The sequence below is a fragment of the Pseudoalteromonas sp. Isolate6 genome (assembly GCF_022398435.1).
In the GTDB taxonomy this organism is placed as follows: Bacteria; Pseudomonadota; Gammaproteobacteria; order Enterobacterales; family Alteromonadaceae; genus Pseudoalteromonas; species Pseudoalteromonas galatheae.
In genome coordinates this window covers 1-48,698 of sequence record NZ_JAKEVK010000014.1, presented here as the reverse complement: position 1 = coordinate 48,698, position 48,698 = coordinate 1, and the positions used below count along the sequence as shown (strand labels likewise).

General features: G+C 43.6%; 42 protein-coding genes. 20 read left to right on the top strand and 22 right to left on the bottom strand.

Translation table 11 applies throughout. The features are described from left to right. The coding region (locus L1D50_RS03545; protein ID WP_239965538.1) for a nuclear transport factor 2 family protein at positions 1 to 413 on the top strand (413 nt) is incomplete at its 5' end. Between the two features lie 198 nt (positions 414 to 611). On the opposite strand, the gene L1D50_RS03540 is transcribed toward L1D50_RS03545, so the two are convergent. The 3 genes from L1D50_RS03540 to L1D50_RS03530 form a co-directional block, all read right to left on the bottom strand. Beyond that, positions 612 to 1,505, bottom strand: coding sequence for an ABC transporter ATP-binding protein (locus L1D50_RS03540; RefSeq protein ID WP_138523108.1), 894 nt, complete (start codon positions 1,503 to 1,505; stop codon positions 612 to 614). Then, positions 1,502 to 2,308 carry an ABC transporter permease subunit gene (locus tag L1D50_RS03535; RefSeq protein ID WP_239965537.1) on the bottom strand — a complete coding sequence of 269 codons (807 nt, stop codon included), beginning with the start codon at positions 2,306 to 2,308 and terminating at the stop codon, positions 1,502 to 1,504. Before L1D50_RS03535 ends, L1D50_RS03540 begins: the two co-directional genes overlap by 4 nt. Positions 2,309 to 2,482: 174 nt before the next feature. Next, positions 2,483 to 4,303, bottom strand: coding sequence for a M2 family metallopeptidase (locus tag L1D50_RS03530; protein ID WP_239965535.1), 1,821 nt, complete (start codon positions 4,301 to 4,303; stop codon positions 2,483 to 2,485). A 362-nt stretch (positions 4,304 to 4,665) separates the two neighbouring features. On the opposite strand from L1D50_RS03530, the gene L1D50_RS03525 reads away from it, so the two are divergent. Next, positions 4,666 to 6,936, top strand: coding sequence for an acyl-CoA dehydrogenase (locus tag L1D50_RS03525; RefSeq protein ID WP_239965533.1), 2,271 nt, complete (start codon positions 4,666 to 4,668; stop codon positions 6,934 to 6,936). A gap of 75 nt (positions 6,937 to 7,011) precedes the next feature. On the opposite strand, the gene L1D50_RS03520 is transcribed toward L1D50_RS03525, so the two are convergent. Next, positions 7,012 to 7,461, bottom strand: a complete 450-nt coding sequence (locus L1D50_RS03520) for a hypothetical protein (protein WP_128725985.1) — start codon at positions 7,459 to 7,461, stop codon at positions 7,012 to 7,014. A gap of 116 nt (positions 7,462 to 7,577) precedes the next feature. Between L1D50_RS03520 and L1D50_RS03515 the strand changes: the two genes are divergently transcribed. Continuing rightward, positions 7,578 to 8,564: a hypothetical protein gene (locus L1D50_RS03515; protein WP_239965531.1), complete on the top strand. Its 987-nt coding sequence runs from the start codon at positions 7,578 to 7,580 to the stop codon at positions 8,562 to 8,564. A 73-nt stretch (positions 8,565 to 8,637) separates the two neighbouring features. Here L1D50_RS03515 and astB read toward each other — a convergent pair whose 3' ends face one another. Then, complete coding sequence (gene astB, locus L1D50_RS03510) at positions 8,638 to 9,978, bottom strand: N-succinylarginine dihydrolase (protein ID WP_239965529.1); 1,341 nt, start codon at positions 9,976 to 9,978, stop codon at positions 8,638 to 8,640. Between the two features lie 357 nt (positions 9,979 to 10,335). Between astB and L1D50_RS03505 the strand changes: the two genes are divergently transcribed. Both L1D50_RS03505 and L1D50_RS03500 read left to right on the top strand, forming a co-directional pair. Then, complete coding sequence (locus L1D50_RS03505; RefSeq protein ID WP_239965528.1) at positions 10,336 to 12,231, top strand: DUF294 nucleotidyltransferase-like domain-containing protein; 1,896 nt, start codon at positions 10,336 to 10,338, stop codon at positions 12,229 to 12,231. A 9-nt stretch (positions 12,232 to 12,240) separates the two neighbouring features. Then, positions 12,241 to 12,942 carry a 3'-5' exonuclease gene (locus L1D50_RS03500; protein WP_193554558.1) on the top strand — a complete coding sequence of 234 codons (702 nt, stop codon included), beginning with the start codon at positions 12,241 to 12,243 and terminating at the stop codon, positions 12,940 to 12,942. Positions 12,943 to 13,003: 61 nt separating this feature from the next. Here L1D50_RS03500 and L1D50_RS03495 read toward each other — a convergent pair whose 3' ends face one another. The 9 genes from L1D50_RS03495 to L1D50_RS03455 form a co-directional block, all read right to left on the bottom strand. Next, the gene (locus L1D50_RS03495) at positions 13,004 to 14,578 is read right to left on the bottom strand and encodes a BCCT family transporter (RefSeq protein WP_128725990.1); all 1,575 of its coding nucleotides are present in this window, start codon (positions 14,576 to 14,578) and stop codon (positions 13,004 to 13,006) included. 718 nt (positions 14,579 to 15,296) lie between these two features. After that, positions 15,297 to 15,962, bottom strand: a complete 666-nt coding sequence (locus L1D50_RS03490; protein ID WP_010378611.1) for a CoA transferase subunit B — start codon at positions 15,960 to 15,962, stop codon at positions 15,297 to 15,299. A gap of 9 nt (positions 15,963 to 15,971) precedes the next feature. Further along, positions 15,972 to 16,670 carry a CoA transferase subunit A gene (locus L1D50_RS03485; protein ID WP_128725991.1) on the bottom strand — a complete coding sequence of 233 codons (699 nt, stop codon included), beginning with the start codon at positions 16,668 to 16,670 and terminating at the stop codon, positions 15,972 to 15,974. A 27-nt stretch (positions 16,671 to 16,697) separates the two neighbouring features. After that, positions 16,698 to 17,606: a hydroxymethylglutaryl-CoA lyase gene (locus L1D50_RS03480; protein ID WP_239965527.1), complete on the bottom strand. Its 909-nt coding sequence runs from the start codon at positions 17,604 to 17,606 to the stop codon at positions 16,698 to 16,700. Then, entirely contained in the window at positions 17,606 to 19,549 is a 1,944-nt protein-coding gene (locus L1D50_RS03475; protein ID WP_239965525.1) for an acetyl/propionyl/methylcrotonyl-CoA carboxylase subunit alpha, read from the bottom strand. The genes L1D50_RS03480 and L1D50_RS03475 overlap by 1 nt, the downstream gene beginning before the upstream one ends. Positions 19,550 to 19,557: 8 nt before the next feature. Beyond that, the gene (locus tag L1D50_RS03470; protein WP_239965524.1) at positions 19,558 to 20,340 is read right to left on the bottom strand and encodes an enoyl-CoA hydratase-related protein; all 783 of its coding nucleotides are present in this window, start codon (positions 20,338 to 20,340) and stop codon (positions 19,558 to 19,560) included. Between the two features lie 9 nt (positions 20,341 to 20,349). Continuing rightward, positions 20,350 to 21,957 (bottom strand): carboxyl transferase domain-containing protein, encoded by a 1,608-nt coding sequence (locus L1D50_RS03465; protein ID WP_239965523.1) that lies wholly within the window; start codon positions 21,955 to 21,957, stop codon positions 20,350 to 20,352. A gap of 9 nt (positions 21,958 to 21,966) precedes the next feature. Then, entirely contained in the window at positions 21,967 to 23,142 is a 1,176-nt protein-coding gene (locus L1D50_RS03460) for an isovaleryl-CoA dehydrogenase (RefSeq protein ID WP_128725996.1), read from the bottom strand. Between the two features lie 24 nt (positions 23,143 to 23,166). After that, positions 23,167 to 23,559, bottom strand: a complete 393-nt coding sequence (locus L1D50_RS03455; RefSeq protein WP_010378624.1) for a MerR family DNA-binding transcriptional regulator — start codon at positions 23,557 to 23,559, stop codon at positions 23,167 to 23,169. A 315-nt stretch (positions 23,560 to 23,874) separates the two neighbouring features. On the opposite strand from L1D50_RS03455, the gene L1D50_RS03450 reads away from it, so the two are divergent. The 14 genes from L1D50_RS03450 (at position 23,875) to L1D50_RS03385 (ending at position 37,395) form a co-directional block, all read left to right on the top strand. Continuing rightward, the gene (locus tag L1D50_RS03450) at positions 23,875 to 25,053 is read left to right on the top strand and encodes an acetyl-CoA C-acyltransferase (RefSeq protein ID WP_239422368.1); all 1,179 of its coding nucleotides are present in this window, start codon (positions 23,875 to 23,877) and stop codon (positions 25,051 to 25,053) included. Positions 25,054 to 25,149: 96 nt separating this feature from the next. After that, positions 25,150 to 26,640, top strand: coding sequence for a CoA-acylating methylmalonate-semialdehyde dehydrogenase (locus tag L1D50_RS03445; protein ID WP_128725997.1), 1,491 nt, complete (start codon positions 25,150 to 25,152; stop codon positions 26,638 to 26,640). A gap of 107 nt (positions 26,641 to 26,747) precedes the next feature. Beyond that, complete coding sequence (locus L1D50_RS03440) at positions 26,748 to 27,905, top strand: acyl-CoA dehydrogenase family protein (protein WP_128725998.1); 1,158 nt, start codon at positions 26,748 to 26,750, stop codon at positions 27,903 to 27,905. A gap of 10 nt (positions 27,906 to 27,915) precedes the next feature. Further along, a complete protein-coding gene (locus tag L1D50_RS03435; protein WP_239965522.1) occupies positions 27,916 to 28,692 on the top strand; it encodes an enoyl-CoA hydratase in 777 nt (258 codons plus the stop codon). Next, positions 28,692 to 29,831, top strand: coding sequence for an enoyl-CoA hydratase/isomerase family protein (locus L1D50_RS03430; RefSeq protein WP_128726000.1), 1,140 nt, complete (start codon positions 28,692 to 28,694; stop codon positions 29,829 to 29,831). The genes L1D50_RS03435 and L1D50_RS03430 overlap by 1 nt, the downstream gene beginning before the upstream one ends. 12 nt (positions 29,832 to 29,843) lie before the next feature. Then, positions 29,844 to 30,731, top strand: a complete 888-nt coding sequence (mmsB, locus tag L1D50_RS03425; protein WP_128726001.1) for a 3-hydroxyisobutyrate dehydrogenase — start codon at positions 29,844 to 29,846, stop codon at positions 30,729 to 30,731. 6 nt (positions 30,732 to 30,737) lie between these two features. Then, complete coding sequence (locus L1D50_RS03420; RefSeq protein WP_010604931.1) at positions 30,738 to 31,499, top strand: SDR family oxidoreductase; 762 nt, start codon at positions 30,738 to 30,740, stop codon at positions 31,497 to 31,499. Positions 31,500 to 31,617: 118 nt separating this feature from the next. Then, a complete protein-coding gene (locus tag L1D50_RS03415; protein WP_039497668.1) occupies positions 31,618 to 32,007 on the top strand; it encodes a VOC family protein in 390 nt (129 codons plus the stop codon). 29 nt (positions 32,008 to 32,036) lie between these two features. Further along, positions 32,037 to 32,333: a DUF1330 domain-containing protein gene (locus L1D50_RS03410; protein ID WP_128726002.1), complete on the top strand. Its 297-nt coding sequence runs from the start codon at positions 32,037 to 32,039 to the stop codon at positions 32,331 to 32,333. Positions 32,334 to 32,433: 100 nt separating this feature from the next. Beyond that, positions 32,434 to 33,840, top strand: coding sequence for a hypothetical protein (locus L1D50_RS03405; RefSeq protein WP_128726003.1), 1,407 nt, complete (start codon positions 32,434 to 32,436; stop codon positions 33,838 to 33,840). Positions 33,841 to 33,965: 125 nt separating this feature from the next. Beyond that, the gene (locus L1D50_RS03400) at positions 33,966 to 34,505 is read left to right on the top strand and encodes a heme NO-binding domain-containing protein (protein WP_128726004.1); all 540 of its coding nucleotides are present in this window, start codon (positions 33,966 to 33,968) and stop codon (positions 34,503 to 34,505) included. Positions 34,506 to 34,508: 3 nt separating this feature from the next. Next, on the top strand, positions 34,509 to 35,456 hold the full coding sequence (locus L1D50_RS03395) for an ATP-binding protein (protein WP_128726005.1): 948 nt from the start codon (positions 34,509 to 34,511) through the stop codon (positions 35,454 to 35,456). A gap of 122 nt (positions 35,457 to 35,578) precedes the next feature. After that, complete coding sequence (locus L1D50_RS03390) at positions 35,579 to 36,829, top strand: biotin/lipoyl-containing protein (RefSeq protein WP_138523074.1); 1,251 nt, start codon at positions 35,579 to 35,581, stop codon at positions 36,827 to 36,829. A 50-nt stretch (positions 36,830 to 36,879) separates the two neighbouring features. After that, positions 36,880 to 37,395: a hypothetical protein gene (locus L1D50_RS03385; RefSeq protein WP_239965521.1), complete on the top strand. Its 516-nt coding sequence runs from the start codon at positions 36,880 to 36,882 to the stop codon at positions 37,393 to 37,395. A 61-nt stretch (positions 37,396 to 37,456) separates the two neighbouring features. Here L1D50_RS03385 and L1D50_RS03380 read toward each other — a convergent pair whose 3' ends face one another. From L1D50_RS03380 to L1D50_RS03360, 5 genes are all read right to left on the bottom strand, one after another. After that, a complete protein-coding gene (locus L1D50_RS03380; RefSeq protein WP_239965520.1) occupies positions 37,457 to 38,809 on the bottom strand; it encodes an ATP-binding protein in 1,353 nt (450 codons plus the stop codon). Next, positions 38,806 to 39,471, bottom strand: a complete 666-nt coding sequence (locus L1D50_RS03375) for a response regulator transcription factor (RefSeq protein WP_045988096.1) — start codon at positions 39,469 to 39,471, stop codon at positions 38,806 to 38,808. Before L1D50_RS03375 ends, L1D50_RS03380 begins: the two co-directional genes overlap by 4 nt. Beyond that, positions 39,468 to 42,533, bottom strand: a complete 3,066-nt coding sequence (locus L1D50_RS03370; protein WP_128726009.1) for an efflux RND transporter permease subunit — start codon at positions 42,531 to 42,533, stop codon at positions 39,468 to 39,470. Before L1D50_RS03370 ends, L1D50_RS03375 begins: the two co-directional genes overlap by 4 nt. 104 nt (positions 42,534 to 42,637) lie before the next feature. Further along, positions 42,638 to 43,711 (bottom strand): efflux RND transporter periplasmic adaptor subunit, encoded by a 1,074-nt coding sequence (locus tag L1D50_RS03365; RefSeq protein ID WP_161568674.1) that lies wholly within the window; start codon positions 43,709 to 43,711, stop codon positions 42,638 to 42,640. Further along, positions 43,701 to 44,459, bottom strand: a complete 759-nt coding sequence (locus L1D50_RS03360; RefSeq protein ID WP_128726011.1) for a MipA/OmpV family protein — start codon at positions 44,457 to 44,459, stop codon at positions 43,701 to 43,703. The genes L1D50_RS03365 and L1D50_RS03360 overlap by 11 nt, the downstream gene beginning before the upstream one ends. A 289-nt stretch (positions 44,460 to 44,748) precedes the next feature. On the opposite strand from L1D50_RS03360, the gene L1D50_RS03355 reads away from it, so the two are divergent. Further along, on the top strand, positions 44,749 to 45,198 hold the full coding sequence (locus L1D50_RS03355; protein ID WP_128726012.1) for a DUF4826 family protein: 450 nt from the start codon (positions 44,749 to 44,751) through the stop codon (positions 45,196 to 45,198). Here the strand turns inward: L1D50_RS03355 and L1D50_RS03350 are convergent. From L1D50_RS03350 to purB, 3 genes are all read right to left on the bottom strand, one after another. Then, positions 45,182 to 45,640: a GNAT family N-acetyltransferase gene (locus L1D50_RS03350; RefSeq protein ID WP_128726013.1), complete on the bottom strand. Its 459-nt coding sequence runs from the start codon at positions 45,638 to 45,640 to the stop codon at positions 45,182 to 45,184. The two genes, L1D50_RS03355 and L1D50_RS03350, sit on opposite strands and share 17 nt — an antisense overlap. 133 nt (positions 45,641 to 45,773) lie before the next feature. Then, a complete protein-coding gene (locus L1D50_RS03345; RefSeq protein ID WP_128726014.1) occupies positions 45,774 to 46,961 on the bottom strand; it encodes a cupin domain-containing protein in 1,188 nt (395 codons plus the stop codon). 87 nt (positions 46,962 to 47,048) lie between these two features. Then, positions 47,049 to 48,419 carry an adenylosuccinate lyase gene (gene purB, locus L1D50_RS03340; protein ID WP_239965519.1) on the bottom strand — a complete coding sequence of 457 codons (1,371 nt, stop codon included), beginning with the start codon at positions 48,417 to 48,419 and terminating at the stop codon, positions 47,049 to 47,051. Positions 48,420 to 48,698 lie beyond the last annotated feature (279 nt).

Sequence of the window (48,698 nt, the reverse complement as noted above, 5' to 3'; positions counted from 1 at the left end):
GTGCAAATGATAATTTCACATCAGAGCAACTAATTGAGAAAGCAAAAGTATTTGTAGCGGCAAAAAATGCGCGTCAACAACCTAATACAACAATTAAAGAGATAGAAAACTATATCTCATTGCTTTCTGACGACTTTATCGATGAACACGTCAAATTTAGATTTACTTATACAGATAAATCTAAACTTCGAGAGGATATGATTAATAAACTAAAAGATAAAGTCATCCATAGTTCGATAGAAATAAATGAGATAATGGTTGGTGCTAATGTCGTCTTTGTAAAAATGACCGAATCAGGTAAAGTAAAACCTGTTCATTTAGATAAAACTATTGAGTATAGTAAAACTAATATTGTTTCACTTGAGTTTAATCAAGCGGGCTTAGTTACGCACATCCGTCGACACCACGGGTAATCTATAACCATACAAACGCTTTCACAAATTAGAGGTGGGTGTCAGCGATTTGGCTCTAAACAATCCACCGATATCTATAATCAACGAAGGCTACACTCGGCCCAAAAATAAAAAACGCCCGATGAAATTCATCGAGCGCTTTAATCTCAAAAAGTGTCAACCTACATGCTAGGGCGGGTTAACTAAACTAACCGTGTGCTAGCCGAACAGTTCATCTTCTAGTGTTTTACCGTTAACTAACGACTTGTAACGCCAACCCTGTTCACGGCAAAGTCGGAGCACATCAATATCAACCTGTTGGCCGCTACGATACTCAATGAGTAGGGCGCCACTGGCATTTACTGTCACCTCTTCAACACCTTGTAAGGTTTTCAAAAGCGCTATATGACTACTGGTGCCAGACTCTTTAAGTTTTACAGTCAGCGTGGCAAGCTCTGCTTCTTGGATGCGGTCAACAGCGGTTAATTTACCATGCTGCAAATGTAATACCTGATCGCATAAATCATCGAGTTCTACTAAATCGTGTGAACTCAAAATAAAGGTCGTTTCAGATTGAAGCCTTTTTACGAGATTTCTGATCTCACGAGCATTCACGGGATCTAACCCAGCCGTGGCTTCGTCAAGCAGTACAATTTCAGGTTGTGAAAGTAGCGTTTGAGCAATACAGATACGTTTTCGCATGCCATGAGATAACTCATGAGGCTTGGCGTGATAGCAGTCTTTGAGGTCGACAAGCTCAAGCACTCTGTGTGTTTCACTTTCGGCCGCTTTCGCATCTAAACCTTGAAGCTGTCCATATAAACGTAGCTGATTACTGACAGAAAACCTTGGGTCGAGCTGAGCATCCTGTGGAAGTGCGGCAAGGCGACCAAAAAGTGCAGCGCTGCCAGGTTTATGGCCTAAAATTTGAACACTGCCTGCATCGGCATTTAGATACCCGCAAAGCGTGCTAAAAAGGGTGGTTTTACCCGCACCATTTGGGCCGACAAGCGCAATGGGTGAACCCGCGTTTAGGATAAAAGATACATTGTCTAGTGCGCGCTTTCGTCCATATTCTTTCACTAAATTATTAACTTCAATAATGCAACTCATAGCGCACGCCTTCTTAATAGTTCACAGCTAATTGCAATCAATACGAAGCTATGCAGCACCGGTGTGGCAAAGCGAGTGAGGTTGATATTCTGTGCGATGGTTTCTGAGCCTTGGAACCCAGGAAATAGATAAAAAAGGTACTCTGCGTAAGGGCTGTACTCAAGTGCAAAAGCGACCAAAGTGGCGAGCGTTAAGTAGGTCATAATCGCGTAAATCATGCTCATTTTGCTTGAGTTAGCAAAGTGATTAGCCACAGACATCAGGGCAATAAAAGGTGCAGTAATAAGCGTTAGCTCTAAAACAATTAATGTCGCTCGGGTAAGTCCTGTGAGCCATAAGCTTGGGTCGCGCACCACCATCAATATCCAAGCGCCGAGAGCAGAAATGGCTATGAGCAACAATGTATTGAATACCTGCCCAACAAAGCGGCCAACAACAATTTCAGCCCGAGATGTGCGCAGGGTTAGAAATCTCAATGTACCGCGAGTTCTATCTTCTACGGTTTGATCTGCACTTGAAAAGATCACAAAAAGAGGAAACAAGAAGATTGACCAAACTAAGTACAGTGCAAGTTCCATTTCGGGCCACTGGGCAATACGATGCATACCAACGGCGCCGGAAAAACTCTGGATCATATTTTTGAAGTTGGGGTCGCTGACAATGGATACCGCTTCTGCAATGGCGTAGCGCAAAATGGCATACCAAACCAAAACAAATGCGGCGATGGCTATCCATCCGCGCTTCGTTGCAAACAAGCGTTGTAATTCAAAGATGGCTATTAAGCCAATTCTTTTTATATTCATAAGGATCCTTGCAAGTGACAACACAGACTTTCACTACTAGAGCGGTAGGCTGACTTTGATTTGAGCGTATATGATTGGCGCTAAAAAAGGAAGTTACTGAACTGTAACAAAATTAAACCAATAAAAACGGGCACGATTAAGTGTACCCGTTTCTTAGTCTGTATTTGCTAGCAATTACCAGCCGCAATTACGGCCTTTATTTTGCTCATCTAGGTATTTTTGCAATGGTGCAAAGTAGTCAAGTACTGCTGTTGCATCCATTTCATCTTTACCTGTTAGCGTTTTAAGTGCTTGTTGCCAAGGTTTGCTGCTGCCCATTTCAAGCATGGCATTTAAACGCTCACCAGCTGCTTTCGAGTTGTAAACAGAGCAGCGGTGAATGGCTTCTTTGCTGCCAGCAATTTCACAAAGTGATTTGTGGAACTGGAACTGTAAAATATGCGCTAAGAAGTAACGAGTGTAAGGTACATTACCTGGTACGTGGTATTTTGCACCTGGGTCAAAGTCACTTTCGGTACGTGAAACTGGTGCTTTAACACCTTGATATTTCTCTCTTAATTCCCACCACGCTTGGTTGTACTCTGCTGGAGAAACCTCACCAGAGAATACTTTCCAGCGCCATTGGTCGACAAGTAGACCAAATGGAATAAATGCAACTTTATCGAGTGCCATCTTCATCAATAGACCGATATCTTTTGACTCATCCGGTACGTTATCCAACAAACCAATTTGCTTTAAGTAGCCAGGTGTTACAGATAGCGCGATGGTGTCGCCGATAGCTTCGTGGAAGCCATCGTTGGCACTTTCTTGGTAATACACAGGCTGTTGATTGTAAGCGCGCTGATAGAAGTTATGGCCTAGTTCATGGTGGATAACTGAGAACTCTTCACCGGTGCGTTGGATACACATTTTGATGCGTAGGTCGTCTTTGGCATCTAAGTTCCAAGCTGATGCATGACATTGTACGTCGCGATCTTGTGGTTTAATAAATAAAGAACGTTCGTAGAAAGTCTCAGGTAATGGGGCAAAACCCATAGAGGTGAAGAACTTTTCTGCACCTTTTACCATTTTGATTTCGTCGTAATTGTGTTTAGCCAGTAGCGCCGTTACATCATAACCCGGATCTGCGTTTTCTGGCGCGACTAGGTCATAGATATTGCCCCAGCTCTGTGCCCACATATTGCCAAGCAAGTGTGCAGGAATAGGCTGGTCTTGAGGCACTTTATCTTCGCCGTATTTCTCGCCAAGCTTGGCTCTAACATGACAGTGCAAGGAATCGTATAGCGGCTTTACTTGGTTCCAAGTACGGTCAAGTTCTTTTGCAAAGTCATCCGCTGGCATGTCGTATTTACTACGCCACATGGCACCTGTGTCTGCGTAGCCTAGCTCATTAGCGCCTTCGTTGGTAAGCACCACTTGCTTCTCATAGAGTGGACGCATTGGCTTTGACACTTCACGCCAACCTTGCCAGATGTCTAAAAGCTCTTCATAGTCGCGACTATTCGCCATCTTAGCAGTCATGTCGCCAAGGCTTAGGCAAGCGCCATCATCTTTACAGTATTTGCCTTTTCCGTACATACCATCAAGCTCTGCAGTGAGCTTTGCAAGTTCCGCTGTTTTGTCAGCATCTTTTGGTGCAGGTAGTGTTAGGTTTAGCTTCAATTTGTCAAGTTTGCGGCGGGTATCTTTGCTTAGCGCTAAGCCATCAAATTGTGCTGCTTGGTTTGCAAGTTCTACAAGCGCAGCGGTGTATTCCTCATTCACATCCGCAGCAAGTGAAGCGGTATCATGAGTAATAAAATTCGCGTAAATCCAAGCTGAGCGGCTCGAGCGGAAGTTAAGGTCAACCAGCTGTTCTGACGCCTTATCTAAAAATGCAACTGCATCGGCTTCTGATAACGCTTTATTTGTAGTTTCAGTGGATTTGCAGGCAGAGAGTGCAAAAGTACTGGCAACGATGAGTGCGCCAACACTTAACTTAAATCTTGGTTTCATAGGGTTCACTTGTTGTTTTAATTAATACACGAGCCGACTTAACACTAGACGACATTTCAGTATCTATAGCCAGCTACACTAATTGGGTTAATTGCTAAAAATCAGCAAGTAAATTAATCCAATTAGTATTAGTCGTATGAACAACTAATCGTATTGAGTGCGGCTTTTTCGCGCAGCAAAGCATCGTTTTTTGCTGTGGTGGCAAGAATAATAGCAGGACGACTTTAAAACGACAATTTTGCGATGGACAAACAATGAGATGCGAGTACAGATAAAAGTTGAGTTAGTGTGATTATTAACCATAATTAAGGCAGTCAATTGTATCAAAAGGCCGCATTTGAAGCCTGCAAAAAGGAGTGCATATGACTTTAGTTTTATTGGTGATATTGGCCATAGTGGTAGTATTTTGTGTCCGTGATATCAGGGTTAAGTTGATCACTAAACCGCTCTTTAACTACTTCAAGACGTCATTACCTGAACTCTCCCAAACTGAGCGAGAAGCGGTGGAAGCGGGGAGTATCTGGTGGGATGGTGCGTTGTTTTCGGGTAAGCCGAATTGGCGAAAGTGGTTGAGTAATGATAAGCCAAAGCTGAGCGATGAAGAACAGGCGTTTATAGATAACGAACTACATACGCTGTTAAAGATGCTTGATGAAGAAAAAATATCTGAGGCTCAAGACTTGCCTGCAGAAGTTTGGCAATTTTTGAAAGAAAAGGGCTTTTTTGCTTTTATTATTCCAAAGGCCTTTGGTGGCCGGGAGTTTAGTGCTCAGGCAAACTCCACCATTGTTGCAAAAATAGCCAGTCGTAGCTTGTCTACTGCAGTGACCGTGATGGTGCCGAATAGTTTAGGCCCTGCGGAATTACTGCTTCATTATGGCACCAATGAGCAGCAGAATACTTGGCTGCCAAAGCTGGCTTCGGGTGAGGCGCTACCTTGTTTTGCATTGACCTCTCCAGAGGCGGGATCGGATGCAGGCAGCATTCAAGACTTTGCTATTGTGTGTGAGCGTGAATTTGAGGGAGAAAAGCAAATTGGACTCGCGGTAACTTGGCAAAAACGATACATCACGCTGGCGCCTGTCGCTGATGTACTCGGACTTGCGTTTAAGGTTTACGACCCAGAACAATTGCTTTCAAACAAAGTAGAGCTTGGGATCACTTGTGCACTTATTCCGACTGCACATGAAGGTGTAAAAACTGGAGACAGACATAACCCTTTGGGGCAAGCATTTATGAATGGCACAACCAGTGGCGAAGATGTTTTTATTCCAATGGCTTGGGTGATAGGCGAGGAGGCAGGTATTGGGAAAGGTTGGCGCATGCTGGTGTCGTGTTTAAGTGCTGGGCGGGGGATATCTTTGCCTGCGCTGAGCGCGGGAACTGCACAATTAAGTGCCAGAACGACTTCGGCTTACGCCGGTGTCCGTCGTCAATTTGGTGTACCTATCTCTGCCTTTGAGGGTGTGCAAAGCGCGTTAGCCAGAATTTACGGTTATAGCTATCTAATTGAAGCGGTGAGACAAACTACTGCATTGGCAATTGATTTAAAGCAAAGTCCTTCGGTAGTCACTGCAATTGCCAAGTATCACCTCACGGAACATGCAAGGGTGGCATTAAATGATGCGATGGATATTCATGGCGGTAAGGCTATTCAAATGGGGGAAATGAATTATCTTGCCCACAATTATATGGGAATGCCGATTTCTATTACCGTTGAGGGCGCCAATATTTTAACTCGAAGCTTGATGATTTTTGGTCAAGGTGCAACGCGTTGCCACCCTTTCATACTAAAAGAAATGAGTATCGTACAGCAAGACGATCAATTAATCGCATTGAAAGAGCTTGATGAAGTGCTTTGCAAACACTTGCAGCATACCTCTGTGAATGGGCTTAAGGCGTTTTTTAATGGCTTCACCCTTGCACGTTTTGAACGTGCGCCAGTTAGTGGTGATGTGGCGCTTTATTACCGACGCCTAACGTGGTTGAGTCAAGCGCTCTCTGTGTATAGCGATATTGCCATGTTAAAGCTAGGTGGTTCACTAAAACGTAGAGAAATGCTCTCTGCAAAACTAGGGGATGTCTTGAGCTTTCTTTATATCGCCTCGTGTGTGTTAAAAAAATACGAAGATGATGGCCGTCAGCAAGGGGATTTACCGCTGGTAAAGTTTGCCTTAGATCACTGTCTTAACGAAGCTAGTAAGGCTATTTATGCATTTTGTGATAACTTTACTGTAGCGCCACTGGCATTTTTATTAAAACGTTTGGCGTTTCCTGTTGGTAAGTGGGTCAAAGCACCGAGCGATAAATTAGCGGTGCAGGTGTGTAGCAATGTTTCTGAACACAACTCGACCCGTGAGCGTATCTCACATCTATGTGCCGTGGTAAAACACTCGGCGGTAGATACGGTTGAACATGCTTATTTACTGGAAAAAGCGCATGCTCCATTAATGGCAAAATATCGTAAGTGGTGTAAGCAAAATAGTATGAAACTGGTGGGTAAGACATTGAATGAAAAGCTCAGTATCGCAATGGACGACAAGGTGATTGATGATAAGAGTTCTGAAACCATCTTTTGTATTGAAACGTTAGTTGCAAAAGCGATTGCTGTTGATGCAAAAACGCCCAGCTAGTTCGTTGTGGCAGAGGGATATCAGCTAATTTGTTAAAAAGCCCCGACAACGGGGCTTTTCTTTCTTATTCTTTAGTTAACGTGCAAAGGGATCGGCTAGTACCTTATCTACGTACCATTTGCCTTTTTTGCGCACCATACTGACACTGCGCATGTCATCTACTTGCTCACCGTGGAGTTGACCTGTAAAAATTAAATTAATTTTTGCGCTGTCGCCATACTGTTCGCGCAGACTTTGATTAGTCATGTCAACTTCTATAGTGACTTCATCGTACTGCATATTCACTAAATTTCTGGCGAATTGAGAGGCGGTACCGTAGGAGCGCATGATACGCGCGTGACGGGGCGTGGCGATTTTCATTGCAGCGTCTAAATCTTTTTGATTATAGAGTGCGTCAAAGTACATTGTTGCGGCATATCCGGGAGTGTCCTTGTCACCTCTGACATTATCCTCTGAGCCACATGCGGAAAGTAAAACCATCGCAGCTAAGACAACGAAAGTTTGCTTAAAAAGTGACTTCGTCATGCTAAAATACATCATATGCAGTTTAAAATTATTCACAATGAGTTAAGTTTGTCTGCTTACAGCCGATATGTAAAGCCAGTAAATGAAATAAATGTATTATGTGCTAAGGCTTTAAGATGTCTCGTTTAATATCACTAGCTTGGTTGGCTTTATTTTTGGTTGGGTGTGGATCGCAGCCTGAAATCAGTAAAGGGGTTACAAGCCAGCTAACACAAAACGGCATAATACTTGGGCATTTTTCTAAAGATGGAAAGTGGAGTGTAACATTAGACAGCAATGCTGAAATCCATATATATGACAATACCAATCAGTCAGTCATCTTCTCAGTACCTAAAGACAAAATAAAAACGCCAGTCAAAGCAATTTTGTTGTCTGATGATAAGGAGATGTTCATCGTGGCGGGTGAAAACCTTATCTCAATTTGGTCTGTTCCAAAGCAAAAGCTGATAACGAACGTACCTTTTGCTGGGGTGAGTCCACTAGCTTCGATTTCTGCTTTAGCACTTTCTCATAACAATCAGCGTTTGCTCGTTGCGATGGACGATGGCTCACTCAATATGGCGGACCTATTCACTAAGTTAAACAATCGCTTTATGCCTCATACCCGACCAATTGAGCATTTGGCGTTTGACGATAGTGGCGACTATTTTGTTACAGGCGCGCAAGATGGGTTGGTTGCCCTTTGGCAATTTGCATCACCAGAACCTTTGTATGAGCATCAATTTAGTCATCGAGTTACTAGTTTAACAGTAAGCCCTGATGGGCAGTATTTATTTGTCTCAGATGGGTTGAATGCGCAACATGTGCTGGATTTTGAGTCTGGAAAGCAGCTCAGTGAGCTAAAATATATGGCCCGCTTTAAGATGTTTAGAAAGGCCAAATTTATTTCTGGCTCAGGCTTACTTGCGACATCATCGTCAAAGTCTCACCTCTCCATCTGGCGCTATGAAAGCGGAGAAGAACTTGGTACTTGGTCTATTCATACAGCAAGAGAAGGGGCGACGGTAGTCGATATGTATGCCCCAAACCCAGACACTTTAGTAACGCTAAATAGCGATGGTATGCTTGAGACTTGGGCGGTTAATGTACTTGCTAAAAAGTAAGGGAGTGAAAGCACTCCCTTTGCTAATTATCCAAATCTTGGATTAATTGCAGTTCGACAAGCAAAACTTGAAATTAGGCGCGTTGGAAGTCGTATACGCTACCAAGATTGAGCAATTGCGTGAGTTCATCCAGTGCAGCATAGGACTCTTGCAGTAGGCTCGGATCAGCTAAGTCTTGCTCTGTGACCTTATCGCGATAATGTTTATTGACCCACGCGCTTAGTTGAATAAATTTATCTTCACTCATCATCACTTCTGGATTTACCGCTTTTAGCTCAGCTTCATTGAGGGCTACACGTAATCGCAAACACGCAGGTCCACCACCATTTTGCATGCTTTGGCGTAAGTCAAAAAAGCGTACTTGCGAAATCGGATTTTTTGCACCGAGCATATATTCGATATACGCTGCTACGTTATCATTCTTCGCACATTCTTCCGGTGCTACCAACATCATCTCGCCTGATGGCAAGGTGATCAATTGAGAGTTAAATAAGTAACTTTTTACTGCGTCTTCAACACTCACAGCATGCGTCGGAACTTCGACAATATGCAAAGGCTTTTCACCGATATACGCTTGTCTAATTTTAGTTAGACTAGTGGTTTGATCAATAAAAGCTTGATCATGACAAAACAATACATTTTCATTGCCCACCGCAATGACATCATTATGGAACACGCCTTGATCAATCACATTTGGGTTTTGCTGGATAAAAATTGCTTGCTTATCATCCAATTTATGTAGCCTTGCAATCGCTTGACTTGCTTCTAATGTTTGCCGAGCAGGATATTTAGCAGGACCCTTTATATCGCTGTTAAAGCCACTTGAACCGTACACATATAATTGTAGACCTTTACTGCCATGGCTATCGGCGAGGCGAGTGTGGTTCGCAGCACCTTCATCGCCAAAAAAAGGTTGCTCAGGCAAATGCTGGTGATGTGCAAAATATTGCGCATTGGCGAACATAGCACGGAGTAAGTTCGTGGTGGTTTCTGGTTCTATTGAACGGTGGAATTTGCAGTTTAAATTGGCACTCGTGAAATGAACTTTGCCATCGCTGGAATCAACAGAAGGCGATACCGTCGCCGCATTTGCCGTCCACATCGCAGAGGCTGAGTAACAAGCTCGAAGCAATATAGGATCGTATTTATAGGCTTTTTCCAGGACTTGTGCATCCGTGCCTGAAAAGCCAACGCGGCGCAGTGGGGCTAAACTTGGGCGAGCATGAGGTGCAAATACCCCTTGTTTTAGGCCGATATCATGCATTGCTTTCATCTTTTCAAGACCTTGCAATGCCGCTTCTTTTGGATTAGAAACACTGGTAGCGTTAGAAAGTGACGCGACATTACCATAAGATAATCCGGCATAATTATGTGTTGGCCCTACTAAGCCGTCGAAATTGACTTCATAAGTCATAAGTGCGGTTCCTGTTGCGAATAGTTATAGATAACTAGTATGAGGCGGTTTCGCTGGTTTTTAAAGTGGCATCAGTCAAATAAGACGTTTGTACTTATTTAGCATGCGGCCATCGTAAAATAAATTGATAGAAAATTTAAATTAGCCTATTTCAATGAAATTGCTCACTTTGTCTGAGACTCGACTACATGTGATAGAGTTGTCTGGGCGTGATGGTAGATAGTGGCAAAAGTAATGACGGCAGCCTTTATTTAGTTTTCGCCTTTATTTAGTGTTCTAGTTAAACCAGCTTTCATTGCAAATTTATCCCTTGTTGCCCACAATAGGGTTAAATTTCTTTTTATATCTAGGCAAACCATGGAAGTTGAACATCAGGAAATTGCCAATTTTTTAGTAGCTTACCCGCCATTTTCGGATTTGCCTCAAGAGGCACTATATAAACTCGCAAGCCAAGTTGAAGTAGGTTATTACCGAGCGGGCAGTGGCATTTTGGAATATGGAGAGCAGATCACTTATCTATATGTGATCCGCTCTGGTGCTGTTGAGCTCTATCGGCGCTCAGGTGAGTTATATAATCGTATTTCCACAGGGGGGATCTTTGGCCAGCGCGGTTTATTGATGAACCGTAAAGTTCGTTTTGGTGCTCAAAGCCTTGAAGATACGCTGGTGTATTGCATTCCTGTAGGCATCTTTGATGAGTATTGCGACGTTTATGAAGCGTTTGCTGATTATTTTGAAGCAGACGATAATGCCAGACTAAAAATCACAGTTTCTGAGCAAGCCGATAGCAATGATTTAACCACGGCCAAAGTGCGTAAGCTATTGCTACGCGATGTGGTATATGTTGAACGTAATGCCACGGTACAGCAGGCAGCTCAAGTGATGGCAAAAGAGCATGTGTCATCACTACTTATTTATGATCCCGAGAAACCTGTTGTCGAAGATCCAGATGAAGATGATGGTCAGGTGGTTGGCCTTATCAGTGACAGAGATCTTCGCACAAAAGTAGTCGCAGAGGGGCTGAATTATCAAACGCCGGTCTCTGAGATTATGTCGACTGATCTTATTATTGTTGACTCCAATGCCTATGTCTTCGAAGCCATGATGCTGATGCTAAGAGACAACGTACATCACTTGCCTGTTGTACATAAGCGTAAGCCGATAGGGGTAGTCGCGCTATCCGACATTTTGCGCTATGAGTCTCAAAGCAGTCTATTGTTTGTTAGGGGGCTGATGGACCAGCAAAGTGTTGAAGACCTAAGTAGTTATGCCAAACAGCTTCCTGCAATTTTTACTCGTATGGTGAATGAAGACGCTAACTCACACATGATTGGGTCTGCGATGTCGATTATAGGTAAAACGTTTAAACATAAGTTACTCGAACTTGCGGAAGCAAAATTAGGCCCACCACCAATCCCTTATTGTTTTATTGCGCTCGGTTCAATGGCTCGGGACGAACAATTAATTGTGACCGATCAGGATAATGCACTGATCTTGGATGACAGTTATCAACCCGCAGAACATGGCACTTACTTCGAAAAGTTGGCTAAGTTTGTGTGTGATGGTCTAGCCAATTGCGGCTATAAATATTGTGATGGTGGGATCATGGCAAGCAACCCGACTTGGCGCTTAACTTACAGTCAGTGGTTAGAACAATTTGAAGACTGGATAGAAAATCCACGGCCTGAGGCATTGCTTAATAGCTCGATTTTCTTTGATTTAGAGGGCGTATGGGGTGAAACAAAATGGGCTGAGAAACTCACTGCTTTTATCAGTAAAAAGGCCAAAAACACCCCTAAATTTTTGGCCGCGATGGCGCATAATGCGCTAAGAAGAACACCGCCTTTGGGCTTTTTTAATGGATTTGTCCTTGAGCAAGATGGTGAACATAGGCGATCGATGAATATAAAGCGCCGTGGCACAGCGCCGCTTTCAGACTTGGTTCGAGTACATGCCCTTGGTGTTGGCTCTAAAAAACAAAACTCCTTTGAACGATTAGAAGATATTGATGAAGCAAATATACTGCCAAAGGGCAAGGTGCTAGATCTACAAGCTGCGCTTGAATACATCGCCATTATGCGTATTCGTCACCAAGCATGGCAAATTGAGCAGGGCGAAAAGCCTGATAACAGCTTGCCACCAGAAACACTCTCTGATTTTGAACAGCGTAACCTTAAAGAAGCTTTTGGCGTGTTAGACAAAGCACAGAGCTTTTTAAAGTTTCGCTATCAAAACAAATCCATGATGAAGTAGCGGTGTAACATGCAAGGCGAGATTATGTCATGGCCAAATCGCTTTCAGCATTTGGCAAAAGCGTCGCAAGACTCAAGAATTCAAGCATTTTATCAGCAAGGCGTGGTAGATCCTTACCAGCAATTGAGCCAGTGCGAGTTTGTTGCCCTTGATTTTGAAACGACAGGGCTCGACCCAAACATCGATGATATTGTGAGTGTTGGCGTGGTGCCATTTGATTTACGGCGGATCCGCTTGGCTCAAGCGAAGCATTGGCTTGTCAAGCCAACCAGTCCGCTGGCTGAGGAGTCTGTGGTACTGCACCGGATCACACACTCACAAGTCGAAAGCGCCCCAGATCTGCAAGATATTCTTGAGGAAGTGTTTGCTTCGCTGCATGGTAAAGTCATTGTGGTGCACTATCAGTTTGTCGAGAAGTCATTTTTTAATTCTGCGCTAAAAGCAAGATTGGGTGAGGGGATTGAGTTTCCAGTGATTGATACGATGGAAATTGAAAAGTCAGCGATAAACAACGCTAGAAGCTGGCTTGATAAGCTCAAACGAAAACCTATTCCTTCAGTACGCTTGGCTGATTGCAGAAAGCGTTATGGGCTTCCCTATTATCAGCCACATCACGCCTTGTCCGATGCGTTAGCAACGGCGGAGCTATTTCAAGCTCAAGCTCAATATTATTTAGACCCTTCAGATATGGTGAAACGCTGGTGGAGTTAAAGCCAAATAACAAAAAGGCGGAGCATACATCAAGCTCCGCCTGTAACGTGATTAACGACTGTTAGCTTTTAGGCTCTGTTCTCAGCCCAAGGATTAAACTTACACACATCAACAGTAATACAAAGGTAAATGGTAAACCTGTTGAAATGGCGCCCGCTTGCAGCGCTTCAATCGCTTCTTTCCCGCCGATCCACAGTAGCGCTGCCGCAATGGCACCCTCAATACTCGCCCAGAATATACGTTGTGGTACTGGAGCATCTATTTTACCACCAGCGGTAATACTATCGATAACCAAAGAACCAGAATCCGACGAAGTGATGAAGAAAACTAGTACAAGTAAAATCGCCGTGAACGAGAGCAAATCACTCATAGGTAGGTTTTCGAACATTTGGAACATTGCCAGTGGCACTTCAGTCAAGCCATCAGTTCCTAGAGCACCAATGCCATTTTTTACCTGATCGATAGCAAGGCCACCGTAGATTGACATCCAGATCACGGTTACCAATGTCGGGATTAATAATACTGCGGTGATAAATTCGCGTATGGTGCGACCCTCAGAGACGCGCGCGATAAACATACCGACAAACGGTGACCAAGAAATCCACCATGCCCAGTAAAATACGGTCCAACCTTGGAACCATGCTTCGTCGTCACGACCATGAGGATTACTCAGCGGAATAATGTTTTCAACGTAAGCCATTAAAGTCGTTGGAATATTACCCATGGCAATCGCAAAGCCTGCGATGCCAACGAATAGTAATAATACAAATGCAATTAACATATTAACGTTACTGAGCAGCTTTACACCACCATCAATACCGCGAACGACCGAAATAATCGCAAGAGCGGTAACTCCCGCTATTACGGCAATTTCTAGACCGAGGCCAGCTTCTATGCCAAACACATGTTGGATCCCAGCACCAGCTTGCTGTGCGCCCAAACCAAGTGACGTCGCAAGACCAAACAAGGTAGCAAGAACGGCAAGAATATCGATGATATGGCCCGGCCAACCCCAAGCTCTGTCTCCCAAAATCGGATAAAAGATTGAGCGTATCGACAGTGGTAAGCCTTTATTGTACGCAAAGAAGGCTAGAGAAAGCGCAACAACGGCGTAAATAGCCCAAGGATGCAGCCCCCAATGGTACATGGTGGCACCCATTGCAAGCTCTGCCGCTTCAGGCGTGTTTGCGGTAACATTCAATGGTGTTTCATACCAACCTGTGTAATATGCGACGGGCTCAGCTACGCCCCAAAACATCAGACCTATACCCATACCCGCTGCAAACAACATTGCCAGCCATGATGCCCGAGTGTAGCTTGGTTTGGCATTTTCACCACCTAGTCGAATTTTACCGTAAGGCGATAAAACGAGCACCAAACAAAATAGGACAAAGAAATTACCAGACCACATAAACAGAGCATCAAAGTTACCTATGATGTCCCATTTTATGCCGTCTAAGGTGGTCTTAGCTGTGTTTGCATCAACTAATAACACGGCGACTAAAAACGCCAGTATTAACCCCGCACTCACACCAAAAACCGGGTTATGTACGTCAAACCCCCACTTTTGAACATTGTCTTGTCCAACGGTGTAGTCTGTATTATCGATGCTGTACTTATCGTGGTGATTGCCCATGATATCCTCTTATTGTTCTCATCGTGATACGACACCAAGCTGATACACTGAATTTATCGCTAGGCAAGTGGTGATAACAATTCGACATAAACTAACTATGCAACAGTGAAAAATTTAATCTGGCTTTTAAAGCGAATCATTAGCTGTTTAGAATGGCTTTATCAGCCATAAAATATGCTAGCAATTTGCTTTAAGTAGTTATCAGTAAGTCACAAAAACTACTTAGTCTAGTTTAGATTATTCAGCGTATTCATTCGACTTATGTGTTTTTATCACGTCAGGAGAATGGCTACCTAAATACGATGATGGGTTTATGTTAGTTACAGCGACAGTATACTGCCTCAATACTTGTAATTAAGATAAACCAACCGAACCGTTATGCTACTCAGCTATGGTATCAATGTATTGTATCAACTTGATATTCAGTCGATGCTTCAAAGCAGCAACTTTTTATTTTAAGTCTTACTGACAAATGAAAATCCAATGCCAGCTAAACCTATCTGTAATAGTTTAGGGGGTGAGATTGAAAAGTAAATGGCTACTGAATTTTTTATTTAAAAATCATCACATTCATCAACTAGACATAAAGAGTGATGTAAAATAAAGAGTTTTCCTTTGATGGCATGTGAAAAAAAACCCCTCTTGCGAGGGGTTTTGGGTAACTCAGCGCCTTTGGCACTGGGAATGAGGTCGGTACATTTGTAAGTTAGGGTGTGTCTTACGATGCCTCAAACTGCATTTCAGGGATCTCACCGTCGACGATAAGCTTGCCTGCAGTTTTGCTGATTATTTCATCAACACTAACACCCGGGGCGCGTTCTAGCAAATGGAATGCGCCGTCTTTTACTTCTAACACAGCTAAATCGGTTACGATTTTCTTTACACAATTTACGCCGGTTAGCGGCAATGTGCATGATTCAAGCAATTTAGAATCACCGTGTTTGCTAGCATGGGTCATGGTCACTATGATGTTGCGTGCACCAGCAACTAAGTCCATTGCACCACCCATGCCTTTGATTAATTTTTTCGGGATCATCCAAGACGCGATATTGCCTTGTTGATCAACTTCAAATGCACCTAGTACCGTCAAGTCTACATGACCACCACGGATCATGGCAAAGCTTTCCGCACTATTAAAAATTGCTGCACCTGTTGCTGCTGTCACGGTTTCTTTACCCGCGTTGATCATATCGGCGTCAACTTGGTCTTCGGTTGGGTAGGGACCCATACCTAACAAGCCGTTTTCCGATTGCAGCATCACTTCGATGCCTTTTGGCACGTAGTTAGCCACTAAGGTTGGAATACCTATGCCTAAATTAACGTAGTAACCGTCTTCAAGCTCTTGCGCCACGCGCATCGCAATTTGTTCACGATTTAAACCCATGATAGCCTCCTATTTGCGCGTTGTGACACGTTCAATACGTTTTTCAAAGTTACCCTTGATCACGCGATTGACATAAATACCTGGGGTGTGTATTTGACTCGGCTCAAGTTCACCCGGTTCTACGATTTCTTCAACTTCTGCTACGGTGATTTTTCCGGCAGTCGCTGCCATTGGGTTGAAGTTCATAGCTGTGTGGCGGAACACCAAGTTGCCATAGCGATCTGCTTTCCAAGCCTTAACAATGGCAAATTCACCAGTAATTGATTCTTCCAAAATATATGGTCGGCCATCAAATTCTTTTACTTCTTTACCTTCAGCAACGGGAGTACCGTACCCTGTTGCTGTGTAAAAAGCTGGGATCCCAGCACCACCAGCGCGCATCTTCTCTGCAAGCGTACCTTGTGGTGTTAATTCAACGTCAATAATGCCATCGAGAAGTTGTTGTTCAAACAGCGCATTTTCACCAACATAAGAGGCGATGATCTTCTTAACTTGACGATCTTTAAGCAAAATACCTAAACCAAAGTCGTCGACCCCACAGTTGTTTGAAACCACGGTAAGTTCTTTTGTTTGCAGGCGTTTAATTTCTGCAATTAAGCCTTCTGGAATACCACACAAACCAAAGCCACCTGCGATGATAGTATCGCCGTCTTTAAGACCCGCCATCGCTTTGCTGTAGCTCGATACGACTTTATCGAAACCGGCCATAAGCCCACTCCTAATAATGTTATTGTTTTAAGATTGACAAGTTTGTTTGAGTGCCAACGACACTTTACTACTTGGTGTCTTGCCTAGCACATCACAAATTGCCCATCCTGCTTTTGCTAGCCTTTCTAAATCAATTCCACACTCAATGCCAAGCCCTTGCAGCAAGTAAACTACATCCTCAGTGGCAACATTTCCTGACGCGCCTTTGGCGTAAGGGCAACCACCGAGACCTGCAACGGCGCTATCAACAGTTGCGATCCCCATTTGTAGGGCTGTGTGAATATTCGTTAACGCTTGTCCGTAAGTATCATGGAAATGCACTGCAAGCTTGTCAGCAGGGATATGTTGCAGTAACAAGGTGAGCAGCTGCTGGACTTTTTTAGGTGTACCAACACCTATAGTGTCGCCTAGGCTAATTTCATAACAACCAAGTGACAACAATTGTTTACATACTGCTAAAACTTGCTCTGGTTGAACTTCACCTTGATATGGGCAGCCAACCACGCAGCTAACATAACCTCTTACTTTTATGTTGTTTTTTTGTGCAAGTTCAACAACGGGGCGAAAGCGTTCAATACTTTGTTCAATCGTGCAGTTGATGTTTTTTTGCGTAAATGCCTCACTGGCGGCAGTAAAAATGGCAAATTCGTCGACTTGATTTTCTAGTGCAAGATCGGCGCCTTTAAGGTTTGGCGTTAGGGCGCTTATTTCAACGCCTTCACTACGCTCAAAGCCTTGGATCACCGCTGCTGAGTCGGCCATTTGTGGCACCCATTTGGGTGACACAAATGCACCTGCTTCAATGTGCTTGAGGCCAGCGTTTTTTAATGCATTAACCAGTGAGATTTTAGCTTCTGTGGCAACACTGACCTCATTTTGTAAGCCGTCCCGTGCGCCAACTTCTACAATTTTGACCTTAGCCGGATACTGAGACATTAGTCTTGCTCCTCAACAATCGCCAGCATATCGCCATGACTGACCAGCTCGCCTTCTGCAAAGCAGTATGAAGTGAGCGTGCCATCAAATGGTGCATTGAGCGTATATTCCATTTTCATGGCTTCGATTATCACAACGGCATCGCCTTTATTGACTTGGGTACCGACGGCTAACAAATGCTTAACCACGGTGCCGTTCAATGGCGCTGCCAGCGGTGCGGCTTCGTGCTCATGATCGCTAATGTAATGCTTTGACTTGAGCTCAACGGTATGTTGATACGGGCCATACATAATAGTGATCGCGGTTTCGGTCACAATGGCACTGGCCTGTAATCGTGCACCATCAATCACCACTGTTAACTGGGGTCCATTTAATTCACATTCAATTTGGTGGATTTGCTCGTTAAACGAAACCTTCCAACCACCTTGAGATTGATAGGCACAGGCGACATGATCTGCAAATGGTAAATCCACTTTCGCGGTTTGGTTAAGCCTAAAGCCTAAGTTTCCCCATACCGTGTTTTTACATGGTTGTTGGTGGCTAAGATAGGCCGCACTTGCTAATAACACCATTTTATCCAGCGGCGTATTCGATTGAGTTAGTACCTCAGTTTGTGTGTCGATAAAGTGGGTATCAGGTGCACCTGCTGTAAAAGTAGGGTGGCCTGCTAAGTGATGCAAAAATGCAATATTGGATTTTAAACCACACAGATGTACTTGCTCTAAACTCGATTTTAATTTGAGTAACGCTTGTTCACGATTTTTGCCATAAACAATAAGCTTTGCGATCATAGGGTCGTAAAATGGACTGATCTCATCGCCTTGCTGCACGCCAGTGTCAATTCTTACGCCATCTTTGGCTTCAGGAAAGCTAAGGTGTGAAAGTACACCAGAAAACGGCATAAAGTTCTCTTCAGGGTCTTCTGCGTAAATGCGCGCTTCAAAACTATGACCAGACAACGAAACCTGCTGTTGAGTAAGCGGTAGCGGTTCACCCGCTGCAACCATCAGTTGCCACTCGACTAAATCGAGGCCAGTCACCATTTCTGTCACTGGGTGCTCTACTTGCAGGCGAGTATTCATCTCCATAAAGAAGAACTCGTCGCCACATAATAAGAACTCCACGGTACCTGCGCCGCGATAATTAATCGCCTGCGCACAGCGTACTGCTGCTTCACCCATGGCTTTGCGCATAGCATCACTCAAACCAGGCGCGGGCGCTTCTTCAATCACTTTTTGGTGACGACGCTGTAGTGAACAGTCTCTATCGCCGAGGTAAACACAGTTACCGTGACTATCGGCAAAAACTTGTACTTCAACGTGACGAGGCTTATCAACAAAACGCTCAAGCAGTACTAAATCATTGCCAAAACTCGCTGCAGCTTCACGTTTAGCGCCATGTAGTGCCGATAAAAACTCGCTGCTTTCTCGTACTACCCGCATGCCTTTACCACCACCGCCGTAAGCGGCTTTGATAAGTACTGGAAAGCCGATTTTTTCAGCTTCGGCTTGCAAGAAGTCATCTTCTTGTTTGTCACCATAATACCCAGGAACTAGAGGCACATTAGCGTCATGCATGATTTCCTTGGCTCGGGTCTTAGAACCCATCGCTTCAATAGAGCTTGCCAGCGGACCAATAAACGCAATGTTTGACGCTTCGCACGCTTTTGCGAATACTTCATTTTCAGATAAAAAACCATAACCTGGGTGGATGCAATCGACGCCCGCCGCTTTGGCGACTTCAAGAATTCTGTCCGCAACCAAATAAGACTCTTTACTTGGTGCCGGACCGATATGATAGGCTTCGTCAGCTGTTTTCACATGCATCGCATTGGCATCTGCATCAGAATAAACTGCCACTGTGGTTAGGCCCAATTTCTTTGCGGTGCGCATCACGCGGCAGGCAATTTCACCACGGTTTGCGACTAGAATTTTAGTTAGCATGTTGACTCCTATTCGCTTGCGGCGGTTTGCCAGCGTGGTGCTCGTTTATCGAAAAAGGCGCTAAGCCCTTCTTGGCCTTCGTCACTTACTCTAATTTCAGCGATACGCTTTGCGGTATGGGCGATCAACGCTTCATTTATCTCTTTACCTGCAACTTCGTTGATCAGTGCTTTGGCGCTTTTCACAGCAGCAGGACCATTGTTAAGCAAGGTATTGAGAAAATCCGCTTCGCTTTTTGCTAAATCATCGCTCAATTCGTGAATTAAACCCATTTCTAGCGCCTTTTCACCATCGAAGACTTCGGCTGTTAAAAAATAGCGTCGCGCTTGGCGCTCCCCGATGGCTTTAATGACATAAGGACTAATCACAGCCGGAATAAGACCAAGCTTGACTTCACTTAAACAAAATTTAGAGTTGTGCTCTGCAATGGCGATATCACAACAGGCGATTAACCCAAGTGCACCACCAAAAGCGGCACCTTGCACCAAACACAGCGTTGGGTGAGGGCAAGTAGCCAGCACTTGCATTAATTTAGCTAGTTCTAAAGAATCAGCGACGTTTTCGTCATAGTCGTTGTCTGCCATGGATTTCATCCACGCCAGATCAGCCCCCGCTGAAAAGTGTTTACCTTCGGTTTTTAATACCAGCGCTCTGACATCAAGGCTGCTGGCATATTCGATATTCTTAATGAGTTCGGCAATCACCTCCGCATTGAAGGCATTATGTTTTTCTGGGCGACTTAGCTCTAAAATCGCCACTTTGCTTTTTGTGATATTTAAAGTGACAGGCATAAGTGCTCCTTACATTCTGAAGACGCCAAATTTAGACTCTTTTTGCGGCGCATTGCTCGCAGCCTCTAAGGCAAGACCAAGTACTGTGCGCGTATCCGCAGGGTCGATAACGCCATCGTCCCAAAGCCTTGCGCTGGCATAGTATGGATGTCCTTGCTTTTCATACTGCTCGATGATTGGTTTTTTAAATTCACTCACTTCGGCATCGCTCATGCTAAGGCCCTTACGTGCTAAACCATCTTGTTTAACCTGCGTTAATACGCCCGCAGCTTGCTCACCACCCATTACGGAGATCCGTGCGTTTGGCCACATCCACATCATGGTTGGCTCGTAGGCTCTACCACACATGCCATAGTTACCAGCACCATATGAGCCGCCAATCAATACTGTAAACTTAGGCACATCAGCACAGGAAACGGCTGTTACCATTTTTGCACCGTGCTTAGCGATACCTTCCGCTTCGTATTTTTGGCCAACCATAAATCCAGTAATATTCTGCAAAAACAGCAGCGGAATATTACGCTGTGCACAGAGTTGAATAAAGTGTGCGCCTTTTTGCGCGGATTCAGAAAAGAGAATACCGTTGTTTGCTACGATCCCTACAGGGTGACCATAAATTTCAGCAAAACCAGTCACGAGCGTTTCGCCGAAGTAGCGTTTAAATTCATCAAACTGAGAATCGTCCACGATACGGGCAATGACTTCGCGTACATCGAACGGCTTTTTCAGATCCGTACCGACAATGCCATATACCTCACTGATGTCATAACGCGGTGGTTTGGCATCTTGCAGGAACGGGCGAGTAGGGCGCTGATGATTAAGGCGTGACACGCACTGTCTTGCGATAGAAAGCGCATGTTCATCATTTTCGGCATAGTGATCGGCTACACCAGAGATTTTACAGTGAACATCTGCGCCGCCTAAGTCTTCTGCACTCACTTCTTCACCCGTGGCCGCTTTAACAAGCGGTGGCCCTGCCAAGAAAATGGTGCCTTGTTCTTTGACGATAATACTTTCATCGGCCATCGCTGGTACATACGCGCCGCCAGCGGTACATAACCCCATGACCACAGCGATTTGTGGGATCCCTTTTGCAGACATACGGGCTTGATTGTAGAAAATCCGACCAAAATGCAATTTATCTGGGAACACTTCATCTTGCTCTGGCAAGTTCGCACCGCCAGAATCCACTAAATAAATACAAGGAAGATGGCAGCGCTCAGCGATTTCTTGCGCTCGTAGGTGTTTTTTTACAGTAATAGGGAAATAGGTTCCCCCTTTTACCGTCGCATCATTTGCCACAATCATGCATTCAACACCTTTAACGCGCCCGATCCCGGCGACTACACCGGCACAAGGAATATCTTGCTCGTAAACGCCAAACGCGGCGAATTGGCCAATCTCTAAAAACGGCGAGCCCTCGTCAAGCAAGGTTTCAATTCGGTCACGTACAAATAATTTACCGCGACTTTGATGACGGGCAATAAGCGCTTCACCACCGCCTAGGCTCAATGTGGCGACTTTATCTTTAAGATCAGCAACCAGCGATGCCATCGCATCGCTGTTTGCCTTAAACTGGGGATCATGCGGATTAACCGCAGAATTTAGTACCGTCATATAGCACTCCTAGCGACTTTCGTTGAATAGCTCACGTCCGATAAGCATACGGCGGATCTCCGACGTACCAGCGCCAATTTCATACAGCTTGGCATCGCGAAGTAGTCGACCTGTAGGATATTCATTGATATAACCGTTTCCGCCTAGTAGCTGAATGGCATCAAGTGCAAGTTTGGTTGCAAGTTCTGCGGCATATAAAATCGCTCCAGCAGCATCTTTACGAGTGGTTTCGCCACGGTCACAGGCTTTCGCCACGGTATAAACGTATGAGCGTGCGGCGTTCATTTGCGTGTACATGTCAGCAACTTTGCCCTGCACCAGCTGGAATTCACCGATGGATTGGTTAAATTGTTTACGCTCGTGAATGTAAGGTACTACCACATCCATACAAGCCTGCATAATACCAAGCGGACCGCCTGCCAATACCACACGCTCGTAGTCTAGGCCACTCATGAGTACCTTAACGCCTTCATTGTATTCGCCAAGAATGTTTTCTGCAGGTACTTCGCAGTTTTCGAATACCAGCTCACAGGTGTTTGAACCACGCATTCCAAGTTTGTCTAGCTTTTGTGCCGTTGAAAAACCAGGGAAGCTTTTTTCGACGATAAAGGCGGTGATCCCGCGAGGGCCTGCATTGATATCGGTTTTTGCGTAAATAACAAAAACGTCGGCATCTGGACCATTGGTGATCCACATTTTATTACCGTTTAGGATGAACTTGTCACCTTGCTTTTCAGCACGCAGTTTCATTGAAACCACGTCTGAGCCAGCATTGGGCTCACTCATCGCTAGCGCACCGATGTGTTCACCGCTGATAAGTTTTGGTAGATACTTTTCTTTTTGGGCTTGGTTGCCGTTACGGTTAATTTGGTTCACACATAGGTTTGAATGCGCGCCGTAGCTTAAGCCAATTGATGCACTCGCACGGCTTATCTCTTCCATTGCAATAACGTGTTCAAGATAACCCATGTTTGAGCCGCCAAATTCTTCAGCGACGGTGATCCCAAGTAGGCCCATTTCGCCAAACTTTGGCCACATTTCGTTTGGGAAAGCATTTTCTTGATCTGTTTTTTCAGCCAGTGGGGCAATTTCACTGGTCGCAAAGCTATTCACATGATCACGGATCATGTCTGCTGTTTCGCCTAGTCCAAAGTTTAATTCTTTATATAAAGATACTGTGCTCATCGGTATTCATCCTGTTGTGAGAGTTTATTTTTCGAGCTCGTGTAGGGTGTCGCGACAACGGCGCTCTGCCGTCACCAGTTCCATTAAGACAACTTTAATGTCGTCCATCTGTTGGCTTAAGTCGGCTTTTTTCTCTTCAATGAGTTGCAACATGGTTTTAAGTTGCTTTTCGCTTGATTTGTCGGCGTCGTAAAGCTCAAATAGTCGGCCAGTTTCAGCAAGTGTAAAACCAAGACGTTTTCCGCGAAGGATCAGTTTTAATCGAACTTTGTCACGTTTTGAGTAAATACGCGTTTGTCCTTGGCGCCTAGGAGAAAGGAGTCCTTGGTCTTCGTAAAAACGAATACTGCGAGTAGTAATATCAAATTCTTTAGCTAACTCGCTGATTGAATAGGTAGGTTCATTAATTTCTTGCATTTTTATTTACACTTACAACGTCACTGATTAGACCAATATAAGTGAAGTTTACGTAAAGGTAAAGTAAGAATAGCAGATCCTTCTTTAGTCTTATAAAAGGAATATTCTGTCCGTTCGAATTGTCATCAAATCTTCATTACAGCCAGAGAAAATAAGCCTTGGAAACAAATTTGTGCAAGTTAGCTTTACACTTTCACTGATCTCATTTGGCTTGATTTTAGATTTACGTTGGCGTAAACGTAAATATTATGTATGCTCGAATACAGAGTTAATTTTTAACAAGCCCAAGATTGGCTTGTAAACAGGAGTTTTGCAATGAGTAACGAAGCTGTTGTCATCGTCGCTGCTAAGCGTACACCAATGGGTGGCTTTATGGGAAGCCTATCTGACGCAACCGCGACAGACTTAGGTGCGACTGCAATTAAAGCAGTAATGAATGAAACAGGTCTTAGTGACGCGAGTATAGATGAAGTTATCATGGGCTGTGTCTTACCTGCAGGTCTTGGTCAAGCGCCAGCGCGTCAAGCGATGCTACACGCGGGGCTTGCACGCTCGACGGGAGCGACGACAATTAACAAGGTGTGCGGCTCGGGTCTAAAAGCAGCGATGTTCGCGCATGATCTCATCCGCTCAGGTAGCATTCATTCTGCTATCGCTGGTGGCATGGAAAGCATGACTAACTCACCTTACTTTATTCCAAAAGCCCGTGGCGGAATGCGCATGGGTCATGGCGAAATCAAAGACCATATGATGGCTGATGGTTTAGAAGATGCTTATGACAACAAAGCGATGGGTTGCTTCGCACAGGCTACTGCCGATGAATATGGCATTACTCGCGAGCACATGGATGAATTTGCACTTGGCTCACTAAGTAAAGCAAACGCCGCAATCGAAAATGGCAGCTTTGGCAATGAAATTGCCCCTCATGTAATGAGTACGCGTAAGGGGGATGTTGAGGTTAATACTGACGAGCAACCTGGTAACGCGCGTCCAGACAAAATTCCATCACTTCGTCCAGCATTTAAAAAAGACGGTACTATCACAGCCGCCAACTCCTCGTCTATTTCTGACGGTGCAGCAGCGCTGATTTTAATGAGTGAATCAGAAGCGAAAAAGCACGGTTTGACACCACTTTGTAAGATTGTTGCCCATGCAACTCACTCACAAGCGCCTGCTGAATTTACCGTGGCACCAGTCGGTGCGATGAATAAGCTGCTTGAAAAAGCAGGTTGGTCGACAGCAGATGTTGATCTTTGGGAAATCAACGAAGCGTTTGCGATGGTGACTATGTTGGCTATCAACGAAATGCAGTTAGATAGCAACAAAGTCAACGTCAACGGTGGTGCTTGTGCACTAGGTCACCCAATCGGTGCAAGCGGTGCTCGCATCCTAGTTACACTCATACATGCACTAAAAAACCGCGGCTTATCAAAAGGCGTTGCGTCACTATGTATCGGTGGTGGTGAAGCTGTAGCACTCGCGGTAGAAGTGTAAGTTACTGCAATTTATTTCGTTCAAGGGGCGCTGCGTTTTCCATAATTCTAATCATTCACGCAGCGCATAAACTCGTTTTATGGGGAGGAGTGCTTCATGCACCAAGTACCTTTATACATCAACGGTGAATTTTCACAGTCTCAGTCTGACAAATGGTTAGACGTTGTTAATCCGGCTAATCAAGAAGTATTAGCAAAAGTACCTTGTGCTACTAACGAAGAAGTTCAGGCTGCAATTCATTCAGCTCAAGAAGCATTTAAAACGTGGCGTAATGTTCCGGTAACTGAGCGTGCGCGAATTATGATGCGTTATGCAGCGCTTCTTAAAGAGCATCAAGAAGAAATCGCAACCATCATTTGCCATGAACTAGGTAAAACTTTTGAAGATGCGAAAGGTGATGTATGGCGTGGTATTGAAGTGGTTGAGCAAGCATGTAATGCCCCTTCAATGATGATGGGCGAGACGGTAGAAAACGTTGCCCGAAATATCGACACCTATTCATATACCCAACCGCTAGGCGTTTGTGCGGGTATTACGCCATTTAACTTCCCAGCGATGATCCCACTGTGGATGTTCCCAATGGCAATTGTATGCGGTAACACCTTTGTACTTAAGCCATCAGAGCAAGATCCACTAACGCCAATGCGCTTGGTTGAACTGTTTGAAGAAGCCGGTGCGCCAAAAGGCGTACTACAGGTAGTACACGGTAGTAAGGATCAGGTCGACCAAATCCTTGAAGCGCCGGAAATTCGCGCGATTTCTTTCGTGGGTTCTTGTGGTGTTGGTCAGTACATTTACAGCAAAGGTACGCAAAATCTCAAACGCGTTCAAGCGTGTGTTGGTGCAAAAAACCACATGGTTATCATGCCAGATGCGAAAAAAGAACAAGTGATAAATAACCTGGTTGGCTCTTCGGTCGGCGCGGGTGGTCAGCGCTGTATGGGGATCTCAGTTGCCGTGTTTGTTGGCCAATCACAACAGTGGGTCGATGAACTAAAAGACGCTATGGCGAAGGTTCGTCCTGGCGTGTGGGATGACCCAGAAGCTGCTTATGGTCCGCAAACGACGCCGCAAGCTAAAGCGCGTATTCTATCGCTGATTGACAGTGGTAAGCAGCAAGGCGCAACGTGTTTGCTAGATGGCTCTGAGTTTACCGTTGAGGGTTATGAAAATGGTAACTGGGTAGGTCCAACGCTGTTTTCAAACGTCACAACTGACATGGATATCTACAAAGAAGAAATCTTTGGCCCAGTCCTTTGTTGTGTATTTGTCGATAGTTTAGATGAAGCAATTACGCTTATTAATAACAACCCATACGGTAACGGCACCTCATTATTCACCGCAAGCGGTGGCGCAGCACGCAAGTTCCAGCGTGAAATCGAAGTGGGTCAGGTAGGGATTAATATTCCTATTCCAGTGCCTTTGCCGTTCTTCTCATTTACCGGTTGGAAGAACTCATTCTACGGCGACCAACATACCTATGGTAAGCAAGGCGTGCGTTTCTATACAGAAACCAAAACAATTACCTCACGCTGGTTTGACGATGAGGCTGTCAGTGGTCCAAATATGAGTATCAACCTTAGATAACTCATATTGCATAGTGTGCTCTGCAGGGGGAGCACGCTATTTTTTACCAAAACGATAAGAATTACAGACACACATTCAGGGTGTCAGAACAGCAAGAGAGGTCTAGCGTGGACTTTAACCTAAACGAAGATCAACAAGCATTTGCCGATATGGCGCACCAATTTGCAATGAGCGAGCTTGCTCCACATGCTGCAAAATGGGATCAAGAGCACATTTTTCCAAAAGACGTAATTCAAAAAGCAGGTGAGCTTGGCTTTTGCGGTCTATATACGCCAGAAGAGGCAGGTGGTCTGGGTTTATCTCGCCTTGACTCAAGTATTATTTTTGAGCAACTTTCTATGGGTTGTACAGCAACAACCGCCATGTTGACTATTCATAACATGGCAACGTGGATGATAGCGAGCTTTGCAACGGAAGAAACCAAAGCAAAATATATGGATCAGTTAGTAACAGGTGAGCTACTGGCTTCTTACTGTCTAACTGAGCCAGGCTCTGGCTCTGATGCTGCATCGCTGAAAACAAAAGCAATAAAAGAAGGCGACGAGTACGTTTTGTCTGGCTCTAAGATGTTTATCTCAGGGGCCGGTGAAACCGACGTATTGGTGGTAATGGCAAGAACCGGTGAAGACGGTCCAAAAGGTATTTCGGCATTTGTTGTACCTGCCGATGCTGACGGCGTTATTTATGGCAAAGCAGAAGAAAAAATGGGGTGGAACGCTCAACCTACGCGCCTTATCACGCTTGAAAATGTTCGTATCCCAGCCGCAAACCTGCTAGGCCAAGAAGGAGAAGGCTTCAAATTTGCGATGCAAGGCCTTGATGGTGGTCGTATTAATATTGCAACTTGCTCGATTGGTACAGCTCAGCAGGCGCTCAATACCGCCAAGCAGTATATGCAAGAGCGTTCTCAGTTTGGCAAACCTTTAGCGGCGTTCCAAGCACTTCAATTTAAAATTGCAGATATGAATACAGAACTTGTGGCTGCGCGCCAAATGGTTCGACTTGCGGCATTTAAACTGGATAGTAACGACCCAGAAAAGACCACTTATTGCGCTATGGCAAAGCGCTTTGCCACTGATGTAGGTACTAAGGTGTGTGATGATGCACTGCAAATTCATGGTGGTTACGGGTATATCAAAGAATATCCACTGGAGCGCCACCTACGTGACGTACGTGTACATCAGATCCTTGAAGGTACAAACGAAATCATGCGTGTAATTATTGCACGTCGGATCTTAGCTGAAGGCGCGGCAAGCGTCCTATAAGGAGAGCATCATGACTGCACAATTAAAACTCGAAAAACAAGGCCATACTGCCGTTGTTACTATGTCAAATCCACCTGCGAATACGTGGACAAAAGACACACTAACTGCACTTAAAAATCTAGTAATCGAATTGAACGCAGATAAAGAAATCTATTCTTTAGTGGTCACTGGTGAAGGCGAAAAGTTCTTTTCAGCCGGTGCGGATCTAAACGTATTTGCCGACGGCGACAAAGGGGTCGCTGCGGATATGTCTCGAGTATTTGGCGAAGCGTTTGAAACACTCAGCGACTTTAGAGGCGTATCAATTGCTGCTATCAATGGTTTTGCAATGGGTGGCGGCTTAGAAGTCGCACTAGCATGCGATATCCGTATTGCCGAAGCTCAAGCCCAAATGGCACTTCCTGAGGCGAAAGTCGGATTGTTACCTTGTGCTGGCGGCACACAAAATTTGTCTTGGCTTGTGGGCGAAGGCTGGGCAAAACGTATGATTTTATGCGGTGAACGCTTAAAAGCTGATAAAGCACAGCAAATTGGCTTAGTTGAAGAAGTGGTCGAGCAGGGTAAAGCACTGGAGGCTGCGCTTGAACTTGCTAAGAAAGTGGAAGATCAAAGTCCAGTTGCGGTCACAGCTTGTAAGGCCCTCATTCAAAAAGGTCGCACTGGCACAATCAATAGCGCATTGCCGCTGGAACGCGAACTCTTCGTAACACTATTCGATACGCAAGATCAAAAAGAAGGCGTAAACGCGTTTCTAGAGAAGCGTAAAGCGAATTGGGTAAATGGCTAATGACTGAATTTGAGCTAATAAATCACGAAGAGGCGCCGGTTATATTCGAACAGGCAACGTGCCATAACGGGATGAAAATAGCGCTGGCGACATTAAATGCACCAAAAGCGTTAAATGCCTTAAACCTCGATATGATCCGTTTGCTCGCGCCACAACTTGACGCTTGGGCAAACGACCCGCAAATAGCAATGGTTATGCTAAAAGGTGCTGGAGAGAAGGCGTTTTGTGCCGGCGGCGATGTCGTGAGTTTATATCGCGAAATGTCGTCTGATACGAGTAATGCATTAATTGAAACCTTTTTTAGTGAAGAATATCGGTTAGATTATCAAATCCATAACTATGATAAACCAATCCTACTTTGGGGTAATGGCATCATCATGGGTGGTGGACTGGGCTTAACGGCTGGTGCAAGCCATAAAGTGATGACCGAAACGTCGCGCATTGCTATGCCGGAAATCACCATTGGCTTATACCCTGATGTGGGAGGGAGCTATTTCCTCAATAAGATGCCAAAAGGCGTTGGACTATTCTTGGGGCTCACCGCTGCAAACATTAACGCTGCGGATGCCAAGCTGGTTGGGCTCGCCGACCACTTTATGGACTCAGAAAAGCTGAGCTTACTATTACAAAACCTAGTTGAAGTGAACTGGGGCAAAACCAATGTATTAAATCATGAAAAGCTCACGCAGTTGTTGTTGTCACTAGATGAAGCCTCTCATGCGCCGCCAAAAAGCGAAATTAAACCGCTTATCAAGGTATTCGAAGCGCTTGATGAGAAAGATACTTTATCAGAGCAGGTTGAGTTTATTTTAGCGTTGGATAGCACTGACAACAAATGGCTAAGCAAGGCACAGGCTGCGTTAAAACATGGTTCACCATTGAGCGCAGCATTGGTTAAAGCGCAGCTTACTAGAAGTGAAGGTAAAACACTCAAAGACTGCTTTAAGCAGGAGTTAGGTATGTCGGTAACGGCTGGCGAGTTTGGTGAGTTTCAAGAAGGTGTTCGTGCGCTGCTTATCGATAAAGATGGCAAACCAAATTGGCGGTTTAAATCGGTTGCTGAGATTCCAAATGACGCAATAGAACGTTTTTTCACACCTCGATGGGATGAAAACGATCATCCTTTGCGTGACTTATAAGGAGTGACTTAAATGGCACAAGTAGGATTTATCGGCTTAGGTAACATGGGTGGTCCAATGGCGATTAACCTGTTAAAGGCTGGCCACCAAGTATGTGTATTCGATTTGAACCCAGAGGTTGTTGCGACGCTTGAAGCGAGTGGTGCAACGAAAGCGACGGTTGTGAGCGATGTATGTCGCGAAGCCGATTATGTGATCAGTATGCTGCCTGCAGGCAAGCATGTTCGAGCTGTGTATACAGGCGATGATGGGTTAATTAATTATTTGTCTAAAAACACACAAGTAATTGATTGCTCGACCATCGATGCTGAATCTGCTCAGTTTGTTGGCAACAAGTTGGCAGAGTCGGGTATTTCATTTGTCGATGCGCCTGTGTCTGGCGGTGTTGCAGGTGCAGCGGCCGGTACCTTAACTTTTATTGTCGGCGGTAATAAAGCAGACTTTGAACGTGCGCATGTGGTACTGACCAATATGGGTAAGAACATTTTTCATGCTGGAGATATTGGTGCAGGGCAAGTCGCTAAGATATGTAACAATATGCTGTTATCAATACTTATGGCGGGCACAAGTGAAGCGCTGCAAATGGGTGTAGATCATGGCTTAGATCCTAAAGTATTGAGCGAAATTATGCTAAACAGCTCTGGTCGTAACTGGACGCTAGAGCTATACAACCCATGTCCTGATGTACTAGAAAATGTGCCTTCTTCGAACGGTTATAAGCCGGGCTTTATGGTTGATTTAATGGCTAAAGATCTTGGCCTTGCGATGCAATCTGCGCAGCAAACAAATTCTGCGACGCCCATGGGGGCGCTTGCAAAGAATTTGTATAACTTGATGCAAAATCAAGGCAAAGGCAGTGAAGACTTTAGTGCGATTTTTAAGCTTTATTCAGAGAAATAGGACACTATGGATATTAACAATAAAACAGTTGTGATCACTGGTGGTGCGCAAGGCTTAGGTCTTGCCATGGCGACTGAAATGGCAAAGCATGGGGCAAAACTTGCCCTGATTGATATGCAAGAAGACGTTTTAGCAGAAGCGAAGCACGAACTTGCTCAATTCGGCACACAAGTTAACACGTATGTCGCTAATGTTAGTCAAGAATCAGACGTCGAAAATGTGTTTAATGCCATCGTAAATGACTTCGGCGATATTTCGGTATTGATAAATAATGCAGGTATTTTGCGTGACGGTTTGCTACTCAAAGCAAAAGATGGGCAAGTCATCGACAAAATGTCGCTATCGCAATTTCAATCCGTTATTGATGTCAACCTCACAGGTGTTTTCCTGTGTGGCCGCGAAGCTGCTGTCAAAATGGTAGAAGCAGGTAATGGTGGCGTGATCATTAATATGTCTAGCGTTGCACGCGCTGGTAATATGGGACAAACTAATTATTCAGCGGCAAAGTCAGGTGTCGTTGCGATGACTACCAGCTGGGCTAAAGAATTAGGTCGTTTTGGTATTCGCGTGGGCGCAATTGCACCGGGTGTTATCCGTACAAAAATGACCGATGCAATGAAGCCTGAAGCCAAAGAGCGCCTAGTGAAAATGAAGCCGGTAGGGCGTCTGGGTGAAGCGCAAGAAATTGCCCATACAGCAAAATATATCATTGAAAATGATTTCTTTACGGGACGTGTCGTTGAGATTGACGGCGGCATTCGCTTGTAATGAAAAAATAGGCTTGGTTTTACAACATGTAGTCCAAGTTCCTACTTGAGTGTGTGAAGCGGCAATGCAAATTGCCGCTTTTTTATTTAAAAGACCTTAAATTAGTGAGGAGAAGTGCTTGAAGTTATCTGGAATACATCATGTCGCTGTTATTTGTTCTGACTACCAAAGATCAAAAGTGTTTTATACCGAAGTACTTGGTTTGCATGTACTCCGTGAAAACTATCGAAAAGATAGAGCGTCCTATAAATTAGATCTTGCGCTGCCTGATGGGAGCCAGATTGAGTTGTTTTCGTTTCCAAATCCTCCAAAACGACCCTCACATCCAGAGGCGCAAGGACTGAGACATTTGGCATTTAGCGTATCGGATATTGATGCTTGTATTGCACACCTCGTGCAAAATCAAGTTGCTGTAGAGCCTGTTCGAATAGATGAATATACAGGCAAACGGTTTACCTTTTTCAGTGATCCTGATGGCCTGCCGCTAGAGCTTTATGAGCAATGTTGAGATAATAACTACTCTAAAAGGGCTAAATTATGTATGAAATGTTAGTGGCGATGGAAATTCATAACAGCGAGCGGTATGCCAAATATCGTGAAGCGATGAAGCCAATCTTAAGACAATATGGTGGTGGATTTAGTAACGATTTTCATATTGCAGCAACCCTGCAAACTGAGGGGCAGTGTCAAGCTAATAGACTTTTTACCATATATTTTCCTGATCAAGCTTCAATGGAGTCCTTCTTCAGTGATGCTGAATATGTAGAGGTAAAAGCGCGATACTTTGAAGATAGCGTTAGTGGATTTGATATTTTGGCGAGCTACACTAGATAAAGCTCAAGTAAGGAGCAAAATTGGGTAAAGTTTACTTTATGTGGGTCGATAACGTTTAATAACTCCGCAGTAAATTGAATTTGTAACAAGGATAGAGGTTATGAATATAAGGTCACAATATCAAATAAATAACGGTAGTTTTATAAATTCAACTTCGTCAGAAAAACTACATGAAAAAGTAACAGAGGTCGCAGCGAATAGGGGCGACGATGATCCTAATCAGTTACTTAGTTCAGACAATGAATTAACTATTGATTTTTCCTACACACAATCACCAGTCACATACAGTAAAGAATTTTTTCTCAACCTAGACCTCAGTATGATTGGGCTTAAGCGCTATGGGATTCATCGAGAGCATATGGGAACGGATGAAAATGGCCATATTTATAAAGATACCTATGGTGATTTTGAAGGAAGAGAGAAAATTGACGAATTTCTAGCTATTTTCGATCGCTTAGACGAAGAACAAAAAATAAAGTTTTCCCACTTTAAACCAACAGAAGCACTTCTTGACGTTGCTAACAGGTTAACTGATGAGGAGCTTGGTCAGCTCACCGACTTTATTGTCGAGTCGTTGTCTATCAACTTACTTGATCCAAAAAAGGATGATTATTCTACCAAGCTAATAAATAAGCTTAGCAATATGTCAGATGAGGTATTACAAGATACGGTGAAGACCATGTCTAAGCTGATGGAGCAAGCTAACAATAAAGTGTTCGCGGAACCAAATTTACCAGCTTATCTGCTTGATAAAGACGGCCATGCTGATTTCGATTTAAATGTAAGAGGTTTAGGCTTTTTTGAAGATGTAAATGCGTATGGTGACATGAACAACCAATTATTAAATGACTATGCAAAATTTGTCATTGATAACAAATTTTCAGACGGTGATCTTTTAGATCTGAACGCGCATTTAGCAAATTCTGATTTTGATACGAGTCGTGGCATGCTCGATATGGCAACCTTGGTTAAGGCAAATGACCGAACTACTTTTATAGAAATGTTAAACGAAGTGGATACGCGTGAGCCGGATAACCTGTTTGCAAGATTGAGTAAACTGAATTACGAAAATGAGAATACAGAGTACTTTAGAACTGACAATAGAGACTACGTTAAATTTAAGGGCGCACCAGCTGACGATAACGAAAAAAGTAGGTTATACAATCAGCTGATAAAAGCCTATGAAAATCAGGGGCTTGGTTGGATGAATGATGTCATGGAGCAATCCAAAGACGCGCCTGTTAGAACCCAGCTAACTATGTGGCTATCCATTTTAGAAGATGTTGAAGAAAATCCTGATACTTTTAAGCGCTCGGACTCAGTCGAGACCTGGATGGAGCGTAATTTAGCTGGAATTGTAAATGACTACTATCAAGGCATAAAAGAAAAGGTATTTGCGCATAATGAGGAGCTAGATAATTTTCTCGATATGAGCATGCTTGAATTGCTCGAGCTAGATGAAGTTGAAGAATCAGAGTCTGATGTTCAAGCTCCACACACTCAATAGAATGTCTATCACTTTGCAAAAATTGTTCTACACTTAGCTAATATCAGAACAAGTTAAGTATTTCAAAAGCTTGCTATAACTCGTAGTGAAATCACAGCGTCGCAGGCTAAAATTAGGAGCGTTTAATGCGTGGTGTGATATTTAGAGGCTTAGAAGAATTAGTCGTAGAAGCGATCGGCATGCAAGCTTGGGATGAGTTACTCGAAGCACATGCCCCTGAGGGGAGGGTTTATGTTTCTCCTACATCCTATCCTGATGCAGAGTTGTTTGCGTTAGCACAAGGTGTTGCTGATAAGTTGGAAAAACCATTAACAGATGTATTGGCCATTTTTGGACAGTCACTTTTTGGATTTTTGGCGGAAAAACATAAAGGTATCTCATCAAAATTTACATCATTTGAAGAACTAGTTTTATCTATCGATAGTGTGATACATATGGAGGTAAAAAAGCTTTATAACGAACCTAACTTACCTTCTATTTCCGCAATGGTAAAAGACGATAAAACCATAGTGCTAGAATATTGCTCAAGTCGTAAGTTATGTTTCTGTGCGGAAGGCCTACTTCATGGCGCTGCTCAGTTTTATAGCCGAAAGTTGAAAATTGAACATCCGCAGTGTATGCACAAGGGTTCAAGCCACTGCATACTTATTCTTCATTTGGATTAGTTGATGTCTGAAGATACCGATTATAAAAAGGCGTACTTAAGAGAGCGCCGTGCACGTGATGAAGTTGAGTCCTTACTGGAAGAGAAAACACGTGCCTTATATTTGGCTAACCAAACGCTTGAACGTCAACTAGAACAGCTTAAGAATCAACAAGCGGTATTAATAAACAATGAGCGAATGGCTACATTAGGGACATTGTCAGCAGGTGTAGCACACGAATTAAATAACCCATTGGCATATGTGGCGGGTAACCTAGAGTCACTTAATTTTTATATCTCGCCGATATTACAGTTGCTTGAGACTGTTAAATTACTTGAACAGAATGATTTGAGAGGTGGTGAATTAGAAACTCGCCTCGTCGATATATATTTGAAACAACGCCTTGACGAAATTGCAGATGATCTACCTGAGCTCATTCATGATACATTGCATGGCTGTGAACGAATTAAAGCCATAGTAAACGATTTAATGAATTTCTCCCGCTCAAATAATGACAGCTTTAGTAGTGCTTCGTTAAAAAAGATAATTGAAGACACGCTTCGTTTACTTCATGGCCAACTTAAGGGATACGAGCTAACCGTAGCGATTGAAGATGTCCCAAATATCTCTTGCAAAGAGGGGGCGTTAAAGCAAGCTATCATCAACCTGTTAGTGAATGCGAAGTATGCAGTGGACATGAGCCACAAGTCGCACAAATCAATCGAAGTGTTGCTAGCACTAGGTAAAGATCAAGATATTATCTTAAGCATTAGCGACAATGGAGTTGGTATTGACGCAGATGTGCTCCCTAGGCTTTTCGATCCGTTCTTTACGACTAAACCTGTAGGCGAGGGGACGGGCATGGGGCTTGCCGTTACTCAAGCAATTGTGAAAGAGCATAAAGGAAAAATCGAGGTCCATAGCCAAGAAGGCGTAGGTAGCCAGTTCACTATATCTTTTCCTCTAGAGTAGTGAGGATCTTGAATATGTTCCCATTTTATAATACGGTGATTTAATAGATTCGACGCGTTCTCAAACCTTTTCATCTGAGTGTTCGAAACTCATCTTTTATACTAAAACGTAATAGGGAAATTATGGCGATTGAACTGAAAGTACCCGTGTTGCCTGAGTTAATAGACACTGCAAAAATTACAAAACTCTACGTATCCGAAGGAAATCAAGTTGCGAAGGATCAGATCTTATGTGATATCGAAACTGCCAAGGTCCTGTTGGAGCTGCGCGCTCCCGATGCAAGTCATGTAAGCAAAATTGTGGTGAATGAGGGAGATATTTTGGAAGCTGATGCACTTATCATGTCAATCACTCCAGATGCAAAATTAAACCACTTGGTTGCACCTAAACTGAAGAGTACTCATCAGTTACTCAGTAATGAAGACATCACCGCCGAGCATGAGTTCAAAGGTAAAGGCAATATTGATGTGCAGATTGATGCATTACCTGACTTTGTAGATAGTGCGACAATTATTGAAATCTATGTCAAAGAAGGAGATGAGGTTGTTTGTGGCGATAAACTTTGTGATGTTTATACCGATAAGGCTGTTCTTGAAGTAAGTGCTCCCCACGATGGTGTAGTATGCGACTTTGTCAAAAAGCTTGAACAAACAGTTACACCTGACGAAACAATTGTCACTTTGTATCACCCCGAGTATGTCGCGTCTGAGCTCGAGCCTGAGCTACCAGAGGATAATATTGATGCTTTGATGGCTCAAGTGCTGTTAGACCCAGTTTTGGACAATGAACCCTCTACACTGGTTGAACTCAATGCATCCTCTCATCAGGCTACATGCGATAATTTAGAAGCTCAGGAAGACGTAGCGGAAGTCGAAGCAACCGATAGCACGGTTATTGATACGGACCTTAAAAATGAATCTCCCCCTCTTAGTACTCAAACTGGCGATAGCTATGTTGATTTAACAAATGACCGTGTTAGTCCAGCTTCAACGGTTTTACGATCAGAGCCTGCAGTGATTGACCATGTAAAAGAAGATTGTAGCAAAGACAGTCAAGAAGAAGATGCTAGCTCTGGCAAAGTATTTACGTTGGAAGACGTAGCGGAAGTCGAAGCAACCGATAGCGCGGTTATTGATACGGACCTTAAAAATGAATCTCCCTCTCTTGGAGCTCATACTGACAATAGTTATGTCGATTTATCAAATCGACATAATGGTGTTAGCTCGGTTTATCAATCAGAGTCTGCTATTACTGAGCCTATAGCAGAGAAGTACAACGAAAGTGAAGCTGTAAGCCCTAGTTTTGGAGGGGTGTTTGCGGTGGCTGCCGGCATAATATCTATTATGTTAGTTGGTTACTTTTTACTGGTTTAGTATTGCTGACGTAGTATCAAGAAGTCGTTCGACTAAAAAGGAGTTTTTTAATGAGTTATAACGTCGTGGCGTATCAAGTTGACGCAGAAGAATTAAAAGCAGTGTGGGGAAATAAAGATCAGCAATTTTTGGATAGGTTTTTATCCAAATATCGAGATGAAATTGCAGGGCAAGAAGAAGAGCTGGATGTTAAGGGATATACCGCTTGCATGGCGAATATTATAAATGGAACGAGTACAGATGAGGACGACGAAGATAACTTTATTTATGGCTATTTATACGAAATGCTGTGCCAAGAATTTGGTGAGATGGTTCGCCATGATGATTTTCTAGATATAATGGAAGATGTGACGCCATCTAATCATAAAGCATTTATTCCTATTCCCAAAAACGATGACTGGCCTGAATTCTACAGCGTCCCTCTTGAAGAGTTAGAGCAGGGTCGACAGGTCTTTCTTGGCAGTGACGAACCATACACTAAAGAAACTTCCTATATAGAAACGGTAAACTTCATTTTCGATACAGCAGTTCAAAACCACAAAGCTTTGGTTTTCTTTGGTTATTGATTTGCGGTTTCAATCTACCGATTAAAATCTTGACAATAAATACGACGCTATTTGGAGCTGGTCATTTAAATGTGACAGAAAATGTCGCACCACCCATATAATTTTGACATGTAACATCTAATGTGGCGTGATGTAAATCGACTACCTCTTTTACAATAGCGAGACCGAGGCCACTGCCAGTCATTGACGACTGCTCTTTACGCCAAAAACGCTCGAAGATTTTTTCATAATTTTGGATATCGATCCCAGGGCCGCTATCCATAACTTCGATATATTTTCCAGAGGCCTTTACTTTAATCTGAGCTTGCTCAGTACTGTGGCGTAGGGCATTTTCGATGAGATTCTTTATCATGATATGAATGGAGGACTGATCGCCTGTAATTACTTCTCCAGTATCATCAATTTCCAGTTCTAGCTGTTTATCCATGGTGACAGATAATGGCGCCAGCATCATACAGGCTTCTTTCGCTAACGGTACAATACTGAGCGAATGCTTTTCGTAAGCGTTAAGGCTCTGTGCACGAGACAGGTCTAACAATTGCTGTACAACACGTGTCATATAACTTACATCCGCCAAAATACCAGAGTGGGTGTGTTTATCTAACTGGGCGAGTTCAACACGGGTATTGAGAATTGCAAGCGGGGTTTTTAACTCATGGGCTGCGTTAGCAACAAATCGCTTTTGTTCATCAAAACCTGTTTCGACTCTTGCCATCGCTTGATTCAACGAATGCACAATGGGAACGATTTCAACAGGGAGACCTTGCTCACTTAGCCTAAAATTAAGCTGTTCAGGTCTAATCCGTTGGAGTTGTTCTGCAACGCTTTTCACGGGTCGGACAATAGAGCGAATAGACAGATATCCAACAACCATAAATACTAAAAATGCTGCGCTAATGATAAAAATAGAGACTTGACTCAGAGCGGGCATAACCGCTTCGTTGGCAAGCTCACCAATCAGATCATTTCTGCCCAAATCGATATTGACAGAAGTATTATCGATGTTAGCGTGAAGACGGTAACGGTCTATGCCACTAAGATGCGAATATCCGACAGGGATGTCTTCAGTAGCAATCAATGCTTGCAAAGCTGCAGAGCTACTCTCATTGGCTGTGGACTGCAGCAAGACGGCACCAGTTTGGGCGTGTGTGACTCTAAATACTAGGTTGTTGTATAAAGCATCGTAACCCCATTTCTCAGCTACAACATCAGATTGATATATTAATTTATTGTTCTTATCAAAGTAGAGTTGCTCTTGAATATCTTCACTCATACCAACCATACTTTCTTCAACAGCCATATTGGCAAAGTTGGTTGAAAAAAGGTACAAGGCAAACCCAATTAAGCTGAATACAGCAGATCCAATTATAAAAAAATGCAGAAATATCTTTTTCGCGAGAGAAAGTTGCTTCATGTCAAAATATATCCTATACCGCGCAGTGTATTGATAGTTGTTTGTGCATTGGACGATTCTAGTTTTTTGCGGATCCTGTGCACTGCAACTTGGATTGCATTATCCGTTACTTCGAAACCCATGGCATAGATAGCATCGTAAAGTGCATCTTTGCCCACGGTTAAACCTGCATTTCGGATCATATATTCTAAAATGGCAACTTCCGTTTTCCCCATCGCTAAATTTTCACAGCCAACGGTGACACGACGTGCCTTTGTATCAACAGCAAGATTGTTATGTGATAATAGGTTTCCGGTGTAGGTACTCGGGCGACGCAGCAATGCTCGAAGTCTTGCCTTAAGCTCGTCAATCGCGAAGGGTTTATTCAGGTAGTCATCTGCACCCAAATCAAGCCCTTTGATGCGATCATCGACACTGCCACGCGCGGTGAGGATCAAAATTGGTAATGCATTTTGTTGTTTTCGAATTGAGCGAATAACCTCTAAACCATCTTTATCTGGCAAGCCTAAATCTAGTATAAGGGCATCATACTGCCAGCTTTGCATTAACTGTTCATTTTGTGCAGCAGTTGCAGCAATATCAGCGGCGTGACCATCTTGAGTAATTGCTTGCTGTATAAATGTCGCAAGCTGCTGATTGTCTTCAGTGATTAGCACTCTCATTGAATCAATATTTCCTTATTTTCTGTTTCTAGTAGTGGTTTTTGAAAACGTTTACTTGATAGTAAAAACTTCAGTATAAGCGGCAATATCAGCATCATAAGCAAAGTTGAAGTCAGCAAACCTCCAATTACTGCAAAGGCGAATGGTGGCCACAAAGGGCTTGCACTGGAAGTTAGCGGCAACATGCCAACTATGGTTGTTAATGTAGTTACTATAACAGGACGAAGACGCGTTTGTACCGATAAACAAATTGCCTGCGATAGCTCTGTGCCTTGATTTAAATACTCTAGTGTATGCTCAATCAGCAAAATTGCGCTGTTCACCACAATACCCATAAGTGCTAGTACACCTAATATTGACATAAAGCCAAAGGGTACTCCGACGATAGATAACATAGCCGGCGCTCCTACAACACCGAGGGGAATAGTAAACATCACCAATATTGCTAAACGATATGAATTAAATTGCAACATTAATGCCCCAAATAACAATGCGACTCCAAAAGGAAGTGTTTGTAGTAAAGCGCCATTAGCCTGTTCTGATTCTTCCAATTCCCCACCAAACATTAACGTTACATGATGTTGCTGCGCGATTTTTAGCAAGGTCGGTTGTAACGCTTCGAGGATTTCTTCTTCGTCACTTCCCATAGCGACATCCGCTTTTATAGACATTACAAACTTGCCATCGCGCCTTTCAATAAATGGTGGTGTGCCAATAACCTCGGCATTCAACACTGCAAATAGGGGGATGCTTAGTTGGTTGGGTAGCATGATTTGAGTATTTAAAATATCAGTACTACTTTGATTAGAAGTAGTGTCAACAATCATCAAATCTATCGGTTCGAAATTATAATCAAGAGTTGTTACTTTTAATCCAGAGCTACGCCATGCGATATATTCGGCAATATCGCTGCGTGCTAAACCCAAGGCTGATAAGGTAAGTTGCTGAGCTTCTAAGTTAATGGTAGGAGCGCCCAAACTATAATTACGATATGGGGAGGTGATTTTAGGGTGCTGTCTGAGGTGCATAAGCATAGCTTCAGCGCTTGCGAATAGAGCATTGCGGTCATTGCCACTCAACCTCAACTCAATCGGGCTTTCAATAGGAGGTCCTTGCCCGAGCTCACGGGCGTTGATTAAGATTTCAGGAAATTGCTTGTTTAAATTACTATCGATGAAGCGCGAAAATTCAGGCGGGTTAACATCATCCTGCAGCGTTAATACAACTCGAGCAATATGGGATTCATTTGGTTTTTGCGCAAGGTTATAGTAGAACCTTGGACCTGAAAAGCCGCTAAATACCATCGCTTCGCTGACTTCAGGATACTGAAGGGCATACTCGGCGATTTGATTTGCTGTCTTGGTTGTAGCTTCTATGTGGCTAGCTAACGGCAATTGGACGTCAATATAAATCTGATTGCGGTTAGCATTTGGGAAGAACTTGCCGTTGGCATTGGGTAGCGAAAGTAAAGTGCATAGCATGGCAGTAGCGGCCACAATCGTGTATACGGGATGTTGTAATGTTTTATGAGCTAGCTGATAGCCAAATGTTGAAAGCTTCTGAGTAACGGTTTCCTGCCACATTTCTAGCCAAGGGATGGAAATAGGGAAATAAACAAACAGTACAGGAAGCAGTAGTAGTGCTGCAACATAACTCAATAAGATGCAGATGATAACGAGCACTGGAATAGTAGCAATGAAATCAGCGACACTGCCTTTTGCCAACAGCATGGGAACGAAGGCTGCGATAGTAGTCATTGTTGCCGCGGCAAGCGGTTTTTTCAATTCGTTCACAGAGTGCGCCAAGGAAGATCTCATCGTAAACCCTTTGCTGCGTAAATAGCTCAAGCGTTCAGCTACGATAATGCAATTATCAACCATCAAGCCTAATGAGAGTACCAAGCCGGCAATGGTCATTTGGTGAATAACGCCATCGAAAGTAATAAATAACGCAAGTGAAGAAAACACGATAGCGGGTACGGTTAAACTGATAACAATCGCACTTTGTACCGAAAGGAATAGTAATAAAACAACGCAAATAGCGATACAGCTTTGAATTAGAGAGTTTACTAATCCTTCACGGCGTTTTTGAGACCAGTCGGGCTGGAAAATCTCAATTTTAATGGGAGCATCTGTAAATCGTGCATTAATGTCGGCAATAGCTTGTTTGATAGTATCCCCTGCGTTAGCGATATTATGTTTGTTGGGCGGTAGAGATAATGCAATACCGATGACTCGTTGACCATTTTGCCAAAATTGCTCGCTTGAAGTTGGGGCAGTCCGGTAGCCAATATCAGCGATAGTGCTGAGTGGGATTTTTGACCCGTCAGGCGTTGTTATTTGTACGTCTTTTAATTGAGCGTCGTTACGCAGGTGATTGACAGGCAATAGCGATAGCGCACTTAGATTTTGCGACAATACGCCAAGGCTATCTTGCTGATTGGCATCCCGTAGCTGTTTTGCAATCTCTGCTGGCGAGAGGCCAAAAGCGAGCATTCGCTCTTGAGAATAGAAAATAGCCAATTCAAGCCCGGGGTCGCCTACTAGCGAGGCACTTCTCACAACGTCGAGATACTCAAGCTCATCACGTACTTCGAGGGCGAGCTTCCTATCTGCTGTTAATCCTTTTCCCGTGCGCACGGTTAAGACTATCCCTTGAGTATCTTGTGCTCGATCTACTACATAGAATTGGCTATCAGCTAAGCTTGCACCCAGTGGTGCTACTTCATCTTTGATGCGTTGCCAAACTAAAGCGGTATTATACACTTGCTCTTTAAGCTCGATATCGATAACGGCACTTCCTGTTTTTATCCGTGCGTGTATGGTATTAATCTCATCAATTTTTGCTAAACGTCGCTCAAGTGGCTTAACAACGACATCATTGAGTTGAGTGACACTAGCACTTGGATTTACAATTTGAATAAAGCCATTTCGATAGAGAAAGCTGGGGTCCTCCTGACTTTTTGCTTTAAACCAGCCTACAATACCTGTGAATACAAGCAGCAGAGTTAGCCCGAGTACTAGACGTGGAGTGAAATAATTAGATGGGAGAAGCTTATCCATAAACTTCCTCCTGTAACCTATTGATAGGTCTGCCAGTAATGCTTGTAAATAAGCGCTGCTGAAGTCGGTTAAATACAAAGTGCGAGAATAGGACTAATAAGCTTCTACTTTTGTTCATGAGACTCACCTTCCAATAGCGCCAAGTTAAAATTTAACTTGGCCTCCGATGTGATGAGCACGTTTTTACCCATCAGTTTTGGTGCTGTGACTATGACTTGGTTATCATCATTGTCAAAAATAGTCACATCGCGTCTTTGGACCTTGGGTTCAGTAACCAGCACATAGGCTTGCCCCAAGGCATCATAGTGGATTGCGTTGCTTGGCACTTTATAGAGTGGTGTATTGGTGATAGGGAGCTCAAGACGACTATGCAGGCCAACTAGTTCAGAGTCACTCACTTCCAAATCGACGATAAGTTTAAAAAGCTTACCAACGGCATTAGAGGGTAAACCTTTCTCTATAATTTTACCGCTTAGGCTTTTGCTTGGCGAAGGAATGGCTATGCGAACGGTTTGGTTAAGTTGTAAAGCAATAAATTCTTGTTCAGGGAGCTGAAATTCAGCCTTTAGCGTAGATAATGTCTGGAGTTGGAAAATTGGCTGTCCTGCAGAGACGACATCACCTGAACGAGCGTAAATATTGGTGACGATACCTTCCTTTCGAGCGAATATTTTGTTCTCATTCAGTGCATTTTTTGCCTCTTCAACCTGAGCTTGTGCTGCTTGGACTTGCTGGGTTGCAATATTAAACGCAAGCCTTGCGGACTCAAGCGCAGAATTTGCTATAAGCTTCTCCGTAAAGAGCTTTTTAGCTCGGTCGAAATCAATCTGCGTCTTTTGCTCAGTACGTTTAGAACTGGCTAGTAACGCTTGTTTTTCACGCAGCTGAGCGCTAAGTCTTGGAGAATAGAGGGACGCTAGCACGTCTCCTTTTTTAACTAATTGACCCGAATAGGCATATAAAGACTCAATTCTCCCTTGTGACAGTGAAGCAACATAGACAACATCACTACCTGTGATACGACTATAAAAATGCTTCGTCGGAATAGTTGTAGCTAACTCTACAGGTACTGAAATAAGCGTCGTTGAGCGTTTTTCTGCAGTAGTCTCTAGGTTTGAAGGATCACTGCAGCCCTGAAGCGTTAAGGTGATCGTTATTATTGCTAGTCTAAAAAACATACACATACCCAAGCAAAACTTGTACGTTACCAGAAGCATCAATAAGGGGAGAATCTTTTATTTCATCACCGTAACTGGTGTAACTAACATCAGCTTTAAGCATATGATGTTTACCAAAATACCAATCGCTTTGAATACCGACTTCGAGTGCAGTGCTGGATTCACCAAGGTAATAGGGTCGAGAACTTAATGCTTCGTTTACTCTGACACCATAGTAATAATCAACAAGGTCTTCACTTTGAAAGTTCGCAGCGATATACGGGTATACTCTGCCGTCAGCAAATCTAAATGGTACACCATAGCTTACGCTGGCTTCATAGCCTTTGTGTGTACTACTCACGTCATGCATGAAATCGAATCCAAATTCACCAAAGCTAGTATCATATTCTGCTTCAAATCCAGCATCGAAACTCATATCTCTGTCTTCCATGCCAGTATAGAACTTGCTATCAGCTGCCTCGAATCCATCTAACCGTAATTGAGCACCCACACTGATTTCAAATTGTTCGGCTTGATATAGTTTATAGGTTGCTCTTGGCCCTAGTAGGTTGAAGTCGCCATATTGTATGGCGATGGCCGGTACAAACTCTGTTTCATTTCCAATATCTATATAACCTTGGTCCTGAGTAATAATAGCGCCGCCGATCCCCCATTTTAGCGCTTCTGATTGGGGTTGCTGTTCAGCAAACGCTGACGAACAACAAAAGAATGAAAGAGAAGTAGTGATCGTTAATAGTAATCTAGCCATAGTCAGTATTCCTTGAGTTTAAGTAATCATGTTGATGTGGCTAGAATATAAAAAGAAACTTTCTCGAAACTTACAGCTCAGTAATTAATCATATAAACGCAAAGTTCCTTAGTTCTTATTGCCGTGATGACTGCAAAAGCTTAGTATCAGGTAACTTCGCAAGCGTTTGAGTGCTTGGTGTATAGGAATCAAAACCGATTTGCTGAATAATTTGCTATGTAACGCACCGCGTAAATAACGATAGAGTAAAATGCTTTTCGGTAATCTAAAAAGAAGAAAAGGGTGAACAATGAGTGAAGAACAAAACCGACCGCAGCAAGAGGCGTTAACACCAGAACAGCAACACCAAAGGTCAATACAATGGCAACGTAGCTGCGTGCAAGCTGCACAAAAACATCTCGCGGATAAAGGGGTGCTACCGCAAAGTATTCTTGAAAAAGAGTGTCGCTATATTGAGCCAATGGTTGCACTTTGGAAAATTAAAGGTCAAAACGGCAAGAAGTATTGGGTTATCACAGGTAACTTACCGACGGACCATATTGAGGCATCTGCCGCAGCGACACCGCGTGAAGCTTTGCGTTACTTTTCGTTCCACTGGCAAATGAAAGCGGAAGAGATCATTTCTGCAAAACCAGTAGACAAGACACAAGCCCAGTTTGCTAATCTCTTAGTAAATCGAGCTCACGGATTATACGAGCTTTTCTCTAAAGATGAGCTTTGGGCTAATGAAGCATCGTAAATGGGTCGGTTTTAAGTGATTGAATAGGGCATTTCAAGCGCTGTCTCGGAATGCCTGCTTCCATGAATACATGCCCATGTGCAGAAAACCCTGACTGTAAAAATTCAGGCACCTCATCCAAAATACATTGAATAAAGACGGTCTCAAAGCCTTTGTCTTTTGCGATATCGACAAGTCCCCCGATCAATGAAGCATAGGCAGCACGATTACGGTGAGATTTGAATATAGCAATGCGACTTAATAGTCCGTCTTCACAAAGCCTCCCTGTGCCCACGGGTCCATCCAAATCATCAATAATGATTAAGTGCTCGGCAGTAATATCTTGCTGATCAAACTCAACTTCTTTGGGAATATGAAGTTCATACACAAATACGCGCTCGCGTATTGCCTTAAGCTCCAATTTTTTGGTTTGCCAATTCACTCTTCTGATCTTGTAACTCATACTGCCCCCATCTACAGATTACACCTGCATTCCCTGTTTAGCGACAAGCTAGAGCTTGCGAAAGCCATGAATCACAAAGCTTTCGCGGCATATTGTTATTTTTGTGAACGCGACTATCTTGTTCTAACAGGCTCTACTCCCAGCCCTCATCGAAGTCAGCATCGGCTGGATCGCTGTCTTCAATGAAGTAGGTCCCATCATTTATCAGTTTAGTTAACGTTTGTTTAAATTCCAAACTATTTAATGCAGGAATTATTGCATTAAACTCAAACACAACTTGATCGGTTAGCTGCTTTACGGCATCTAAACAATGATGGTCTAATTCATAGTTTTCACCATTAACACTGAACAAAATATGATCGTCAACGATTTGGTAAATGGCACGTACCCCACCTGCGCGATAAATCAATGGGTTTTCTCTGGCAATTTCAAAAAGCGCTTGGGAGTCAATAGCGGGGTCTAATGGCGCTAGATCCATTTCATGTTTTGGTTCGCTGAGTGTTTTTCCAAGCCATTGGCTATATAGCGCCTTATCTTCAATTAAAGCGCTGAGAAGAGACTTAATTTGCTGTTGGTCGTCGCAGGTCACTTCGCCTATAGACGCTCTGAGTTGTAATTCTGGGTCGCTAAAACGGCGTTTTCCAGCTTCCACATCAATGATGTGGTCAGCAAAGCTAGAAAGCAAATCTTTTTGATCAGGCGCTCTAAAACCAACCGAATAGTTTAAAGCATCTTCAACCGCGTAACCTTCGTGAGGACAAGCTGGTGGAATATATAAGATATCACCGGGTTCAAGAACCGCATCAATAACTGCTTCGAATTGCTCTACTTGTAGTAAACTCTTATTGCGTGCAAATTGCTTTAGGCCATTATCGCGTTCACCAACTCTCCAGTGACGTTTACCTTGCCCTTGAATTATAAAGACATCATATTGATCTAGGTGTGGACCGACACCGCCACCAGGAGTCGAAAAGCTAATCATCAAATCGTCTATGCGCCAATTTGGTATGAATCTAAATGCTTCTATTAACTCCGCGGCTTGTGGGTGCCAGTGATCAACGGCTTGAACCAATAGCGTGCTGTTACTATCGGTGAGTAAATCAAATTGTTCAAAAGGGCCGTGATGGGCTTCCCAGTTATCATTATGATTAGTAACAATTCGAGATTCTATGCATTCTTCAGTTGCAAGGCCGGCAAGTTCTTCTGGCTCAATTGGGTCTTCAAAGTCTCGGAATCCTTGTTTGATGAGTAATGGCTTTTTTTGCCAATACTGGGCAAGAAATTGTTCGAAGGTAAGGTCATTAATTTGCAGTTGATACATAGGGAAATTCCAGTAATAAAAAAGCGAAAGAGTGCACTCTTTCGCTTATTCTATACCAAGTAGTAAAAAGCTGGTGTCGCTTTATACTTAGTTTAGTTCGTCAATGAACGCTTCAGCACGACCGATATAGTTTGCTGGCGTCATTTCTTTCATTTGTGCTTTTACTTCATTTGGCAAGTCTAAGTTATCGATGAACTCAGCCATGATTTCTTTGTTTACGCGTTTACCACGAGTAAGATCTTTTAGCTTTTCATATGGCTTTTCGATACCGTACTTACGCATTACCGTTTGGATTGGCTCTGCTAGTAGTTCCCAGTTATCATCTAGCTCAGCAAGTAAACGCTCAGCATTAACTTCTAACTTGCTGACACCTTTAAGCGTAGCTTGATACGCGATAAGCGCATAACCCATACCAACACCTAAATTACGTAAAACGGTTGAGTCAGTTAGGTCACGTTGCCAGCGTGAAACAGGTAGCTTTTGTGCAAGATGGGCAAAGATAGCGTTAGCAATGCCAAGGTTACCTTCAGAGTTTTCAAAGTCGATAGGGTTAACTTTGTGAGGCATTGTTGAAGAACCAATCTCACCAGCAATGGTTTTTTGCTTGAAGTGGTTTAGCGCGATATAACCCCAAACGTCACGGTCAAAATCAATTAAGATAGTATTGAAGCGTGCAATCGCATCAAATAGCTCAGCGATATAGTCATGCGGTTCGATTTGCGTTGTGAATGGGTTCCAAGTCAAACCTAGGCTTGATACAAAACGTTCACTGTGTGCATGCCAATCGTAATCTGGATAAGCGCTTAGGTGAGCATTATAGTTGCCAACGGCACCATTGATTTTACCCAGCATTTGTACGTTAGCGATTTGCTGACGTTGACGTTGCAGGCGAACATACACGTTTGCAAACTCTTTACCCATGGTTGATGGTGAAGCAGGTTGGCCGTGTGTACGAGTCATCATTGGAATTGACTTATACTCAATCGCTTTGTCTTTGATTGCGCTCAGTAGCTCGTCACAGTATGGCAGTAATACCGTGTCACGCGCTTCGGTGAGCATTAGGCCATGAGAAAGGTTATTGATGTCCTCAGAGGTACATGCAAAATGAATAAATTCATTGACTGCGTTTAGCTCGGCATTGTCAGCTACTTTTTCTTTAAGAAGGTATTCTACAGCTTTAACGTCGTGGTTAGTGGTGCGCTCAATCTCTTTTACGCGTGCTGCGTCTGCTTCGCTGAAGTTTTCAACAATGCTGTCAAGAAGTGCGTTGGCTTCATCGCTGAAAGCAGGTACTTCTGTAATGGCGTCGCTGCTCGCTAGCGCTTGTAGCCAACGAACTTCTACGATGACGCGGTATTTGATCAAGCCAAATTCACTGAAGATGCTTCTCAGTTCTTTGGTCTTGCTACCATAGCGACCATCCACTGGAGAGATAGCGGTTAACGCTGAAAGCTCCATAATAACTCCTAACTATTTGTTTTTGAACGATACTTAGATAGTGGCATTAGAACCACTACGAATTTTATACCAACTTGATTAATTAAGTGGTCTACTTTTAGGCGATAAAATCTAGTTGATAACACCGCTTCCGCATCCTGCTCACGCCAAAGTACCTGCATCCATGTAGGCAAGGCGAAAATTTTTTATTTAGTGTTCTAAATAAAAAGTTTTTAACGCTGTTAGCGTCAGATTTGCTCCTTCAAATTGAGCAAGTATTAAGACAAATTGGTATTACAT

Coding starts and splice junctions, on each gene's coding strand:
- L1D50_RS03540 (WP_138523108.1), bottom strand. CDS start 1,505: ATGAGTTGCATTATTGAAGTTAATAATTTAGTGAAAGAATATGGACGA.
- L1D50_RS03420 (WP_010604931.1), top strand. CDS start 30,738: ATGGATATTAACAATAAAACAGTTGTGATCACTGGTGGTGCGCAAGGC.
- L1D50_RS03430 (WP_128726000.1), top strand. CDS start 28,692: ATGACTGAATTTGAGCTAATAAATCACGAAGAGGCGCCGGTTATATTC.
- L1D50_RS03450 (WP_239422368.1), top strand. CDS start 23,875: ATGAGTAACGAAGCTGTTGTCATCGTCGCTGCTAAGCGTACACCAATG.
- L1D50_RS03465 (WP_239965523.1), bottom strand. CDS start 21,957: ATGACGGTACTAAATTCTGCGGTTAATCCGCATGATCCCCAGTTTAAG.
- L1D50_RS03520 (WP_128725985.1), bottom strand. CDS start 7,461: ATGACGAAGTCACTTTTTAAGCAAACTTTCGTTGTCTTAGCTGCGATG.
- L1D50_RS03400 (WP_128726004.1), top strand. CDS start 33,966: ATGCGTGGTGTGATATTTAGAGGCTTAGAAGAATTAGTCGTAGAAGCG.
- L1D50_RS03535 (WP_239965537.1), bottom strand. CDS start 2,308: ATGAATATAAAAAGAATTGGCTTAATAGCCATCTTTGAATTACAACGC.
- L1D50_RS03405 (WP_128726003.1), top strand. CDS start 32,434: ATGAATATAAGGTCACAATATCAAATAAATAACGGTAGTTTTATAAAT.
- L1D50_RS03355 (WP_128726012.1), top strand. CDS start 44,749: ATGAGTGAAGAACAAAACCGACCGCAGCAAGAGGCGTTAACACCAGAA.
- L1D50_RS03525 (WP_239965533.1), top strand. CDS start 4,666: ATGACTTTAGTTTTATTGGTGATATTGGCCATAGTGGTAGTATTTTGT.
- L1D50_RS03410 (WP_128726002.1), top strand. CDS start 32,037: ATGTATGAAATGTTAGTGGCGATGGAAATTCATAACAGCGAGCGGTAT.
- mmsB (WP_128726001.1), top strand. CDS start 29,844: ATGGCACAAGTAGGATTTATCGGCTTAGGTAACATGGGTGGTCCAATG.
- L1D50_RS03445 (WP_128725997.1), top strand. CDS start 25,150: ATGCACCAAGTACCTTTATACATCAACGGTGAATTTTCACAGTCTCAG.
- L1D50_RS03350 (WP_128726013.1), bottom strand. CDS start 45,640: ATGAGTTACAAGATCAGAAGAGTGAATTGGCAAACCAAAAAATTGGAG.
- L1D50_RS03515 (WP_239965531.1), top strand. CDS start 7,578: ATGTCTCGTTTAATATCACTAGCTTGGTTGGCTTTATTTTTGGTTGGG.
- L1D50_RS03360 (WP_128726011.1), bottom strand. CDS start 44,459: ATGGCTAGATTACTATTAACGATCACTACTTCTCTTTCATTCTTTTGT.
- astB (WP_239965529.1), bottom strand. CDS start 9,978: ATGACTTATGAAGTCAATTTCGACGGCTTAGTAGGGCCAACACATAAT.
- L1D50_RS03390 (WP_138523074.1), top strand. CDS start 35,579: ATGGCGATTGAACTGAAAGTACCCGTGTTGCCTGAGTTAATAGACACT.
- L1D50_RS03365 (WP_161568674.1), bottom strand. CDS start 43,711: ATGTTTTTTAGACTAGCAATAATAACGATCACCTTAACGCTTCAGGGC.
- L1D50_RS03485 (WP_128725991.1), bottom strand. CDS start 16,670: ATGGCCGGTTTCGATAAAGTCGTATCGAGCTACAGCAAAGCGATGGCG.
- L1D50_RS03460 (WP_128725996.1), bottom strand. CDS start 23,142: ATGAGCACAGTATCTTTATATAAAGAATTAAACTTTGGACTAGGCGAA.
- L1D50_RS03380 (WP_239965520.1), bottom strand. CDS start 38,809: ATGAAGCAACTTTCTCTCGCGAAAAAGATATTTCTGCATTTTTTTATA.
- L1D50_RS03490 (WP_010378611.1), bottom strand. CDS start 15,962: ATGGGTTTAAATCGTGAACAAATTGCGATGCGCGTGGCGCAAGAGCTT.
- L1D50_RS03480 (WP_239965527.1), bottom strand. CDS start 17,606: ATGTCTCAGTATCCGGCTAAGGTCAAAATTGTAGAAGTTGGCGCACGG.
- L1D50_RS03435 (WP_239965522.1), top strand. CDS start 27,916: ATGACTGCACAATTAAAACTCGAAAAACAAGGCCATACTGCCGTTGTT.
- L1D50_RS03500 (WP_193554558.1), top strand. CDS start 12,241: ATGCAAGGCGAGATTATGTCATGGCCAAATCGCTTTCAGCATTTGGCA.
- purB (WP_239965519.1), bottom strand. CDS start 48,419: ATGGAGCTTTCAGCGTTAACCGCTATCTCTCCAGTGGATGGTCGCTAT.
- L1D50_RS03345 (WP_128726014.1), bottom strand. CDS start 46,961: ATGTATCAACTGCAAATTAATGACCTTACCTTCGAACAATTTCTTGCC.
- L1D50_RS03375 (WP_045988096.1), bottom strand. CDS start 39,471: ATGAGAGTGCTAATCACTGAAGACAATCAGCAGCTTGCGACATTTATA.
- L1D50_RS03475 (WP_239965525.1), bottom strand. CDS start 19,549: ATGCTAACTAAAATTCTAGTCGCAAACCGTGGTGAAATTGCCTGCCGC.
- L1D50_RS03385 (WP_239965521.1), top strand. CDS start 36,880: ATGAGTTATAACGTCGTGGCGTATCAAGTTGACGCAGAAGAATTAAAA.
- L1D50_RS03530 (WP_239965535.1), bottom strand. CDS start 4,303: ATGAAACCAAGATTTAAGTTAAGTGTTGGCGCACTCATCGTTGCCAGT.
- L1D50_RS03370 (WP_128726009.1), bottom strand. CDS start 42,533: ATGGATAAGCTTCTCCCATCTAATTATTTCACTCCACGTCTAGTACTC.
- L1D50_RS03470 (WP_239965524.1), bottom strand. CDS start 20,340: ATGCCTGTCACTTTAAATATCACAAAAAGCAAAGTGGCGATTTTAGAG.
- L1D50_RS03495 (WP_128725990.1), bottom strand. CDS start 14,578: ATGGGCAATCACCACGATAAGTACAGCATCGATAATACAGACTACACC.
- L1D50_RS03455 (WP_010378624.1), bottom strand. CDS start 23,559: ATGCAAGAAATTAATGAACCTACCTATTCAATCAGCGAGTTAGCTAAA.
- L1D50_RS03395 (WP_128726005.1), top strand. CDS start 34,509: ATGTCTGAAGATACCGATTATAAAAAGGCGTACTTAAGAGAGCGCCGT.
- L1D50_RS03505 (WP_239965528.1), top strand. CDS start 10,336: ATGGAAGTTGAACATCAGGAAATTGCCAATTTTTTAGTAGCTTACCCG.